The following is a 57,671-nucleotide window of genomic DNA, read 5'->3' as shown; positions in this document are numbered from 1 at the left end:
AGCATTGCCAACCTAATCATGATCCGCTATTATGCCAAGCATCCGGCTTTCAAAAGACAGCAAGAAATTGAAGCGGGGGACGAACGGAGCATCGCCATCAACAACCTGTCGAAGGCCAAGGCGTTTGATGTAACGATCAATGCCATGATGCTGATTCCCTTTGTGCTGATCCTTGCGGATTCGCCCCTCTGGCTCACGCTTGCCGTAGTGGCGTTCTATGTATTCTCTTACAGCATCCGTTACTATTACATCGTCAAATACAGCAAGGTTATGTAAAATCCACCAAATTATATGCGGAGGAGGAAGGCGGGCTCATGCAATTAATTTTAAAGAACCTCAGGAAAGACTTCGGCGGGAAAAAGGTGCTTCAAGGCATTGATTTTACCTTTGAGAAGGGCAAGATTTACGGTCTGCTCGGCCGGAACGGCGCAGGAAAAACAACCCTGTTCAACTGTCTGAGCGGAGAGCTCGAGGCGGACGAAGGACAGGCGCAGTTGGAGGGCGAGAAAGGCTTAAGGCCGCTGCGGGATGAGGATGTAGGCTATGTCTTTTCCCTTCCGATACTGCCTGAATTTCTGACGGGATATGAATTTCTGAAGTTTTTTACCGATATCAACCGGGACAAAGTTCCCCAAGAGCTGACCGTCGACGATTATCTGGAAATGGTCAAGATTGAAGACGAGGACCGCCACCGGCTGATCAAAGGCTATTCCCACGGCATGAAGAACAAAATTCAGATGCTCTGTTTCCTCATCACGCGTCCGCCGCTGATTTTGCTGGATGAACCGCTGACCTCTTTTGATGTCATCGCGGCGCTGGAAATGAAGAAGCTGCTGCGGGAAATTAAGCAGGATCATATTCTTGTCTTCTCCACCCACATTCTGCAGCTCGCCAAAGACCTGTGCGATGAATTGGTGCTGCTCCGGCACGGCCGGATCGAGGCGATATCCTCCGAGCTTCTCCACAGTCCGGATTTTGAAGATCAGATTGTTATGCTGTTGGGAGATGAGCCTGATGTACAGAACGCTTAAGTTTATACTCGGCATCCGGGTATCCGTTTTTGCCAACTGTCTGATTTATTATTTTCGTCAGCTGCCCCTCATCGGCAAAGCACTAAAGGACAATGCATACGCCAATCTCCCTCTTAAAAAAATCGCATCCGTTATCGCGCTGCTGTTCGCCATATGTACAGGATTCGTCTCCAATTTTTTATATACGGGACTGATGATTTATTGGCCGGTATCGGTCACGGGTACGGAGCTTCCTGCGGCGGAGCGGTTCGGACGGTTTATGCATATCTTCGTGCTTCTGAGCTTTGCGGCGGCAGCCTTCGCCAATATCAAAGTGCTGGAATCCAAACGGGAAAAATATATCGCGGTCAAGCTGATGCGGCTGAACGCCCGCCAATATATGCACGCCACCCTCAGCTTTCGGTATTTGACCTTTTTTCTTTATTTTGTGCCCGCTTCTATCGTGTTCTTCCGCTTGCTGGGCGCTTCCGTCACCCAGGGAATCCGGCTCGCGCTGCTGCTTACCCTGTGGCGAGTGGCCTGCGAAGCGCTGCATCTTTATGTGTTCGACCGGACCGGGATTGTGCTGATCAAAAAGAATGGGTTCGCCTGGTGCGGCATCGGGCTGAGCTTGGCCGCAGCGTACCTGCCTCTTGTGCTGGACGGAACGCCGGCAACCGGCGCGGCGGTACTAAGCCTGCCCGGCGGCCTGATTATTACGGCAGCCGGAATAGCCGGAGCCTTGTACCTTAAACGCTATCCGCGCTACCGGGCGGCGGTGGATGCGGCGACCCATCGGGACGACCCGCTGCTGGATTACGGCCGGATGATGAGCGAGGCGCAAAAAGCGGACATGAACATGCCCGGCTCCGAGGCCCCCGCCGCTGTCTCTTCCGGGAAGCATGCCAAGAAAAAGGGGTATGCTTACTTGAACGCTATCTTTTTCGAAAGGCACAAGCGGTTTATCACGGAGCCGGTAATCAAGCGGCTGTGGATCATCGGCCTGCTGACAGCCGCAGGCGCCGTCATTACGCTTCTTAGTCCCGATAGAGCCGGAACATATGTGGAGCGGTTGATCACCTCACCGAGATACTTTCTTCCGGTCATGTTCTTTATATCCATCGGCGACCGGTTATGCAAAGCGTTATTCTACCATTGTGACGTCCATCTGCTGCGCTACGGATTTTACAGGAAACCCGGGGCGGTTCTGTCCAATTTCCGGGATCGGCTGCTTCGCATCTCGTCGCTTAATCTGATTCCGGCAGCCGCGATCTGCGCGGCCGCAGCCATACTCGCCCGCCTTGCAGGGGCGAACTGGCCCACGGCAGACATGCTTCTGTTTCTGGTGTTTATCGTCTGCCTTTCCTTGTTTTTCTCGGTGCATCACCTATTTATGTATTACCTGCTGCAGCCTTACTCCACGGAGCTGAATATTCGAAATCCGTTTTTTATCGTTGTCAATTCGATTGTATCCGGCATTTGCTTCTTCAGTTTGTCCCTTTCAAGCGACCCCGTTCCGTTTACGGTCTTCGTCATCGCCGCTACTGTCTTATACATCGCCGTGGCGCTGGCAGCCGTATACAAATACGCGCCGAGAACGTTCCGGATCAAATAGCCGCAGATTAGCCCGGAAATATCCCCGCCAAAATGAGGAACACCTCCCCCGAATCATTCCCTGCGATTCACGGAGGTGTTCCCAGGATTATGGAATTTTTCATATGGCCTTCCTTCGGTTAGTGTGATGCCTTGATAAGCATCTTTCGGCTTGGCGCCTGAGGAGATCGCAAAGGCTCGCGGTCTAATCCGTGACCCGCTTCATCTCCGACGACTGCCGCACCGCCAGCTCGCATTTGAAGACGTACTCTTCGGGCGGTAGATCCTCCTCCGAGCGGATGCGGCTGATGATCCGCTCGGCCGCCTTCCTTCCCATTTCGAGCGAAGGCTGATTGATTGTGGTAAGCGTCGGCGTAAGCAGGTGGGCAAAAGGAATGTTGTCGAAGGCGACCAGCGCCAAATCCTCAGGTACCCGAAGACCCCGCTCCTTCACAAAAGCGAGCGCCTCAAGCAGCACCAGGTCATTGCCCGCAATGAGCGCCGTCGGCGGCTCCGGACCGCCAAACAGCTTGCCGAATCTTCCCCGCAGAGCGGAGATTTCCGCATTAATAATGCTGCTGCTGTACGTTAATCCGAAATCGTCCATCGCCTTCCGGAAGCCTTCCGTCCTCTCAAGCCGGGTGCTGATTGTCAGCGGCGCCGTAGCAAGCGCAATTCTCCGGTGTCCCCGCTCCTTCAGATGCGACACCGCTTCATAGACCGACTCACGGTTGTTGACGACAATAGTGTCGGCCTTGACGCTTTCCACCCGCCGGTCCATGAACAGAATGGGGTGCCCGTGCCGGGAAAGCTTTTTATACAGGGAACCGTTCTTCCCCGTAGGTAGCAGAATCATGCCGTCCACCTGCTTCGCTTGAAGCATTTCGGCGTACTTCTTCTCCTTCTCCCCGTCCTCGTCACTGTTGCACAGAATTACGTTGATATCCTGCTCCTGGCAGTAATCCTCGATGCCCCGGCAAATTTCGGTGGAGAGTCTGTGCATGAAATTGGCCACAATGACGCCAACCGTTGAAGTCCGCTTCTGCTTCAGTCCCCTTGCGAGCACATTCGGCTGGTAATCGAGCGCTTTGATGGCCTCTTCGATCTTTGCGCGAGTTTCGGCGCCCATGTGCTGATACCGTTTATTTAAATATTGGGATACCGTGCTTTTGGACACACCGGCCCTTGCCGCAACGTCCCCGATTGTCGCTCTGACCAATGTTCTCTACTCCCATCGTTAACGCGTATATCCACTAACTATAATGCGGTTTGCGGCGCATGTCTAATCGCATAAGGGACCCCCGCAAGCCGGGAGCGGGAGGAGGAACATTTCAAGGAGCGCATCATTTCGGCGTCCGAACGTAACCTTTTCGCTTGTGAAAAGAAAGTGACCGGTAAGTGCGCGCGTACTTTGCAACCGTGGCTGCGGAGATTTGCGAGCCGCTCATATTCAGGCTTTTGTTACGGGCTTTCTTGAGAACCATCCCTCCGGGGTCCTTGGCATACAGATAGTTGCCGTAGGTTTCGAACTCGGAAAATCCAAACTGCCGGGAGCGGTTGATGCTGCGCAGGATGGCGGAATACCATGAAGTCCCGTGTCTGGCCTCGATTTCCCGTTTCATACGGGTAAGCCGGCTGCGCTCAAACAGCATGTAATGGGTTACAAAAGAGGAAGGGCGGACTGCCTTTTTGCCCATCAGTTTTCGGTAGGTCGCAAAATAATCCGGCTGGCTCCAGTTCCGGCAGTAGAACACCGTCTTTCCGCTCAAGCGGAACCGGTGCGGTGTGATCAGGACCGTATCGGCATCAATAACCAAAAAATAATCCGCCGTACACAGCTTGTCGCCGCCCAGCTTCAGCAGCTGCTGAAACAGCCAGCCCGACCGCTCCCAGGTACGCGAGCGGTAGTGAATATCCTTTTTGGTAATGGGCAGCACCGTATTTTCATCGACGAAGGTACAGCCTTTCCTGCGGCAAAAATCGAGGATGCGCGGCTTGCGGGGCGCAACGATCTGAATGCTGCGGATCGGATGCTTGACATGCTTCCTCACAGCGTCAACCACATGCGGCAGGGTGGCCAGATCCTTCTCAATCGCCGGAATCAGCACATCTATGGCAGGTCCTTCAAGGGCTTGGGACATACGTTCATCTCCACTCATCAATTTCTGTTAGAATATGAACGTTCGGGGCAAAGGGAATGGGCCGCCATGAAATAGACCTAAGATCGGAACTTTCGTCAAACGCAGTCTATATCATTTGAAACGGCCCAAAAACTTGTGAACCTAATTTGGGTCCGCCGCTTTACCAGAGCAGCAGACCCGCCGTAAGCGTCAGCAGGCCAACCCCGGCGGCAAAAAGGCTGACCAGCGGCAGCGCGGCGGTTCTTGCAAGCCGCACCGCGGTCAGGTTGAATCCGCTATGCAGCGGAATAAGAAGCACCGCCGACCACGGAGTACGGGCGATAATCAGCGCGGCTCCGATATGAAAGGCCGAAGCCCAGATCCGCTCCAGGATGCCCCACAGCGGGCTTGCCTGCAGATTGCCCTGCGCCTGAAGGATTTGTTTCGCCTGCATCGCCTTCTCATCGGTCCGTTTGATCAGCGATACAATAATGATCGCGTTAACGATGACGAACAGCACTTCAATGGCAGCCCAGCCCTGGCCGAGCGACAGCGCCTGCGGGAATGAAGCGGAAAGAATGGCGAGCAGAGCAAGCCTTACGCCTTCCTCCAGCACGCCGGAACTTCCGCCCACGATCAGCTTGGCCCGCTCCTGCGGCAACTCCCGGACAAGCGCGGCGAGCGGCCCCCGCAGGAATAGCGCGACCAGCCAGCCAAGCGCCCCCAGCCCGAAGATAGTCCAGTCTATGGCGTGACCCGCCGCGCTGAACACAGCCCCGTACATTACCGGAACCAGAATGTACAGCGGCAAATATTTCAGCGTTCTTTCCGATACTCCCGCAAACGGGTCCTTCTCGGCTGTACTCATCACTTCTATCTCTCCCGCTTCTGTTCTAATATTCATTGCCCTTTCTGCCCCTCCTCTTCGTTTACGCCTTCGGATGAACCCGGGAGCGCCCCCGGAATGACGATGGTGGAGATTATCCGCCGCCTGCGTCCGCTTCCAGCCTCGTTTCCAGCATATTTCTGCATCGACTTTCTCATTTCCGTCAAAAGCTGAGCATATTCGTCATCGGTCAAATGAAGCTGCACTTGGCGCATGGAGACGCCATCTTGTTGCAGATCATATTTCTCCTGCTGCACGTAAGCGCTGAAGTCACCGATAAGCGAAGAGATGAATTTCTGAAAAAGCGCCATGTGCTCGCCAGCCGATTGTTCCGTCGTATCGGAGGGCGTGGCATCTTCGCCTCCCTGGGATAGGTAATATACTTTCTCCACCGCGCCGCGCACCTTGTTCTCTTCGGCCACCTCAAGCACGCCAGCCTTCAGCAGCTTGCTCAGATGCCGGTACATGGTTGCCTGCGGTATATCCTCAAGCTCCTTGACCAGCTGCTGCGTTGTACGCCGCCTTTCATTCAGCAGCGCCTGAATGATGCGCATCCGAATCGGGTGCAGAATCAGATCGGCCTTCGACTGGGCCATAATCTCACCTCTTTATTATTATCATTATCGATAATGATAATGATCTTCCAATTAAAATCAACCCTTCCGGCTCATTCCTTTTTGATCATAGCACCCTGAAGCCTCGCGTATACATCGAGTAGTTAACGATACAGGAAGGCGGGATGACTCTGTGCAATATTATATTGAAACGGAACCGGGAGTTAAGCTGTTTGTGGAGGACATCGGAAGCGGCGCGCCGGTTGTTCTGGTGCATGGTTGGCCGCTGAATCATGAAATGTACGAATACCAGGTGACGCATCTTCCCAAATACGGCTATCGCTGTATTTCGATTGATCTTCGAGGATTCGGCAAATCCGACCGGCCCTGGGAAGGCTACACCTATGACCGGATGGCCGACGATATCCGGGTGGTGCTGGACACACTGCGCCTGGAAGGTGTACGGCTGGTCGGCTTCTCCATGGGCGGCGCCGTCGTCCTGCACTATACGGCCCGGCACCGGGGCTGCCGCCTGTCGCAGCTGCTTCTGCTCGCGGCGGCGGCGCCCCGGTATACCCGGGGAGAAGACTATCCCTATGGCATGCCCAAATCGGTCATTGATCAACTGATCGCCGGAACTTATGCCGACCGTCCGCAGACGGTTGCCTCCTTTGGAGAGAGGTTTTTTGCCAAGCCGGTGTCACCCGCCTTTCGCGATTGGTTCCAATCGATGAATCTAACTGCCTCCAATCACGGAACCGTAGGTGGCGCACTGATGCTGCGGGACGAGGATTTACGCGCCGATCTTCCCCGGATCCAGGTACCCACCACAATTTTCCACGGCCTTCTCGACCAGATTTGTCCCTACGATTTGGCCCGGCTGATGCATCAGGGGATTCGGGGTTCACAGCTGCTGACCTTTGAACAAAGCGGGCATGCCGTTTTCTATGACGAACTGGAGCTGTTCAATCAGCGGCTGCTCCAGGTTCTGGGAGGAAGATAGCCGGCTTTCTCCTGAGATGGTATAGTGTAGGTTGGCAAAAATGGAATTTCGAACGTTAGGTGAAGGTGACACTCATTATGGACAAACTGCTGTTTCATCCTGCTCCGCCGGGAGCTTCCGGAACCCGCGTGCCGCGGGCAGCGGCGGCTTCCGCTAAGACGAGCCGGGAACTGGTTCTCGGAGATGAGCCGGACGCCGGCTATTTCCGGACGCTGGAGCAAGGCGGCATCCTGCTGAACGCTTCGCAGATCGCGGCGGTGCGGCATGGCGACGGCCCGCTGCTGACGCTGGCGGGCGCCGGGTCCGGCAAGACGAGCGTATTGGTGTGCCGGACCGGCTATTTACTGTCCGTTCGCCGTGTTCCTCCCGGATGTCTGCTGCTGCTGACCTTCTCCAGCAGGGCGGCGGCGGAAATGCGGGAGCGGATCGGCAGGCTGCCGGGAATCGGCGGGCGGGATATTTCAGGGCTGCAGGCCCGTACGTTTCATTCTTTTTTTCTGTACTTTCTGCGAAGACAGGGAGCCGGGCAGGAGATTTTCCACGAAACGCGCCGCCAGCATATTCTGCTTAAATCGATCATGCGCGAGCTGGGTCTGCCGAAAGACGCGTATCCGCCAGAAAGCCTGCTCTCTATCCTCTCCTCCTGCAAAATGAATATGGGCCGCGTGGACACCCTCCCCCAGCTTACGAATGCGGATAAGGAAATTAAGGAGATTCTACAGCGTTACGAGCAGTGGAAGCAGGATAATGGCAAAATCGATTTCGACGACGTGCTGCTGCATGCCTACCGGATGCTGCTGGAACGGCCGGAGCTGCTTGCGGAACTGCAAAGAAAATACAAATATATTATGGTCGATGAATTTCAGGATACGAATACGCTGCAGTATGAGCTGATCCGCATGATCGCCCGTCCTCTGAATAATCTGATGGTGGTGGGCGACGACGATCAGACGATCTATTCGTTTAATGGGGCGCGAAGCGAGTTCATTCTGGAGTTCGAGAAGCTGTACCCGGAGGCCAAAGTGATTACGCTCGACATCAACTACCGTTCCGGGCCCGCCATCATCGGCCTTGGCAACGGAATTATCAAAGGCAACACGCGGCGGCGTTCCAAAACGCTGCGGGCGGCGGCGCAAGGCGGCAGCCAGCCCCGCTACCTTCGCCCTTACACCGCCGACGAGGAAGCTGAAGCCATCGTAGAGTATATCGCTTCCGCCGTAGAGCAGGGTGCACGGAGCTACGGCGATTTCGCAGTGCTGTACCGGGCATCCAGCAGCAGCCGCGCCGTGCTGGAGCGGCTGCTGCTGCGTGATATTCCCTATGTCGATTACGGCGAAGGGCAGCTGCTGTACGAGCACTGGCTCATTTCGCCGGTCATCAGCCACTTGCGGCTGACCGTGAACCGGCGCGATTTTGCGGCCATTGAGGACATGCTGCCCACGCTCTATGTAAGCCGGGAACAGGGGATGGGACATATCCACCGGATGGAGGCGGTCCAGCCGAAGCGGGGGCCGCTGATCCATCTGCTGAGCCTGCCGGGGCTGGCGGAATTTCGCCAAGATGCCATTCGGGAGCGGCTGGACATACTCCGGCATCTGCGGGAGCTTACGCCGCTTCAGGCAATCCGGCAGATCCGCAGCCGGTTCTACGATCAATTCGTTCTGGCGGATGAGCGCCATCAGGCGACGCTGCACCGGGAGACGCTGAAGGAGATGCTGGACGAGCTGGAGCTGTCTGCGGGACGCTTCGGGAGCATCCCTCTTTTTCTTGATTTTCTGGACGAGATAACGTCAAGGAACGAGCAGCACCGGACTCCCGGCGGTACAGAGCAGGAGGACCACGTCGCGCTGATGACGATTCATAAGTCCAAAGGGCTGGAGTTCCCCGTCGTCATGCTGCTCGGCGCGTCCGAAGGCATCCTGCCGCACAGCTCGGCGCTGGAAGCAGGCCGCCTGAAGGACCGCCTGACGGCGGAAGGCGGCGGAGAAGCGCTCGCGCTGCTGGAGGAAGAGCGCCGCCTGGCGTATGTTGCGGTTACCCGCGCCAAGGAAGAGCTGTTCATCAGCTCGCCCGCGCTGCACCGGGGCCGGAAGGCTCCGGTCTCCCGCTTCATGCTGGCGGCGTTCGGCGTCGGCGCGGCGGACGCTGTTGACGCGGGCGTACGCGGCGGGCGGCAAGGCCCCCAGCCGGCGGCGGCGGGACCGCGTCCGAGCCGGGCAGCGGCTCCGGCGACCGGGTCGGACGCGCCGCAAGTGCCGGTGCCGCGCGCGGAGGCGCCGCAGGCAGCGGATATGGCGCAGCCCGCGATAGGCGCACTGGCACCGCCGGGCAAGTCGGCGCTACAGACTGCGCTGACAGCTTCGGCGGCTTTCGCCGCTCGGACGGCGCTGCCCATGCAGCCGCCCCCTCCGGCCGCACGCGCACGGTCGCGGTCTGGAGCTGCCCCGCCGCTGCCTGCCCAGGCTGGATGCGCGTCAAGTCCGGCGGCGCCGAGGATCACCTGGCGCACAAGCCCTGCCCGCTGTGCGGCTCGCCGATGGAGAAGGGCACCCGGGATGTCCCGATGTAGACCGACGGCATCCGGTCTGGACCATCGCCATCCGGTACGTACCGCCAACCATCACTTCCCCTGTGTAGACCGGCGGCAAACGGAATTCCTCCCTTTTATTTCTGGGCAAATGAAGCTTTACCGGTTACGAAAGGGATTTTCTCCACTTTAATAGCGCGTTTCCCTCTGTTTTCAGCAAAATCACAAGAATAAGAGTGAGAAATTCCAGCTTAATTAAAAAACAAGCCTTTATCCCATGAATAACCGGGAGAAATTCCGGCTTATCCATTAGATGATATCGCAAGCAGCGCCCCAGGACGCAAAAATCTCCAGTTGCATCCTTTCTAAGGTGGATACAGCTGGAGATTTTCATATCACCGCGGCCTTTGCCGCCGGTTCCCTTTATTGCAGAAGGTCTACGCGCAGATCGCGCCATGCTCAGAGGCTCAGACGCGGCTGGTTCCGGCCACTTGGTTGCCACGGCAGTTACGGGCACACGATGTCCGTTGCCCTCGCCATGGGTTGTCATTACAAAGGTGACCCGGCGCCGCTTCTTCTGGCGCTGGCTGTCCGGCTAATTGGCCGCACCCCTTAGGTCCAGGCCCACAGAAATCCGTCCCGGTCCCAGGCGATCCGTCCGCCGTGCAGCTTGCGGAATGCCTTTTTGACTTCCTTCGACAGCGAAGCGTTGCCGTTCTCGTTCACAAAGACGAACTGCTCGCCGAAATTTCTTTTTACATAATCAATTGCGTCGGTCTGGTACAAGGTCCCCGTAAAACGGATCTCCTTCACCATCCACTCCGCCACATCCTGGGCTGTCGGTTCCACTTGGGTCCTCTTTTCTTATGGCTTATATAAAATGAACTTGATATTTTCCCATTTGGGTATCGCTCGTAACTGCGAGGAATGTTTGGACTTCCGGCCGCTGTTGTCTCCAGATTTCTTGATTTAAACCGCTCTTCGCGGATGAAATCCGGAGACAGCTTATGCTTTCGAAGCGAGCTTTCCTTCGGAAAGCTTTCGGGCGGTCGCTATCGCTCCTACAGTTCCAAACTTCCCCTTCGTTACTCCTTACCCTGATGTCATTTTTTCAAGTTCACCTTATATAGTATGTCTATCTTATCAGATTCATCAGCCAAAGAAACAGCATTATGACGGAGACGGTCGTGCCAAGTGCGACAAAAGCGTTAAAAAAGTTCAATGACGAGCCCTGACGGGACTCCTCGGTGATCCTTGCGCTTCTTCCTTGGTACTCCTGCGGAGCGTCTTCACTGCCGGGAGCTTCCTCCCACTCGGGAGCTTCTTTGGCATTCAGGTTATCGGGGAGCACAAGCATACCTTCCCTTCGTTTCCTTTTTCCAAAGAATTATACCAGGTTTTTCTAAATTTGTAATGCGTACTTGTCCCTATTTATCCCTTGCCCGTCCTGTATGAAATTGTCTATCCCCGTCGAACCGCCGATCCGACCACACCGTAACGGTACAGCACCTTGCGTCCGAACCACCCGAACAGCCGATCTGTAAAAAAGCCCATAAAGCCCAGGCAGAACAGTCCCACAAAAATCCAGTCCGTGCGGAAGAATAACCGGGAATTCCAGATGAGATAGCCTACGCCTTCGTTCGAGGCGATCATTTCCGCGCCGATGATAGCCATGTACGACGTGCCCATCGCCAGGCGAATACCCGTGTAAATGTACGGCGTCGTTGCCGGAATGATGACATGCAGCAGGATCTCCCCCTCGCTTGCGCCCATGCAGCGGGCCGAACGGAGCTTATCCTCTTCCACGGCCAGAACGCCGGTCAGCGTATTCAGCACGACGATGAAGAAGGTCGCATACATGATCAGCGCGATTTTGGACTGCTCCCCGATACCGAACCAGACGAGAAACAGCGTAATGTAGGCAATCGGCGGGTTGAACCCTCCCCTCCCTACGCTTATCTTAAATTCCTGTAGGGGCTAAGAAATCGCCTTTGCAACAAAAGAAGCGCCTCTGGTACGATGGGGTTGCAACGGGTCAGTACCCTTAAAGCCCATCTTATCCAAGGAGGACGCTCTACTATGAAGTTTAAATCCTATGACGCCATTAATCAACGGATTGAACGCATTACCACGGATCACCTCGTTGTCGGAATTGACATCGCCAAAGAAATGCATGTTGCTGGTGCCGTGAATTTTCGTGGCGTCCAACTCGGCCGTACCATATCATTTAGCAACGACAAGTTTGGGTATGAGAAGTTGCTGCGGTGGGTTCACGATTTGCGGCAAACACACAATCTGATGCAGGTCATCTTTGGTGCGGAATCAACCGGTCACTATTTCCTCAATCTGGCGTTCTGGCTGCACGAGCGCAACGAGCAGATCGTGCTGGTAAACCCGATGACGACCAAACGCAACAAGGAAAATCGGGACAACAAACCGTCCAAGAACGACGCCAAAGATGCAATCATCATCGCCGACGCGATCTCCCGTGGCTACTACAGCGAGTGGGTAATCCGTGAAACGATTTACCGCAGGCTGCGCTATCTGGTGAGCGAGCGAGAGGCTTGGGTCACGGACCTGTCGGCCATAGGAAACCAGTTGCAAACAGCGCTGGACCAGTCCTTTCCCGAATTCACTTTCGTGTTCAAGGAATGGAATGGCCCACGTGGCATCGCGACGCTTCAGGCGTTCCCGTTGCCCTCAGACTTGAAGGACCTTACGCCAGAGAACGTGATCGACGGATGGCGAAAGGCGGGCATGCAGCGTGCCGGCGGTTCCCGCGGCAGTCAGCAAGCGGTCATGCTGCTCGCTGCCGCTCGTCGCTCAGTCGGTCTGACCGACATTGCGCCGGAAATCAAGCGGCAGATCGGACGTTTGCTTCAAAGATACAAACAGATGCTATCGCAAATCGAAACCGTTGAGCATGAGATCCATGAGTTACTGTCGCAGGTGCCTCCATCCGCTCGTCAGCCGCTCACAGAGATCGGTCTAAGTCCGCTGTTCGTCGCTGTCGTTCTGGCAAACGCGGGAGACCTTAGCCGCTATACGCATGGTAGACAACTGCTAGCGCTGGCTGGTCTGAGTCTGGCGGAAAGCACATCGGGCAAGCGCAGGGGACAGATTATACTCTCCAAGCGGGGGCGAAGGCAGCTGCGTAAATACTTATATCTCGCCGTGATCGGCCTGGTGGCCAACCATCCGGCATTCAGACGCTGGCATGACCATAACGTGAAGACTCTAAAGATGAAGAAGCAACGGTCTATCTTCAAACTGATCGGCAAGCTCGCCCGTATTCTTGTGGCACTCGCCCGAAGCGGAGAAACATTTGTAGAGAGCAAAGCGAACGCATTGCCTCCGCAGGCAGCATGACGGACAACCGTTCATTTTATGCATCATCCACAAGTGACTTCAACCGCAAGACCTTACGCATGTTGTCTCGTTCGCAGGATTTCACAAAGAAAGCACGGAGTACCGAGTACCTTCCTCTGAAGGGCATAGACCCGTTCGCTTAACATGATCGGACTCCACCTCTTGGACAGGTGTAACGAAGGAAGGTCAGGGCACAGACCCGTTGAGACATGGGAGAGTGAACCTCCAAGGATCGTGTGGAGAATGCGTGCAGTATATGGAATACAATGGAAACTTTCGCATTTCCTCTGTTCCCGTATGCCCACATGCTTATCGGGGGTGCCCCCCACCTAAGAAACCATTTCAGCTCCATCATCCAGGAGGTATGAAATCCTGCGAATTAGAGAGCATACGTGAGAAAAACCCTAAAACCAGAGGGAGAGGAAGGAGATTCTTGGGTAGTCCCTTCTACCGAAGAGAAGTTGACCAAGCGATCCCTGCCATTCCGGCAGTTTATGTAAGATCTACACCTGTAGCAGTCTTTTGCCTTCGGCCAAGATGTTAAGGCTGGCGTTTAAATCCCGATCATGTCCGGTTCCACACACCGGGCATGTCCATTCGCGAACGTTCAAATTCTTAACCTCTTGATTCCGGTATCCGCAGCAAGAACATAATTGGGAAGAGGCAAAGGTACGGCCTACCGGAACCAGTACCCTCCCGTACCATGCACATTTGTATTCCAGCATCTTGTGAAACAGGGACCAGGAGGCTACGCTAATCGCCTTGGACAGCTTCCTAGTTTTTAGCATACTGCAGACGGGCAAGTCTTCGATCGCAATCATGTCGTGGTTTTTGACAATGTGCGTGGAGACTTTATCTAGGTAATCTTTCCTTGCATTGCTGATGTCTTCATGTATTCGGGCTACTTTGATCCGCTGTTTATTCCAGTTTGATCCGCCCTTCTTCCGGCGTGAGAGCTCAGCCGACGAGCACGCGGATAAAGCTGATGCCGATGTACTGCATTAGCGTGCCGTCCATCACCAGCTCGCGGCCGCCCTGAAGCGTCCTCCACGGACCGGGAATGACATCCGGCCCGTATATAACCCGTAAAATAGTCGTTTTTTCTTGCAGATGACTTAACTTATCTATTTGGCGCTGCGCCGGGCTTCATCCGAGGTCGCCACGCAGGCTGCACCCTCCACGAAAGGCAGCGTCGTGGCCACACTGACAACGGAATCGCTGCCCTTCGGCGCGGCTCCAGGGACTCTGAACTGTGCGGCATGGATCGGCTCGATGGCTCTCTCTTCCGGCTTCGCAAGCTGCGGCACCCATTCATAGGGCAGCCGGTAGGAGCGGTACACCATATTCGTGTTTCTTCTATCGGTATAAGGAGAAATGTACTCCCAGACGATCTCATGATCCTCCGTCACTTCGAACAGCTGGCCGTTGGAGCCTTCCGTAATCAATGTGTTGCCGTTCGGAAGCCGCTGCGCCGAGCTGATATACGGACTGTAAAATTTATAGGAGTCGGTCGGAACCGAGAATCCCGCTTCCGCTCCGGTGTACTGCCATTCAATTTCCAGCGTCACGGGGTTAATCTCCAGAACCCGGGAATGATCGCGGATTGCATTCTTCTGGCCGAACGGGGATGCGGGATTCGGCAGACCGTAACCGCCCCAGCCGCCGTTATCGAACACGAGCAGGTTGCCTTCGCCCGGCAGACCCTTCGGTATGATATGGGCGTGATGCTGGCCGATGATCCAGCCGATATGCTTCACTTCCGGCAGGGAGTAATCCGGGCCAAGACGCCAGACGATGCTGCCGGTTCTTCGGTCTGTGATCGCGATGATGTTGGCTTCCCGGGCGTCCCAGATAATATTGTCCGGATGAAACCGCTCATCGCCCTCGTCGTAGAACCGGTTCGGCCCCACATAGGACGCCGAGTTGATATGCAGCCAATCGCCTACGCCGCCGCCGAGGTGGCCGAAGGACCGGGTATTGGGGTCGCGGAACAGCACGTTGCGGGCCGACTCGTCAAAGCCCAGCTCATCGAAATGGTCGCTCGCTTTCCATTCCCACTTCACATTGCCCTCCCAGTCGACCTCAATAATGACATCGTCCAACAGCTGCTTGTCGGAAATGGCCGGGTTATTCACATTTTTATGAGCGAGGATCAGCGTCGTGCCTCTGGAAACCTCCGGTTCAAGGCCAGGAGCATAGTAGCCGACCGGATTGCCCTCGCGCTGGTAATCATGATGCTGCCGCGCATACCACAGCGGCTCATAGCCGGGATCTTCAATATGCTCGTAGCTGTTGTATTTCCAGACGATATTGCCGTCCCAATCCACCTGCACCAAATCGACATTGTCCTGAATGCCGAATTTCGGATCTCTGCGGCCCGTGCTGCCCAGCACATAGCCGCCCGGAAGCGCCTTGGCCGGAAAGCCGATCAGCCCTTTCCACAGATGAACCTCGCGGCCGTTCATGTCGATCAGAACAACACCCTCTTCGCCTGCCTGATACACGGTATAGCCGCTCCATGCCTTGCTCGGGTTATAGACGGTTGCGCCTGTCGGATATACGGTTGGAAATCCCATTGTTCATGTCTCCCTTGAATGAATTCTAATAGGTCAAATACCGGCTTTGCGTCGATACCCGGCCCTGCTTCCGTTCAGGGCCGCCGGGCGCGGGAGCCTCGGCATTCTGCTTGGCATGCTCCAGGATGGCTTCCGAGAACCCTTCAAGATTGCCGATGACTTTCTCGAGCGCCCGGTTCTGGGCGTTCAACTCCTCCAGTTCGAAGCCTTCGAACAAAAGCGTGATACACCTTGCACCGACGCTGCGGTTGCGCTCGAACATGGCCCGCCCCTTATCCGTAATGCCCAGCAGCACCGTTCTGCGGTCACCCTCCTTGCGCTGCCGGACGGTATACCCCGCTGCATCCAGCTTGTCGCACAGCGCGGTGATCGCTCCCGATGTGAGATCCAGCTGCTCCGCCAAATCGCTGAGCCGCTGCTCGCCCTCGCGGATGATTTTATGCAGAATCATCATGCCCGGCAGCGCGACGCCCTCAATGTTAATACGGTCCCGCTCCTTCACGAACCTTCTGACCATCTTGCGGAACAGCCAGTCAGCCTCCTCCAGCACATCCCAATCCAAATTCTCCATAGACCCTTTGCTCCTTAAATTCGCCGCAAGGCATCAAAAAAGGCCCCCGGAGCGGCCCATCGGAAGGGTAACGCTGCGGGAGCCTTTGGCGATCCAATCGGCTCGAAGTGTTATTTCACTGTTCATTTATTCAGTGTTGAAAGGTTATGAACGAATCATAAACCTATTAATCTTACCTGTCAAGTGTGAATTAAAAATGATTTTTAAGCTTATTTTAAATTCCCCTTAAGGCTGTTGTCACATTGGGCGGTTACAATGAGAACAACTCCTGCTGGAGCTCGGCCGAAAGAGGCGCCTATCCGCTTAACCTTCAACTTTCTCGCGATTAACGAATCTTTTGCACCGCCAAATACGTAAACGAACTATGAAATGAGGGACTAGGTATGAATATTAAACGGAATATCAAACGGGTGATGATCGTCGGTACAATGATCGTAGCGATATCATTTGGAGGAAATACATGGGGAAGCAGTACGGTGAGCGCGAGTCCGGTCGCCAAGCTTTCCTTATCCGCCGCATCGTTGGAGCGTGATGATTTGCTGGAGGCCTTGAAGCAGCCTTCCGGCGAGGATCTGTACTATTCCTTGTATGAAGGCAAGTCGCTTGCCGAGATCGCATCGGAGAATAGCGCGGAGGTTCAGCAGGTCATCGACCTGCAGACGGAACAGCTTACCCGGCAGTTGGATCAGCGCCTTGCTTCCGGAAGCATTACACCGGAGCAGTACGAGGCTTACAAGGCGGAAGTGCCGGATATTATTCGGAGCAGCGTGTACCGTCTTTAAATCCGCCTCGGACTCCGAATTCGCTAAGAGCGCTACATAGACTCTTTAAACGACTGGCTCTGCTCAGGCTAGAATCCCCAAAAGAACTGCTCGTGGTCTTTTGGGGGATTCTTCGCCGCATAAAGGCTCTGTGCTATTTGCCTAGCATTTCATGCTCCTCTTTAGCCGGAAAATACGCGGGCATCCCATAGTCGATGATCGGTTGATAGGGACGCCATTTTTCCGTTACCCCCGAGTGGCGGGAATATTCTGCTGCTGGCGGTATTCGGTCGGGGTAATCTGGAAGCGCTTGCGAAACATTTGGGTAAAATGCCGCATATCCTGATAGCCCACGCGCTCGGCGATCTCCGTCAGCTTCAGTTGCGTGTTGAGCAGCAGCAGCTTTGCCTGCTCCAGCCGCAGCGAGGTGACATATTCCTTGTAGCCCAGGCCCGTCTTCAGCTTGAACAGCTGGCTGAAATACGCCGGGTTCAGGAACACGACGGACGCCATTTTTTCCAGAGACAGGTCTTCGCAGTAATGCTCCTTGATATACTGCAAGGCAACGTCGATAGCCTTCTCGCCGCTTCGCTTCAGGGGTTCAAATTCAAAAGCCTGCGAGGCAAAAGCCTCTCTCATCCTCGTAACCACCTGCGGAACGGCGCCAAAGTCGGAGGTGAGTCCCGAATGAATCATCTGGAACGGAACCTTAAGCACATGATTCAGATGGCGCTTCACATCCTCCTGGAATTCATCCATTCCGGCTCCTTCCTTCAGGGTGATCAGGCCCAGCAGAGTCTGCTTGTCGTAACTGACGACGAATCCGCGGCCATGCCGTTCAATCAGCTCGGAGAGCACATTCTCCACAATAAAATGCTCCAGGCGCATGCCCCGATCTCCGGCCTCCATCCGTACCATAGTCAGATAAAAGTGGTGATAGTCCTCGATAAAAGGCCTGATGTCCAGATTGCCGATATCCAGGCCCGACGCGAGCCTCCGGAATACGCCTTCCCGCAAAAATCTCAGATTGGCTTTGAGCCGCTCGCTTTCTTTTGAAAGTTCGCTGTCCTTTCGGATTTCCTCAGCGAGTCCGTGTATCAGCTCCTGCAGCCGGTTCTTGCCGATCGGCTTCAGCAGGTAATCTCTCGCCCCGAGCCGTACCGCCTCCTGCGCGTAGGAAAATTCGCTGTGCGCCGAAATCACGACCCATTTTACATATGGATACTTGCGTTTGGAAATCTTCATGAACTCCAGACCATTCATTCCGGGCATCAGAATATCGGTCAGCACGATATCGATCCGGCGCTCCTCCATGATGCGGATGGCTTCTTCCGTGGAAGCCGCCACATCGACGCGGTCCTCCGGGCACAGCTGTCCGATCGTCCGCCCAATTCCTTCCCGGATCGCGCGTTCATCATCGGCTATCAGTATATTCATGGCCAGTCTCTCCTTTCTGCGGAAGCGGCAGCACAATGGCGACCCGGGTTCCCTCTCCGGAAAAGCTCTGAATCTCCAGCCCGTATCCTTCCCCGAACATATGCCGCAGCCGGCTGTGCAGATTCTGCAGCCCGATTCCTCCTTTGCCGGCCTCCCTCGGGCTTTCCTGATTCAGCGATCGCTGCAGACGCTCCAGTTCTTCCGCCTTCATGCCCCTGCCGTTGTCTTCCACGATGATGCGCAGCGCGCCGCTCTCTTCCCTGGTGTACACCTTCAGCACACCCTGGCGGTCAAGCGGCTCAAGTCCGTATTTCACGGCATTCTCGATGACCGGCTGCAGCGTCATCTTCGGCAGCCGGATGCCCAGCCACCGCTCGTCAAACTCCGTGATGATTTGCAGCCGGCCTTCCAGCCGGATTGAAATAATGGTTAAATAGTGCCCGATCTGCTCCAGCTCCTCGCGGAGCGTAACCGCCGCCCCGTCCTCCCACTGACTGCTGTACCGGAACATGGAGGACAGCGAGAGCACAAGCTCACCGAGCTGGTCATTTCCTTTTTCATCCAGCATCCAATAGATCATATCCAGCGTGTTGTACAAAAAGTGGGGATTCACCTGGGACTGGAGGGCATGAAGCTCAGCATTCTTCTCACTGACGGACGAAACCTTCACCCGCTCGATCAGCTCCTCGATCCGGTTCACCATCCGGTTGAACGAGGCGACGAGGATGTTGATTTCCTGATAAGAGGCTACGCTCAGCATGCCCCGAAAATTCCCGATTTCCACCATCTTCATCTCACGGATGAGCTTCTTAATCGGCGAGGAAAAGGTCCGGGATACAATGGAGGCGATGAGAGTCGATACCAGGATGAGGATCGTAATCACGATAATCAGGTAACGCCGCATCTGCAGCAGCTCCACGTTCAAATCGCGGTCCGGGGTAACGCTGACCACCCACAGGCCGGAGAACGAGAGTCTGGACGCGGTGACGAGCCGGTCCGAATCCTGCTTCAGGGCGACATCCCCAGAATCCCTTAAGAAAGTCAAATCATCCAGTGCGGGCGGGTCTCCGTCCGATGACGAAATGACGCGCCCCTCCTGCGACATCAGGTACACCCGGCTGTGCTGCCCCAGCTTTAGATTGTCCAGCGCGCTCAGCACGGTCTGCGGATTCATCTCGAACAGCACGATGCCGATCGGCTTATGCTCGTTGAGATCATAGATCAGCCGGCCGAAAGCGAACACCGGACTGTCCTCCACCTGGTCGATCAGCGAATGGCGGTACACGCCGAGCCAGACCATTTTGCCCGAAGAAATCTGCACCTGCCGGTACCAGTCCTCATTCCGGTAATTCGGGTCCACCACGTTCATGGAGTTACCGTAATTGTAGATTTTGCCCTTGTCCGTGATGACATGGATGCCCACCAGGTCGTTACGCGAATAAAAAATAGCGCCAATCATATTCGTAATCGTCTGCTCATTGATGTAGGCTACCGCAGGCTCGCTGCTCTGTTCATTCAGCAGGCGGATCATCTCAAAATTATTGCTGAGCGACTTGGAGAGGCTGTCGTAGCCCTGGTACAGCAAGCTGAAGAGGCCGGCCGTCTGGGCGGCGTTTTTCTGGGACAAACTGCTGATTTTCTCATGCATCTGGACAGTGGCCCGGTTATAGTACAGCAGGCTGACGACAAGCAGAATCCCCGACATGCAAAAAAGAAACAGCACGAACAGCCGATGGTGTATGGAATGAAAGCCGCCCCGCATCAAGACTTCCTCCCCTCATCAGTGTCCCGCTGTTCTTTTATTATAAATCCGGCAGGATTACAATTTCAATAAAGCGCTTTCAATAAAAAAAGGGGGGCCTTCAGATAACCAAACGACGCATGCTTCCGAAATAACATCGCCCGATGCAAACGAGCCGCCGCTCTCGCCTTCAGCCTTTCACCGCCCCCGCCACCATTCCTTTCGTTATTTGATTGGAGAGGAAGAAATAAATCAGGATGACCGGCAGCGCGCCCATGATCAGAAAAGCGCCGATATCCCCGTAGTTGACCGAATACTGGCTGACGAAGGTGAACACACCGAAGGGCAATGTCTTCAGTCTCTCGGATGAGATGAAGGTTGCGGCCAGGATGTACTCGTTCCAGATCGAAATGAACGTCAGGATGCATACCGTCATCATCGGCGGGATGGAGACCGGCATAATGACGCTGCGAAAAATCCGGTATACACTCGCCCCGTCGATGAACGCAGATTCTTCGATCTCATAAGGGATGCTCTTCATGAACCCGCTTAAGATAAAGACAGAGATCGGCGTAGAGAAGGCGATGTACGGCAGGATCAGCGACAGGTGGGTGTTGAGAATATGCAGATTTTTGAAAATAATCATTAGCGGCAGCAGCGTTGCCTGCATCGGAATCATCATTCCCATTAAAAAGATAGTCATAACCACACTCCCGTACCGCCAGCGGAAACGCGAAATCGCGTAAGCGACCATCGAGCTGAGCACAATGACGCAGACCATCGTCACGCCGGTGACAATGATGCTGTTCGACAAATATTTTAAATAATTTCCGGCCTCGAAAGCCTCTTTGTAGTTATGCCATTGCGGCGTCTTCGGCAGCGAGAAAAATTTGCCGTCTGTAATTTCTTCGTTCGTCTTCAGCGAATAGAACAGCAGCCACACCAGCGGATAGAGCTGGGTAACGACCGGGATGGCGAAAAGAAGATACACGAACCGTTTTTTGAATTTCCGCATGACCCGCGTACTCCTTTCTTAGCTGAATTTTTTCTCTAGCCGGTTAAAGACCGTATTGATAATGACCGTACAGATGAGACACAGGATGACTAAAAAAGCGGCAATGGCGCTGCCGTATCCGTATTTCAGCGACAGGAACGAACTGTTGTACATATGCGTGGAGATCACGTCGGTCGCGTGCGCCGGGCCTCCGCCGGTCATGACCACCACCAGCTCGAAAGCCTGCAGAGAGCCGATAAACGCCAGCACAATCGACACTTTAAATATCGACACGATCAGCGGCAGGGTGATGTAGCGGTCCGCCTTGAAGCCTTCCGCCCCGTCGATTTTGGCCGCCTCGTAGATTTCGTCGGGAATATTCTGCACCCCGGTATATTGGATCAGCAGATGATAGCCGAAGTACTGCCAGAGCGATACGAAGTACAGGCTGTACATGGCGATTTTGGGTTCGGTCAGCCAGCTGTGCGTCCAACTGTCCAGCCCGAATGCGATCAGCACGCCGTTCAGCATGCCGCCCATGGAGGCCGGGTTATAAATCGTCTTCCACAGCTGCCCGATAATAACGACCGACAGGATGACCGGCGTAAAATAGATCGAAACGAGCGTATTGCCCTTTCTCACGTAGCGGCTCAGCAGAATCGCCATCCACAGGCACACTGGAATTTCCAGCATCGACGCCACCGCGTACAGGAGCGTATGCCTGACCGCTGGCCAGAACACGGTATCGTTAACAAACATATTCCGGAAATTATCAAGCCCGATAAATGTCGAATCGGTAATGCCATCCCACCGAAGCAGGCCGGTATAGAACGAGACGAGGATCGGAACAAATACAAGACCTATATACAGCAGCAGACAAGGCAGCACGAACACGGCTATTGTGCGCGCGGGCACCTTCAGAACTTTCATATTCCTCCGCCCCTTTGGATCGATTCGGCGCGAAGGGGCCTTGCAGCGGCCCCTCCCGCACCGACCAGGGAAATTCGGGTTTCCCGTTTATTTATTGGCTTCGTATGCGGATTGATGCTCCTTGGCAACCTGAGCGGAATCCACTTTTTGTACGAACAGATTTTGAATGCTGCTGAGATGCACCTGCGCCGTCGCCGGGTTCATCGTGTTGTCGAACGCAAGGTCGCCGCCTTTGACCTCATTGAACAGATTTGCGATGGAGATCGCCAGATCGGAATAGCCTGCGGATTTCAGATCGCCGTCCACCTTTTGGCCTAATCCAACCGCATTTTTCAGATCAAACTGCTTCTTCGGCAGGTTTAGCGTGAAAAAGTTCAGAAAATCCTTTGTTTCCTGCAAATGCTCGCTGTTCGCGGATACCGCAAAGGCGCTTCCTGGCGCCAGCATGAACTCGTTCGGGTCGCCTTTGCCGTCAACGGTCGGGAACTGGAACGCCCCTACTTTACCCGCTACCGAAGAAGCGTCAATTGCTCCCGTCTCCCAGGAACCGATCACCCACATGGCCGCTTTGCCGGACTTGAAGATGTTGCCGCCAGCTGTGGCATCGATGGAGGTTGCGCCGTCCGGGAATGCGCCGGCTTGAACGAGATCCTGGAAGCGGTCCACCGCTTGGATAAAGGCGGGATCGCTAAATGTTTTTTTGCCGTCAACCACATCTTTCAGGAAGCCGGGGCCGCCGTTCGTACGGAGCAGCATATTCATGAAGAGGAACGAGCCGGTCCAGGAGTCTTTTTCCCCGATGGCTATCGGAGTGATGCCTTTCGATTTCAGCGTCTTCACATCCTGGAGCATCTCTTCGAATGTCTTCGGCGTATCACTTATGCCAGCCTGCTGGAACAGATCCTTGTTGTAGAACACAACCTCAATGTTATTGCCGTCCGGAAGAGCATAGACATTCCCGTCAAAGCTGTAATAGTCGAGCAGCCCGGATTGGTACGTATCCTTCAGCCCGTTCTGATCGATCACGTCATTCAGCGGAGCCAGCAGCCCGGCATCAACGAACGGCTTCATCTGCGCGGCAGGGTTGACGATTGTAATATCCGGCACTTCCTTGGAAGCCGCCTGCGTCTTTAGCTTCACCTTCTGCTGATCGGTGTTAAGCGTGTCCAGCTCGATATGAACGTTCGGGTGATCCTGTTCGTACTGGGCTATTAGCTCATGCAGCATCTTGTAGGAAGGCGTCGCCGGGTCGGGGTAAATATTTTGAAAAGTGATCGTCACCTTCTTGTTGCCGCCGCTGCTGGCGGTGCCGGTGCCCGTATTGCTGCCTGAAGCCGCGTTGTTGTTGTTCGCATTTCCGCATGCCGCCAGGCTTAGCGCCAGTGTGGCGGATAGAGCGACAGCGCACGTTTTTAACAGCTTTCTTGTAGCCATGATCGTTACCCCCTTGCTTGTTATAGCTCCATTATTAAGCAGTAAAGCGCTTCCAACAAGAGATGAACTTAAGGAATCAGGTTTGGTTTTTTTAGATATAATTTTCTGGATATTAAGTTTTTGAACAAGATGAAAAAGCCCCTCCAAGAACGCCTCCCCGCAGTAGCTTAAGATTACCGGGGAACTTCTTAAAAGGGGCTTAATACTTGAAAAACAGGGTTCTTGCGTCTTCGTTCCGGATTTACCGCTGGTTCTCCAACCGTTCGACCGGAAGGTCACCTTCGGGCTTTGTCCGCCGGATCTCCAGAATATCCAGCACGAATACAAAGATCGGAATGCCCAGGATCAGTCCCCATACACCGAGATAATGCTCGGAGAACAGCAGCACAATGAACGTATAGAACATCGGCAGATTCATTTTTGAAGACATCAGCTTCGGATTCAGGAAGTAGCCTTCGACGAAATGCAGCACGGCGATCATCGCCAGCACGTAAATCACCATCATCAGCCCGCCGATGTTGTAGCCGATGATACAGAGCGGAATCAGCGAGAGGAGAAAGCCCGCCACCGGAATGAGACTGAGCAGGAAGATCATAACTCCAAGCGCGAACAGATACGGGAACCCGAGAATCGTCAGCCCGACGACCGTAAAAGCGGTATTGAACAGCGCGATCAAAATCTGCGCCTCGATGACTTTACCGAAAGACAAAGTAAACTTGTTGCCGAAAAACTCCAGTTCATTATAGAACCAGGCAATCTTGCTCTGCTTCATCCGCGACGTGAACGCGACAATCCGGTTCTTCTCCAGAATGAAGACGAAGCTGAGAATAATGGCCAGGACGAACGTAGTGCCCCAGTTGCCGATCGTCGTAATATAATTCAGGCCGCTCTGCATGTATTTTTCATAATTCAGATCCTTGACGGTACTAAATAAATATTGGGCAATCTCGTTCTGCGGAATATTTTCCGGGGTTAACGAAGTGAGGAAGTTGGTCAGCTGTTTGACCTGGACAAATATTTTGGGCAAGTAGTGAACCAGCGCAAGCACCAGCGTGGAAATCATGATCAGATAGAGGATGATGATGATGACCTTGCTGTTGACCCGTATGTATTTGCCGATCCTCTTCGACAGCAGCACCTGAAAGCTGTTCATGATGTAAGCGATCAGAAAGGTCAGCAGCACCAGGTTGAGCATATCCCTGATTCCGTACAGCAGCAAGCATACCAACAGCAAAATTCCAAACCTGCGGAACGTCAAATCCGTAAAAAAGCGCTTTAAAGATTCCATTGTCTCTCTCCATTCACCTGCATTTGACAGTAATAATAGTCTACCTTAACAAAAACGATGAACGCAACCGGCGAATAACGGAAACAGCGTCCTTTACGCCTTATGAACAGCTTATACGGCCCGATCGGTTTCGTGTTTCATTATTATCGAAATATCCAAGTTAGAGTTGGCACTTTTCCCGGACGGGCGGGGCCGTGTATAATACTAAAGATTGGCTGCCCCGCCTTGCGGTGGGCCGGATAACTTCTCTATGGAGGAATTCATTGGATACTCTGCCAAAAGAAATCAATCAAACGAAAGCGTCTCCAAGCCCTTCGTCCAAACGCATATATATTATGCAGCTGCTCACCGTCTTTATCGGATTTCTGATCTTCGGCTTCTCCGAAAATATTAAAGGCCCTGCCATTCCCCGCATCCAGCTGGAACTGGGTCTCGACGAAATGCGCATCGGCACGCTGCTGTCGCTGAACTCGCTCGGCTATTTGCTGGCCTGCTCCTTTACCGCCTACCTGATCCGGAAAATCGGCATTAAGACGGTCTGCCTGCTGTCGTTCGGTTCCATGGTCGTGTCCGGAGTGCTGATCTTCTTGTCCCGCAGCTATCCGGCGCTCTCCGGCTCCTTCTTTCTGATGTATGTCGGCAACGGAATGCTGGAAATCGGTCTGGCCGTGCTCGGCGCGCGGATTTTTGTCCGCAATACCGGGACGATGATGAATCTCTCCCACTTCTTCTACGGACTCAGCTCAACGGTGGCGCCGATGATTGCATCGGGCCTGATGACGCTGTCGATCGGCGGGCGGGCTATCGATTGGCGGGATGTTTATCTGCTCATTCTGTCACTGGCCGTCCTGCCAATGATTCCGGCGATTGCGGGTAAATTCCCAAGCAGTGGCAATTCAGAGGATGACCGGATTCCGCTGCGAACGATCGCTGCCGATCCCGTGATCTGGATGCTGATCGCCATTCTGTCCTTCGGCGTTATTTCCGAAATGGCCGTCGGCGGCTGGCTGGTCAATTTCCTGGAAAAAGCCTACGGCTGGAACGGAACCACCGCGGCGGGCATGCTGTCCGTCTTCTTCCTCTGCTTCACCTTCGCCCGGCTGTTTCTCGGTCCCGTCACTGACAAAATCGGCTTTACGCTGTCGGTTATCGTCTTCTCAGCCCTGTCCGGTCTGCTCACCTTCGCTGCCATCGCAGTGGGTGAACCGGGGGCGTTCCTGTTCGCGGCGGCGGGCATCGGCATTGCGCCGATTTATCCCACGGTCATGGCGCTGATCGCGCAGCGCTACCGTAAGGGCGGCGACACCGCCATTACGTTTATTGTCACTCTGATGGGCGTGTCCAGCGTCATCGGCAATTATGTGATCGGCGCGATCATAACCGGCATCAAGAACATTGTCACCTCAAGCCATGGTGCAGAGAGCGGCCTGCTGCTCGGACTTCAGGCGGGCTATGTGTTCATCGGCCTGTGCGCCCTGCTCTGCTCCCTGTCCGCCGTGCCGCTGTACCGGTATTTGAAGAAGCGGGGGGAGCTGCTGTAGCAGCAAGGCCTGTTTATAACAGAATCATGAAGAATAGAATCCCCCCGCCAAAATTGGCAGGGGGATATTTGGGGTCTCCCTAGATATTTCCCTCTAATTTTCCATATTCAAAGCGCAGAAATGTAACATTTTCCATATTGCTGCGTCTAACTAGAAAATCCACAAGGGAGTATAAACAATGAAAAAGATGATGATGTACGGCTCTACCCTATTGTTGGCTGCCGTTCTAATGACATCCTGTGCCAACAACTCCGATAACGGCATCCAGGAGGAAAGCAGCGCTCCAAGCGCAAGTCCCGTCTCTGTCCAAGATGAACCGACAAACTCTTTTAAAGCGGGAGTTTTCGTAAATGTCGAGAACGGCAACGAACCTTTGTTGAACGAAGAGATAAAAAGACTGCTGCAAACGGCGCTAACCTCCATGGCCAATAAGGACACGGAGGCCTTTCGCAGCGTGTTTGCCGATGATCGATCGAGCGACGCTCAGCTTCATTTGTTAAACAGCGATTACGCCTTCTATCAGTTGGGCACCGTTCAACAGGATCACGCGAACCGGATAGTGGTTGAGATCATTGGCAAAGCCAAGCAGGATACCGGGGTAACAGACAAATATCTATACTTCTATTTTGTAAAAAACGCTCAAGGGCAGTGGTTTCTTGGAGCGATTGATTAGCAGGTCCGGCCTCCACCTTTGTAAAATCCCTCGTAACATGCGCCGCGTCCGGTACATAGCGCTATATCTTTTTCTTCCTAAAAAAGATTTGTCCAACCACTCCCCATAATATGGTAATCTGGTTCAGAAACTCATGGGAGGTGCTATTTTGAAACATATAACAGTTAGAAAAGCCGAAATCGATGATATTGCAGGACTTTCCGAATTGTTCATTGACTTTATCGGCAAAGAGTCTAATCTAACCGCAATGAAAAAACAGCTTGAAGTCATATCCGCTAATCCTAACTATTACGTTGCAGTCGCCTGCGACGGGAATAAACTTATTGGTACTTCGATGGGAATAGCTTGTTACGACCTTGTTGGCAGTTGCAATTCTTTTCTGTTGATAGAAAACGTGGTCGTGTTGCCTCAATACCAGGGTCAGGGTGTAGGAAAAGTGCTAATGAAAGCGCTTGAGGATTTTGGAGAAATCAATCATTGCAAATATGTCATACTGGTATCCGAAAGCAAACGTGAATCATCACATAAATTTTACGAATCCATTGGGTATACAACCGACCAGAGAGGGTTTAAAAAACAATTAATGAAGCATGTTTAGCAGGGAATGTTAGAAGGGGCTGCCCCTCAGTAGTCTCAAAACTACTTATGGGGCAACCCCTAAAATCTGTCTTATCCCATTTATGCACGGGCTTCACACAAGATGGCAAGCTGCCTGCGTCCCGGGAGAAATCTCTCGGAGCGCAGGAACCTCCTGCCGGCAAATATCCGTCGCTACCGGGCAGCGGGTATGAAAGGCGCAGCCCGGCGGCGGATTCTCAGGGCTTGGAACATCTCCCCGCAGAATCACACGCTCTCGTCTTTGGGCCGGATTCGGCACCGGGACCGCTGACATGAGCGCTTTCGTATACGGATGCAGCGGATTCGCGAACAAATCCTTGGTCGGCGCAAGCTCCACCACTTTACCCAGATACATAACGGCCACCCGGTCGCTGATGAGCTTGACAACGGACAAGTCATGCGAGATGAACATATAGGTCAGCCCGAACCGTTCCTGCAAATCCTGCATAAGGCCTAGCACCTGCGCCTGAATCGACACGTCCAGCGCGGACACCGGCTCGTCGCAGACTACAAACTTCGGGTTCATGGCCAGCGCCCGGGCAATGCCGATCCGCTGGCGCTGCCCGCCTGAGAACTCATGGGGGTACCTATGGGCGTGGTAAGGGGAAAGCCCTACCACCTCCATCAGCTCCGCGACGCGGTCCTTCAGTTCCGCCCCGGCCAGCTCCGGCATATGCGTTGCAAATGGCTCCTCCAGTGTCTGCCTGACGGTCCAGCGCGGGTCCAGTGAAGCATACGGGTCTTGGAATACCATCTGCATTTGCGTACGCATTCGCCGGAGCGCTTCCGGTCCGAGCGAGCGCACATCGGTGCCGTCGAACAAAATTTCACCGTCTGTCGGCTCGATCAGCCGTAGAATTGCCCGGCCGGTCGTAGACTTGCCGCAGCCCGACTCGCCGACCACGGCCAGCGTCTCGCCCCGCAGCACGGTCAGGTTGACGCCGTCCACCGCCTTTACGGCCCCGGTCAGCTTGGAGAACAGACCTTTGCGGATCGGGTAGTGTTTCTTTAAATCGCGAACTTCCAAGAGCGTGGTCATGACAACGCCTCCCGCTTCTCATATAGGAAACACCGGCAGGAATGTCCCGCTTCATCTTCAAGCAGCTGCGGTTCAGCCTGTTCGCAGCGCTCGAACCGGTGAGGACAGCGCGGGGCGAACCGGCAGCCGGAAGGCATATGCAGCGGGTTCGGAACCTGTCCCGGGATGGACTGCAGACGATCCGCGTCTCCCGCGAGCTGAGGCAGCGAAGCCAGCAGCCCCTGGGTATACGGATGCTTCGGGCTGCTGAATAAGGTGGCGACGTCCGTCTCTTCCACCACCTGACCGGCATACATGATCACGACACGGTCGCACATTTCGGCGACAACGCCTAGATCATGGGTAATCATCAGGATCGAGGTCCCTTCCGTTTCCTGCAATTCCCGCATCAGATCGAGAATTTGGGCCTGAATGGTGACATCCAGCGCGGTTGTGGGCTCGTCGGCAATCAGCAGCTTCGGGTTACAGATCATCGCCATGGCAATCATGACGCGCTGGCGCATGCCGCCGGACAGCTGGTGCGGATACTGATCCGCAATTTTTTCCGGCCGCGGGATGCCCACCTTGGTCAGCATCTCGACCGAGCGCTTCCAGGCTTCTTTTTTACCGATCTTCAAATGGTACCTGGCGGCCTCGGAGATTTGCTTGCCGATCTTGAAGACGGGATTCAGCGAGGTCATTGGCTCCTGAAAGATCATCGCGATCCGGTTGCCCCGAATGCCGCGCATCTCCCGGCGGCTGGCTTTCAGGAGATCTCTGCCCTCAAAACGGATCTCTCCGGCCGAAATCCGGCCGATCTTCGGGGGAAGCAGCTGCATGATCGACAGCGAAGTAATGCTCTTGCCGCAGCCCGATTCGCCTACAATGCCGAGCGTCTCGCCTTTTTTGATGCGAAGATCGACGCCGTCTACCGCCCGGATCATCCCTCCGGAGGTCTTAAATTCCGTTCTCAGTCCGGATACTTCCAGCAGTTCGGGCATGACTCCCCCTCCTTCTTGTTGCTCTGATCGTTATGACTGGTCTTAGCTTCATGATCCGCCGGGCTTCGGAGACGTACGGGTCCCCTACGCGTTCGGCGTTTCCTCCACGCCCAAATATTTCAGCGCCGTCAGCGCATAAACCTTGGCGCACCGGATAATCTGCCAGACCGGCGCTTTTTCGTTAAACGAATGGATAGTGGACAATTCCGCCGGGCCGTACTGAAGCACGGGAATGTTATGTGTACGGAAATGGCGCGCATCGCTGGATGCCCACTGCAGAACTCCATACGCCTCTTCTCCGCTGACCTCGGAGATGCTGTCCACAAGATGCTTCACCACAGGCTCTTCCGGCGGCGTCCAGTTGGCATTGCCCTGAAAGCCGAACGGCTTAATGTCGGTCTCGATACCCGCCTCCAGCAGCAGCGACCCCGCGCGGTCCATCACCTGACGGTAGTCGACACCGAACGGAACGCGCGAATCCACCTGGACCGTGCAGCGGTCGGCGACCACGTTGACTTTGGTGCCACCTTGAATGGTGCCGATATTGACGGTGACATGATCGAACACCTGGTAAGCCAATCCTTCCGGCTCGCGTTCCTTGGCATATTGCTGGGAAATCGCGATAATGCTCTTGACCTCTTCGGGGGTATTCGGTTCGATATCCCATAAGCGCTGAAGCGCTTCGATCCCTTTTGCCGCCTTCACGATGGCGCTCTCTCCGACAATCGGCGACAGACTGCCGTGTCCCGGCGTTCCCTCGACGGTAAATTCGAACCAGCAGCTTCCTTTTTGTCCGATGGTCGGGTTCAGCGGGCCGGACGGCTCGGCGATAACCGCGGCCGTACCTTCGACGAGTCCCCGCTCCAGTACCCAAGGAACGCCGAGATGCCCGCCGGTCTCTTCGTCAGGCACAACGAGCAGCGTCAGGTCGCCTCCCAGCGGAACGCCGAGCTTTGCCAGCAGGGATGCGGCGAACAGCAGGCCGGCCAGCCCTGCCTTCATGTCGGAGGCTCCCCGTCCCAGCAGGTAACCGTCCCGAATTTCCCCGCAGAAGGGATCGAAATCCCAACGATCCAAATCGCCGGCGGGAACGACATCGGTATGGCCGCAGAAGATCAGCTGTTTGCCGGAGCCCGTTCCGCCGCTTCCTTTATAGGTTGATACCAAATTCAGCATTTCCGGAGTGGCGGCGTGAACCGTCGTCCCGATCCCGGATTTCGCCAAATATTCTATGATAAAATCGCTGATCTCTCTCGAATCCCCGGGCGGGTTCTCCGTTGGAAACTGAATTAATTTCGAGCACAGCTCAAGAAGCTCCTCCTGACGGTTATCGATTTCATCAAGCACCTTTTGTCTCCAGTTCATAACCGGCCACAACTCCTTTGAATGATTGCCTGCGACTGCTCAGGCTTTCGCTATGGAAAAGAGGGCCGGACCGGCATTTGCATCCGGCTCGGCCGCTCTATTTTCAAGAAACCGGGAAGGGATTCCCTATATGATCATCAGTTCTTGGACAACGGGTAGAAGCGGATAATCTCATCCGGATAATAGACATAACCGCTGACTTTGGCGTTCATGCCGACGATCCGGTTGTATTCGTAGAGATAGCTCCATGGCGCTTCGGTTGTAATAATCTCCTGGGCTTTCTCATACAGCTGCTTGCGCGCATCCGCATTTGGTTCCGCGCTTGCCTGCTCCCAAAGCTTGTCTACTTCGGCGTTGCTGTAATTGTTATAGTTGGACGAACCTTTGCCGTACATCAAAAATCCGAGGTGATAGCCGGGATCGTTGACGAAGGAGGTCCATTTGGAGATGTAGGCTGTCAGGTTTTTCTGTTTTTGCATCTCCAGGAACTGAGCCCGGGCCACCTTGTTGATGTTCATCGTCACTCCGACTTTGGCAAGCTCGGCCTGAATGAGCACCGCGTCGTCTTCCCAGTCCTGGAAGCCCGAGCCCAGTGTCAGGTCAAAGCTGAACCCGTTTCCGTAACCTGCCTCCTGAAGCAGTTGCTTCGCTTTATCCAGGTTATGCTCGTACGTGTAGCCCTTGTCGGTGTAGCCCGGCGTGTTGCTGGCAACGGCGCTCTTCATCTGTTTGGCTTGACCGTGCATAACATCGTTGATCAGTTGATCATAAGGAATCGCGTAAGCAATCGCCTGCCGGACCTTTACGTTGTCAAAAGGCTTGACTTTGTTATTGAGCGCAAGGAACAGGATGCGGTTGCTGGCATTGGATTTGACGCTGAGGGCGCTGTTCGCCTGCAGGGAGGAAACGTCCTTGGCCGGAATTTCGATTGCCATGTCCACATCGCCTTTATCCAGCAGCAGCACGCGGTTGGAGGCTTCCTTGGTGAATTTCAGCGTAACCTTACTGAGCTTCGGCGCCCCCTGCCAGTAATCGGCGTTGGCGGTAAGGACGGCTTCACTCGCCGGGTCCCATTTCTCCACTGCGAACGGACCGGAGCCCGCAGTATTAGTTTTAAGGTAATCCGCGCTTTTACCCTTCATGGCAACATCATCAACAATAGAGAAATTGTAGAGGGCGATAATCTGCATAAACATATGGTTCGGCTTGTTCACAGCAATTTCAACGGTGGAAGCGTCTTTGGCGGTGACCGTCTTAATGTCGGCCATCCCGTACAGGAAGCTGCCGGATTTCGAGTTCTTCACGCGATCGAAGGTATATACGACCGAATCCGCCGTCTTTTTTCATTGGAATTTCCCCTTTATCAATCATTTGCATTGCTGATAACCGAAGGATATTTCTCTTTCGCGGGACGGGCCGCCGATGAGGCGGCACCCGCTTTCTTTTATTTGCCGGATCGGAGCCGCGGGTCCATGACGTCGCGGAGTCCGTCGCCAAGCAGGTTGAAGCCTAAAATAGCCGTTGCGATGGACAGACCCGGAAAGGTCACGAGCCACCATTCCCCGGAAATGATATATTCGCGGCCTTCCGCGATCATGGCGCCCCATTCGGCTGTCGGCGGTTTGACGCCGAGGCCCAGAAAGCTAAGACTGGATGCGGTCAGAATGGCAAAACCCATACCCAGTGTAGCCTGAACCAGCAGCGGAGCCAGCGCATTGGGGAGGGTATGGCGCAGCAGAATGACGCGGTCTTTAACGCCAATGGATCGACTGGCCTCCACATATTCCTTTTCCCGCAGCGATATCGTCTGGCCGTACATCAGCCGCCCGAATTCGGGGATGCCGACCACTCCCACCGCAATCATTGCGCTGAAAAGGCCCGCACCGATGGAAGCGGCTATCGCCATGGAAAGCACCAGCGAAGGGAAGGACAGCAGCACGTCGAGCAGACGCATAATGATGATTTCCGTCCGGCCTCCGTAATAAGCGGCTATGCCGCCGAGCGGCACGCCGATTACAAACGAAATGCTCACGGCGATAAGTCCCGTCCAAATGCTGATCCGCGCTCCATACAGCACCCTGCTCAAAATATCTCTGCCGAAATTGTCCGTGCCCAGCAGATGCGCTCCGCCCGGAGGCTGCAGCTTAGCAGCCATATCGGGGACGTAAGGGTTATATGAGGCGATCCACGGGGCGACGATAGCGGCGATCGTCCACAGCACGATAAAGCTTAGCCCGACCGCCGCGAGGCGGTTCCTAAGCAGCAGCCGAAGGAATCCCGCCGGCTTAGGAGCCGATTCCTGCTGCCCCGGAGAACTTGTCGTTGACATGACTGTCACTGCCGCAGCACCTCCTTCTGTAATGGATTATTCATAACGGATCCGCGGATCGACCAGCCCGTAAATCAAATCAACCGCCAGATTAATCAAGCAGTACAGCACCGCGCTGACCAGCGTGAAGGCTTGAATGGGCGCATAATCGGCGGCCAGGATGGAATCGGTGATATAGCCGCCGACCCCGGGCCAGGAAAAGATTGTTTCTGTAATTACCGCGCCGCCCAGCAGGTAACCGAACTGAAGACCGAGTACGGTCAGCGTCGGAATCAGGGCGTTGATCAGCGCATGCTTGCAGATGACAATCGACTCCCGCAGCCCCTTCGCTCTGGCCGTCCGGATAAAATCCTGGCCGATCACTTCCAGCATGCTGGAGCGGGTCATCCGGGCCACTATGGCCATGGTCCCGGTGCTGAGGCAGATGGCCGGAAGCAGAAGGTGGATAATACTGCTCTTTAGAGCGACAAAGTCCGCTGACAGCAGGCTATCCAGGACATACAATCCGGTGATGTCCGTTGGCGGATTGAGGTCCCCGCTGATCCGTCCCATCGGGGGCGGCGCCCAGCCGAGCTTGGAATAGAAAATGTAGATCAGAATCAGACCGAGCCAGAATATCGGGACGCAGGCGCCGATCAAGGAGAACACCCTGGAGATATGGTCGATAACGGATTCTTTGCGGGTTGCGGCGATAATGCCGACAGGGATGGCTACAAGAATGGCGATCAGGATGCTGAACAGGGTCAATTCGACGGTAGCCGGGAACCGCGAGGCAAAATCGCTGGCGACCGAATGTCCGGTATGATATGCATCACCGAGATCACCACGCACGAGCTGGCCGATGTAATCAAAAAATTGACTGTAAGGCGGTTTGTCCAGGCCCATATCCTGCCTGATTTTCTCAATAACATCCGGGGTCGCCTGCTCACCGGCAAGCATCACCGCCGGGTCTCCGGGAAGTACGCGGGACAGTATGAAGGTGATCAAGATAATCCCCAGCAGCGCAGGAATCATCTGCCCTAGCCTGCGAACCGAATACACTAACAATGGATCAACCCCTTTTGCACAGCCGGCAGGACCCGGCCTGTCAAGTTAATTGTCTTACGAAGTGTGTTTACTTGAATTGTGCTCATTTTACAAAGATTACGGACAAGTCACTACGTCCCCTTTAACTAAAAAAGCAGCGGTTTGTTTGGTTGCTGCGGACGAATATGGCACTGCCGTGTTATATTTTATAACACATCAAATTTTAAAATCCTCTTTTTTACCTAAAAAACGGCAAGCTATATCCAGGAAACGGCGGATTACTCCACCGGATTTACGCGCATATAGTAATAAATCAGGCAGAGCTGGCAGACCAGCTGCTCCCTCGGATCGTTCAAATCAAATCCCGTAATATCCCGGATCCTCTCCAGCCTGTATTTTACGGAATTACGGTGGATAAACAGGCGGTTGGACGTATCGATGAGGCTCCCCCGGCTTTCCAGATAGTACAGAAAAATGCGCATAAGATCACCATTATGCTCCTCATCGTACTGCCGAAGTTTGCCCAGTTTGCGATTGAACAGCTCAGCGAATTCGGGGCCCTCCATCGCGTTCCCGAGCAGATCGTAGATCTCCACTTCCTCATAGCAGATGACAAATCTGCCCTGCCCGATCCGCCGGGACACGTTAAGCGCCTTGCGCGCTTCGTTGTAGCTGTCGTAGATCTCCCACAGACGCTTTTGTCCTCCCTGGCCAATCCGGCTTCCCGTAAGCCCCGGCAATTTGTCCGAAGCCCATTCCTCCAGCGTGTCCGCCCATGGATTAAACCGGTTCCGGTTGTCCTCCACCCTTTTGATTTCCATACTCGGCAAAAAAAGCACAGCCCGATTGGAGCGAAACTCCACATGAGGGGACACGCGCCGGATTCTGGCTTCTTCCTCAAGCCGTTTGGTCAGCAGCTCCTCCTCACCCGCTGCCCATTCGCCTTCAATCACGGCCACTTCCCATAAATGCTCCACATTGAGGCCCAGCTTGCGGGCCCGCTGCTCGACCTCATGCCTTGGCGGAACCGGAGGCGTCAGCAACTCGTCGATGAAATTTCCGCGCAGGCGCATTTCCGTATCCGCTACAATTTTGTTACGCATGAGTTCAAGCGCAAGCACCAGCCTGGCCTGCTCAATTCCGACCAGCTCCATCTCGTCCAGCTCCTTCTTGTCCACCAGGAGCCTCGCGACATTGCGGCGGTCTACGTTAATGGTCCATTCAAGCGGCGTCCGGGACAGATCCCACGCTAGGCCTGCTGGCGAGGAGACGATAAGCTCCCCCTCATTGTCAATCACCGCAACAGGCGCCCGCAGCAGACCGGCCACATTATCGCTGACCGCCTGAATGCCGCTGTTCTGAAGCACCATCGTGGTCAGCGTCTTATACACCTCTTCCGAGCGTCTCAAGAGAGCCGCCTGGCGGTCCAGCACTTGCTCCATGATCGGCCTCGTAATATCCGTATACGGGATTTCGGAAGGGACCTCGATGAGCGGCAGGCCCGTCTCGTCGCTGGCATCCAGCGCATCCTGCGGAATGCCCTTCAGAAAGCGGGCGGGCTTGATGGCCAGCGCGGCTCCTCCTCCTTGGTCCAGCACCCGGATCAATCCCGCGAGCTCCGAAGGATTGTCGCGAATGGCATAAGCGGTGGTCAGCATCAGGACCCCTTCCTTGACCCAGCCTTTCAAATCGGGTACTTCCATCACATCGATGAATTGAACCACCCGGTTCAATCCCTGGCTTCCTGCAAGCACTCTGGCATTCCGTAAAATGGGAATTTCCAGCACTTCGTCGATCGTAATCCCTGTTTTATCCAATGGTCGGCCTCCCCGTAAGTTTTAATGCGATCCGCAGTGCAACTTTTTGAGAGCTAGTTTATCAAAGATAACAGGCAAGCAAAATGGAATGATTTTCAAGCTAAAAAAAATACGCCTATACATTGCGGTTTCCCGCAAGTACAGGCGCATGACTCCGCGTTATTTGTTGCGTTAGCAGGATGACGCGCGTTCCCCAGACGAACGCGAAGACTCCATATATGGCAGCAGTCTCAGGTTCACAGACAGACGGCCGCCGCGGCTCCCAGCGAATAAATGGGATCGAAGGCCCGCAGTCCAAGCCGCCGCTCCAGTTCCTCCGCGAATCCGATCGTGGCGAAGCCCGTGCAGGCAAGCACAATCCCTTCGGCTCCCCGTTCGGCCAGCTTGACCGCCGAGCGGAAGGAAGCTTCCCGGCCCGCTTCCGTACGGAGGTCCAGCGTGGTCACAACGCCTTCCGGCCGCTCCATCCCCACATAAGCCTCGCCCAGAATGGAGCTGATAAGCGGTGGCGTCTCCTCCAGAATAGTCAGCACGCCCAGCTTGTCCACGCTGGCAAGCCCGAGATGAGCCGCACAGGAGCCCGCGCCGAGCACCGGCACGTTCACCGCCTGCCTGCATTCGGCCAGGGCGGGGTCGGCGGCGCAGCTGATGCCGATGGCCCGGCAGCCCCTCTTCTCCAGTTCACCGGCAAGCAGGACGATCTTGGGGATAGCCAATTCCTCGGTCCGATTGTCGAAGACGCCTTCCTGCTGGTCTTCAATGCAGGCGCTTGTCACTTCAAGCCCATATCTGCGCCGGATCAGCTCGCCGTGCAAATCGGCGTCCCTTTGATCCGGCAGCGTGATTACTCTGATTATTCCAAGCACAGTGGTCTCCCTCCTTCATGCGGAACGTTCATCCAATCAAACCAGCTTGCCTGCCGCAATGACCAACCGGCCGTCCAGATAGACATCGGGCTCTTTCACAACGATATCAATATGCACTCCTGCCGAAACCTGGCCGCCGAAGGTATGATTATTGCCAAAGGCGATATGAATAGTTCCATACACCTTCTCATCCTCCAGCACAACGCCGGTGATCCGCGCTTTGTCATTAGTGCCGATTCCGAACTCGCCGAGCAGACGGCCGTCTCCTTCCCCAAGCATCGACAGCAGCGCGTCCGCGCCGTCTCCCTCCGCGGCCGTCAGCCGGCCCTGCTCCACCGTCAGCAGCAGTGGAGAAGCCAGCGGTCCGTAGCCCGCCACGGAGCCGTCGGCCAGAAGAGAACCGGCTGCGGTTCCTTCCACCGGCGCGATATACGCCTCGCCGGACGGAAGATTGCCGGATTCGCCCGGCAGCAGATATAGTCCCGTGCTGGGCACACCGTTCCTTCCCTCAATCGAGAAGCTCAGGCTGTGCCCCGCCTTTTCAATGCGGACGCTCCGGCTTTCGCTCAGCTTGGCCGTAAGCGTGTCCGTCAAGGCCTTGACCTTCAGGTAATCGGCCGTGATGGCGCCGTTCAGGAACATATCCTCCGTCACGCCGGGCATCGTCGCCACCCTCGCCCCCGCAGCCGCAGCGCGTTTGCGTGCTGCGGTATGGGTAAGCGAATACTCGGTGATGCAGACAACGGCGTCCGTCGCTTCCATTGCCGAAGCGACAGCCTTGGGCGGCTCCTCTCCCGACTTTGTCCGCTCGCTCATCACCATCAGCACCGCTTCCGCGCCAAGGGAGGTACCGGCGGCGCGGACCGCTTCGCCCAGCATTTGCTTGCCATCGTCGGCAACGACCAGCAAAGATTCGCCGACGCGCAGCCCTAAACAATCGGCCAGCATCTTTCGGCTTGCCGCAGCAATTTTATCGTTCATCCCAAGCCATCCTTTATGCCAAAATTTCGGAGACGAGCTTACTCATCAGCGTGTTGGAGAGAATAACTGGCAGCCCGGAGGCGCGGGCTATGCTCTCCCTGTGCCGCTCCGTATATCCCATGCAATCCAGCAGCAGAACATCCGCTCTTCCTTGAAGGGCCCCCGCAGCTCTGCCAAAGTCTTCTTCCTCTCCAGTATAGGGCGAGGCTTCGGCGAAGACGGGCCGCAGCCCATACTCGGCGAATTTGTCCATCAAGCTGTCCGCTTGCTCTTCCAGCGGACAAATCACGCCAAGACGCCGTCCGCCGACAAGAGCGGCCACCGCCGGGGTAAGTATCCGGTCCGGTTCGATCAGAAAGGACGAACGGGTCCGCAGGCCGGGAAATACGCCGGTGCAGAGCAGAAGAATCTGGCGGATGCCTTCCACCTCCATCGCGTCGATCTTCCCTTGAAGGATGGGAAGCACCTTGTCGCGGGCAACGACGGCTGCACCGCCATCCGCCAACCTGGACGTTAGAGCGTAATCCCCCGGGCCGGGCGCAAGCTTGGCCTTGATCTCCTCCTCGCTCCATCCGTCAAGCACTCCCGCCTGAATAAGCCTGGCTCTGCCTTCAAGCTGGCGCAGAAGGTATGGGGCGACATCGTTTCTTGGCGCCTGCCCGATCGTAATCATCCCCAGCGCAGCGGATGCTTCGAATCCCGTACGTATCATCAGCCGACCTGCGCCCCTTGTCCCTGAGTCTGAAGCTTCTTCATGGAACCGTACAGCGCCGTGATGCGGCTGAACTCTTCCGGATTGTAGAAGCTGCAGGTACCGGACGTCACTTCCTTGGCCGTCTCCACCGCAAAACGTACGGCCGAGGCGATATCGACCTCATGGCTGGCGCCGGTTCCGCATCCCGGGACAACGGACTGCGCCGTAACGGCCACTCCAACTACCGGAGCATCTGTGGCAACCGCCGGTTGAAGAATCGAGTTGATATGATACAATCCGTTCCCGTAAGGCGTAATGTCCTGAGTCGTTACAGGGAAAGTGACGGGCGGAATGCCCGTGGTCATCTCCATAATCCGCAAAAGATCCTCACTGACGCGAAGAATATAACCCTCCTTCACCGTCGGTGAGATGGCAATGCCTTTATGATTAACAACACGATTGCCTTTGGTCGTGTCAATGGACAAAATCGCTTCCATCTCCGGCATGATTTCATAGCGGTTCATCACAAGAATATCGACCGGAGAATCCATGAAATCAACGGGTTCATGCGGCAGCGTAGGGGCGTCCGGACAAATATGCGTGGTGATGATTACATCTCCGGGCAGCGAATCTCCTTTAGCCTGCATTTCCGCCAGCTTCAAAGCGGACGCGACCGCCGCGACCGCACCGTCCGCATCGGAGACAATACCAATCCGGCTCGGACGCGCGCCGATTCCCCCGAGACGGCCCACAATGCCGAATGTCGGGGCGCTTCCGCCCTTGCTTTTGCCATCCGTGCCCGGAATCAATATTTTAATAAAATCGGTGCTGCCTTTGTCGCCTTCCACCGTGGTTACGCTAACGGAAACTCCCGGAAAACCGGCGAACAGTCTGCCCACCGCCTCTCCGTTCACGAAAGTACTGTCGAGCGCTTCAAGCACAGTCATTGTCTGCATTAATACCATGAGGGTTCCTCCTATGCTCCTGGTTAGTATCCCATTTTTGTTCACCGTTACAGCAGGCGATATCAATCTGAAAGCAACGGAATAATGAGTTTAACCCATGGTAACGCAGGAGAAAGAACCCGGACAATGTGCCCTCTTACCAAAAGCGAGTGGGGTTTCTTGTCCTTCGGGGATAAAATTCGGCCATTTCCTCTTATTTCATATCATATGATGTTAAATAATATACCACATAAAAAACAGGGACCTCCCTTTACCTTGAAGGTTTCGGGAGGTCCTGTTCGTGGGCATGCTTTCGAAATCGGTATTACGCTTTGCCAATCGGCGCGGCTTCCGGTTTCTCAATCGTTACTGTCAGTCCGCCGTCTTCCTCGCTAACCTTCAGCACGGAGCCTTCGCCCGCTTCGCCGGAGATCAGCGCCCGGGCAACCCGGGTTTCCAGGCTGCGCTGGATGAACCGCTTCAGCGGCCGCGCGCCATATACGGGATCGAAGCCCTCCTTCGCGATAAAACGCACCGCTTCGTCCGTGAGGACAAGGCCGACCTGGCGCTCGGCCAGACGCCCCCGCAGGCCGTCCACCAGCTTGCCGACGATCTGCCGGATTTCGTCAAGCGACAGCGGCTTGAACATCACGATGTCGTCTACCCGGTTCAGGAACTCGGGGCGGAAATGGCCGCGCAGCTCGCGCATAACGCGCTCCTTGACCGCGGGCGTAAGGTCGCCGTTATCGTCGGTGCCCTGAATCAAATGAGGCGAGCCGATGTTAGACGTCATGATGATAATCGTATTCTTGAAATCGACAATCCGTCCTTGCGAATCCGTCAGTCTGCCGTCATCGAGCAGCTGCAGCAGGATGTTGAACACGTCCGGATGGGCCTTCTCCACTTCGTCCAGCAGGACGACCGTGTATGGCTGGCGCCGCACCGCTTCCGTAAGCTGGCCGCCTTCTTCGTAGCCGACATATCCCGGAGGCGCGCCGACGAGCCGGGACACGCTGTGCTTCTCCATGTACTCCGACATGTCGATGCGGATCATTCCGTCCTCACGGTCGAACAACGCCGCCGCCAGCGCCTTCGCCAGCTCGGTCTTGCCGACGCCGGTCGGACCGAGGAACAGGAACGAACCGATCGGCCGGTTCGGGTCCTTGATGCCCGCTCTCGCCCGCAGCACGGCGTCAGATACCAGCGACACCGCTTCGTCCTGGCCGACGACGCGTTCATGCAGCGTCTCTTCCAGCCGCAGCAGCTTGTCTCGCTCGCCCTCGACGAGCCGGCTGACCGGAACGCCGGTCCAGCGGGAGACGATGTCGGCGATCTCATCCTCGGTCACCGCCTCGCGGAGCAGCCGGGAATCGCCATCCTGCTGGGCCGCTTCCTCGGCCGCCTTCACCTGCCGTTCAAGGTCGGGGATGATGCCATAGCTCAGCTCGGCCGATTTGTTCAGGTCGTATTCTTCCTGGGCGCGCTCCAGATCCATGCGCGCCTGCTCCAGTTTCTTCTTCAGCTCACGGACTCCGGAAATGGCCGACTTTTCCTTCTCCCAGCGCGCGGTCATTTCCAGATGCTTCTCCTTGAGATCCGCCAGCTCCCGCTGGAGCGACTCCAGGCGGCGTTTGCTGGCGTCGTCGGTCTCTTTTTTGAGCGCGGCTTCTTCAATTTCCATCTGCATCAGCCGCCGCGTCACTTCATCCATTTCGCCCGGCATGGAGTCAATCTCCGTCCGGATCATTGCGCAGGCCTCGTCGACGAGGTCAATCGCCTTGTCGGGCAGGAAACGGTCGGTAATGTAGCGGTTCGACAGCACGCCCGCCGCGACCAATGCGCTGTCATGGATTTTGACCCCGTGATGCACCTCGAACCGCTCTTTCAGGCCGCGCAGAATCGAGATCGTATCCTCGACGTCCGGTTCGCTGACCATTACCTGCTGGAACCGGCGTTCCAGCGCCGGGTCCTTCTCAATATACTTGCGGTACTCGTCGAGCGTCGTCGCGCCGATACAGTGCAGCTCACCCCGGGCCAGCATCGGCTTCAGCATGTTGCCCGCATCCATCGCCCCTTCGGTCTTGCCCGCGCCGACAATCGTATGCAGCTCGTCGATGAACAGGATAATCCGGCCGTCGCTTTCCTTGATTTCTTTCAGGACGGCCTGAAGCCGCTCCTCGAACTCGCCGCGGTACTTCGCACCGGCGACAAGCGCGCTCATATCGAGGGAGAAAATCGTCTTGTCCTTCAATCCCTCCGGCACGTCGCGCCGGACGATCCGGTGGGCCAGGCCTTCCACGATGGCAGTCTTACCGACGCCCGGCTCGCCGATGAGCACCGGATTATTCTTCGTCTTCCGGGAGAGAATCCGGATGACCCGACGGATCTCGCCATCACGGCCGATTACCGGATCAACCTTGCCCGCCCGTACTTCGGCGACGAGGTCGCGGCCGTACTTCTCCAGCACCTCATAGGTCGCTTCCGGCTCCCGGCTTGTCACCCGCTGATGCCCGCGAATCTCCGCCAAAACCTGCAGCAGCTTCTCGCGCGTCACGCCCTGGGCTTCGAAAATACGGCGGATATCCGCATTCCCGCCGCTGCCGGATACCATCGCCAGCACGGCATGCTCCACCGCCACGAATTCATCCTGCATGGCCGCCGCTTCCTTCTCGGCCTGTTCCAGCGTGGCGATCAGCGTGGACGAAGCGTACCGCCGCACCGTTCCGGCGCCCGCGCCGCCGACGGAGGCCCTACGCCGGAGCAGCTCATCCGTGCGGCGCAGCAGATCGTCCACCGGCACGTTCATCTTTTGCAGCAGCCGGGGGAGCAGCCCCTCATGCTGCTCGAGCAGCGCTTTAAGCAGGTGCGGATTATCAATCTCCTGGTGACCTGCGCCCGCAGCCAATGACTGCGCGGATGCAACTGCCTCCTGCAGCTTTTGCGTTAATTTATTGAAGTCCATTCCTGCCTCATTCCCTTCTTGGAATCATTGTTCTTCAGTCTGCCCTCGTCTCCGGTCACCCGGCCGCGGTCCCTCGGCGCTTGGCTTCGGCGCCCCGCTTCTTGGCGCCCGCCTGAAAGCTTGAGGAATGCTCAAGCTGCTGGTAGAGCTGCTTCTCAGCCTCGCTTACCGATTCAGGGACATTGATCTCGATGTCAAGCAGCACGTCTCCATTCGCTCCGTTTTCCCGCTTCAGCCCCTTGCCTGGTATCCGCAGCGTCTTGCCGCTCCGGATGCCCGCCGGAACCTTCAGCTTAACCGCGCTTCCGTCCGGCAAGGATACCTTCGCTCCTCCGCCAAGTACGGCCTGCCAGGGAGCAATTTGCAGGATTCCCCGCAGGTCTCCGCCGCTTACTTCATAAGTGTCATGGGCACGGATATGCAGGACGATCAGCATATCGGCCTCTCCTTGCCGTCCGCGCTCTCCGCTTCCCGGCACAGAAACCACTGTACCGTCACCCGAACGAGGCGGGATGTTCACAGTCACCGTCCGCCCTCCGGCCTGAACGCTGACGCTGCCGCCCTTATAGGCCTGCTCCAGCGTAACGTCGAGCTGCGCCTCCATCATGCCGCCCATTCCGCCCATTCCGCCGGCTCCCGGACGCCTTCCGCCCGAGAAAAAGTCGAAGCTTCCCCGCTCAGCTCCTCCCCTGCCGCCGAACAACATCTCAAACAGGTCGCCGTCCGGAATGTCCGCGCCGCTGAAAGAATAACTGCCGCTCCAGCCTTCGCCGAACGGCGATTCCCAAGAGGCTTCTCCACCCGATGGTCCGCGCCCGAAGCCGTATTTTAGAGCTTCGTCGTAGGCTTTGCGCTTCTCCTCGTTCCCAAGCGTTTCATACGCCTCGGCTATTTTTTTGAAGCGTTCTTCCGCTTTCGAGTCCTTATTCACGTCGGGATGCCACTGCTTGGCGAGCTTCTGGTACGCTTTTTTAATCTCCTGTTTGGATGCATCCTTACTGACGCCAAGCACACTATAGAAATCGGATTCCGCCATCCTGGCCCCCTCCCTTCCCCTCTATTCTTTATTTCCCCGTTTTCACGGCACTGTAATCCAAATCCGATCCAAAGCGGAAGCAGTTTCGTAAGAAGAAACGCCTGACGGCGTCTTTTCAAGACGCAGGTACGTTTCTCGTAAAAATATAAGACCAAACGATAGGCGCGTAGCTTATAAAGTCTTATATTTAAAAAAACGCATTATAGCCGGAAATCCATCTACAATGCGCTCCTCGTATATATTATTCAACACATTACTTATCTTCCATTACCGCTTTAGGCGATTATTCGCCGTCCCGAATCTCAATGCGTCTACCCTGCGGTTTCTGCCGCTTCGGCACTTCAAGCATCAGCAATCCGTCCTTCAGCGAAGCGCGGATGCCATTTTCTTCGATATCCTGCACGTAGAATCTGCGCACATACTCGCCATACCGGCGTTCTTTGCGGACAATCTGCCGGCCTTGATTTTCCTCGGTGGTTTCTTCCTTGCGCACAGCCTTGATCGTCATATACGGCGCTGTGTAATCAATCTCGATATCTTCTTTGGCAAAGCCCGGCAGCTCGGCTTCGATCAGGTAGGCATTCTCGCTTTCGCGGATATCGGTTCGGAAAGACAAAGTGGAACTCTTGAACGGAGCGAAGAAATCATCCCCGAACATGTCATTCAAGGACTTGGTCAGTTGGCCAAAAGCCTCTTCACGCCGTTTACCAAAAGGAACCAAATCAAACATCTTTCATTCCCCTTTCTTGACTTTGACTTTATTTGACCTTACAGCTTTATTATAAACTCTGCCCCTCTGATGCTCAAAACCGATTTCAACGCAAAAAACGCCGAATTCCGGCGTCTTCAGGCATTTTTAATGCAAAATTTTAGTGTTTTGATTAATTTGACCTTTTTTGACCTTCACTGCGGAACTTCTTCCTGTATTCCTCTTCCAGCAGGCAGAATTCCGCTCTCATGGCAGGGCAGGAACGCCGGCTTTCATCTGCTGCTTACCATCAAGAGCGGTGGCGCGGAAGAGGAGCTTGCAGCGGCGGCAAGGGAGGCCGATGTCCGGATCGCGCCGATGGGTTATACCTGGTGGAACCGGCCCGCCTGGACGGAACCATCATTTATTCTTGGCTTCGGAGGAATACCGGAGGAGCGCATTGACGACGGCATCAAGGCACTGAAGGAAGCATGGCTGGATTGAACAGATCCGGCCACCCCATCATTATGAAAGCATTTTTAAATCAAGTTTAAATATGAAGTTGCATCCGTTCAGAGAGTGTGATATGATTACTCCATTGGAATTTTGACCTGAACTCACATATTGCGGAGGGTTATGATTTTGAGCGCTTAACCTTGTGCAATATGTGATTTTTTATTTTTAAGTAAATAATAAGGTCATGTTCAAAAATAAGGAGGTTTTCTACAATGGAAACAGGAACAGTAAAATGGTTTAACGCAGACAAAGGCTTTGGCTTTATCGAAGTTGAAGGCGGCAGCGACGTATTCGTGCATTTCAGCGCAATCGTAAGCGAAGGCTTCAAGACACTTGATGAAGGTCAACGCGTTGAGTTCAACATCGTTCAAGGCAACCGCGGTCCGCAAGCTGAGAACGTCGTTAAGCTGTAAATCCGAAAGCACGCCCCGAACCTAGCGTTTGGGGCGTTTGTTTTTTACTGCAATAATCCGGGAGAGAAAGAGGGATGCTTCTTGTACTATTCACGGAAAAGGCCTCTGGAGGATATTCCGGAAGAACTCACGGCCATATGGTCCTGTACGAACAAAAGCTGCAACGGTTGGATGAGGGACAATTTTGTCTTTTTAGTTCAGCCCACCTGCTCCTTGTGTAACTCACCGATGGAAAAAGGCGAGAAAATGCTCCCTGCGGTAGCCAATACCAGCCCCACTCAGTCCAAACAGTGAAACAGAGTATCACGCAGGAACCCTCAAGCTTCGGCCTTAGCCGAAGTTTATTTGTCTTTTTCGGCTCCGCTCTCTTCCCCGCAGCACAGATTGGGCGACTTTCCCCTCTATTAATAAAGCACCCGCCACAAATAAAAGGTCGCATACGCTTCCCAGCCCTGCCAGGCCGCGAACAGCTTCCGCAGTTCAGGTAGCGTCGGCTTTCTGTCCATCCCAAGCGCCGATTTAACGGCATTGTGCAGGCCGACATCCCCGGTGGGAAAAGCCGTGGCGTCGCGCAGGCAGCGCATCCTCACGTACTGGGCGGTCCAGGGGCCGATTCCCCTCACCGCTGTAAGTCTTGCCTCGGCTTCCTCCGGCGAGCCAAGAGCCAGCAGCTCCTCCCGGCTCAGCGAACCGCCAGCCATAAGATCCGCGACCGCAAGGATCGTCCGCGCCTTGCTCCGGCTAAGCTGGAGTGCGCATAAATCCTCCTCCGCCGCGCCAAGAAGCAACTCCGGCGGCGGGAACAGATGGTAGCGATGTCCCGACCACAGAACGGACTCGCCATAGCCCTCCGCAATCCGCGCCTTCAGCTTATACGCAAAGGCCAAATTAACCTGCTGCCCGAGAATCGCCCAGCACAAGGCCTCGAACAAATCGGGGATGCCGACAATACGCAGGCCCCGGAAACGTTCCGTAAGCGGCCCGAGCAAAGGATCGCCTTCCGCCAGCTTATAGAACGGCCGCAAGTCGCGGTCCAGGTCGTACCAGTCGCGGATATAATGCGCCAGGTCTTCCAATCCCGCTTCCCCGGGCCGCTCTCCTTCCAGCAGCTCCACCCGCAGCAGCCCCGGGTCGGGGGCTGTCAGCCGGACCAGCAGCGCCGCCCCATCCGCCCGAAGCAGGCGGGTGACCCCTTCGCCATCCGTTCTATATAGACATTCCAGCGGTGAACGCGCCATATATTCGAGACATGCTTCCCAATTGAACAGCTCCGGAAGCGGAAGCTCAAAAAGCAAATCGTTCATGTCCAGCCGCCGCCACATGGGCGATTCCTTCGAGTTCGAGCAGCTCCTGCTTGAGCCGAAGCCCTCCGGCATAGCCCGTCAGAGTGCCGTTCGCCCCAATGACCCGGTGGCAGGGAAGAAACACCGGAAGCGGGTTGCGGCCGTTCGCCGCGCCCACGGCGCGCATCGCCTTGGGTCGGCCGATCCTCTCCGCCAGCTCCGCGTACGTAATGACCGCGCCATACGGGATATCGGCCAGCGCCGTCCATACCTGCCGCTGAAAAGCCGTTCCCCGGAGATCAAGCGGCAGCTCCTGGAAGTCCGTACGATGCCCGGCAAAGTAGTCCTCCAGCAGACGAATCACCCCCCATTCCTCAAAGGGCCGTTTATCGTCGGCCACGCCGCTGCCGGGAGCGTAGCGATCCAGCCAGGCCTTTGCCGTTTCCTCCGTATCATGCTGAAAGGACAGGCGGCACAGCCCATCTGCGCCGCCCCACAGCGTCCATGCCCGGCCCCCAAAATTAAGAGTGTGCCGGTATATCGTATTCTGGCTCATCCGCCATTCCTCCTTGAACTCGTTCTCTGTATTCCGTAGGTGAAGCTCCCGCGTGCCGGTGAAACCAGGCGGCAAAATGGGAAGCGCCGCGAAAGCCGACCGTCCTGCCGATATCGGACACGGGCATCCGGCTGAGGCGCAGAAGCCCGCAGGCCTTGTCCAGCCGCACCTGATCCAGCTTGGCGGCCGGAGTAAGTCCGGTCACCTCCTTATAGGTGCGGTGAAGATGAGAGGCGCTGACCTTCAGCCGCTCGGCCAAGCTGTTCAGCGTCAGCCGCTCTCCGTACTCGGCGTTGATCACGGCATCGGCCTGGGCCGCCAGTACGGCGTCCGGGCGCAGCGGCCCGCCCTCCTCGGGACGGCATCTTTTGCATGGGCGGAAGCCCGCCTGAAGCGCCTCCTCCAGCGACGGATAGAACGTTACATTGTCCGGCTTTGGCGTTCTGGCCCGGCAGGATGGCCGGCATACAATGCCGGTGGTCCGAACTCCGGTATAGTAAATCCCGTCATACCGTGCGTCGCGCTGGACGACAGCCTGATAGACAAGGTCGAATAATGCCTGATCCATGATGCATCCCTCCACACCGCCATTATAACGCATTGCGCCGAGCCGGGGCAGGCCGGCCGAATAAGAAGGCAAGAATACGACAGCTCAGTCTTTAGCTGAACACTGGCATCGCCCTATCCACAGTCCAGCTGTTTCAATCGCTCGGGGCAACCATCGGGCTCAGCGTGTTCGGCAGCCTGCTCTCCGGCCACATCAGCAAAGGCGTGGAACCGCTCAGCAGCCAGCTGCCTGCCGGCACATCGGAGAATCTGGCGGCGGGCGGAATCCCACCCGGCATCTCGCCGCAGCTGCTGACCGAAGTCAAAACCGTGTTCACGCACGCCTTCCAGAATGTGTTCTCTATCTCGCTGGTTTTTGTTATTATTACTTTCTTCATCTGCTGGTTCCTTAAAAAAGAGGTACTGTCCCAGAAGAAAGAGGACTCTGCCGAGACCATCGTCGAGGCCCTATAATTTACGTATAACCTGCGCAAAAAAACGGCTGCGCCACCCATATGTTGGGGGTGCAGCTGTTTCACGCAATAGCGTTCCTGCCCCGAGTTTCACATGCAGCGAATTTCGATCCAGCCTACAGGCGCACTGTGATAAAAATCTCTTTTTTCTTAAAGTTAAACAGGAGTATTATTCCAACCTGTCGAACTCGTAATAAAGAAAATGGAGACCTACTTTAGGGGGCGTTGGATATGCAAAAAATACCATACTCGCAAATACAATCGGAACTGCGGACGGGCGATTTGATTCTTTTCAGCGGACAATATGAAATCAGCAAGCTTGTCGAAAAGCTGGAAGGCAGCCTGTGGTCCCATGTTGCCATGGTAGTTCGGATTCCAGAGATCGAGGTTCCGCTGCTGTGGGAATCCACAGCTTTGACGAATCTGCCGGACGTCTTGATGAACGATCATCTCACGGGGCCGAAGCTGGTAGATTTGCAGAAAAGGCTGGAAACCTACGGAAGCGACGTCACCCCCTATGTTCCGCCCCGCTACGCCGTAAGGCCCCTGAAGGTTAAGCGGAGCGAAGAGATGATTTCGAGCCTGCACGCCCTGTTTACGGAGCTGCATGGCATTCCCAACCCCGGCGAATGGAAAATGATTCTGGAGGTCCTTGAAGGCCGGATCTTCAAGATTCGTTCCAAACTGGACAACTATACCTGCAGCGAGCTTGTCGCCGAGTCTTACATCAAGATGGGCCTGCTCGACCCGAATGCCGTTATCAACGGATTTATGCCGAGCGATTTCTCCTCGGACGGACATCTGTCGCTCCTTAAAGGCTCATTCAGGGAAGAAATCGAAATCGACCTCGCCGGCATCAAATCGTCCACCTGACAGAAGAAGATGAAGGCTACATTAACCGCATCTTCGGCAGCTTCAAAATTCCGTATAGGCCGGATTGGATTGCTCGTATTCGGACTAGTCGTCGCTCTGCTTATGCTTCTCTGGAGTCAGACGGCGGATTCGGCCCGTCTGGAAGAGGCCGCCGGACTCGGCAGCCTCCGTACAAATACGGATCTTCAGGACGATTTGAAAATATGGGAGGACAAAGACGGACAGCTCACGATCAAGGATGTTGCAAGTCCGGCAATGGATTCGTTATTCGTGCCGTACAAGACCAGCGGACTCGGCGGCTCGATTAGAGGTTCGACTTATTGGGTCGAGCTGGACCTGTTCAATGCCTCTTCCAGGACAAGAGAACTTCTGCTGGAACTGAGCAAACCCCAGCTCAGCCGGGTGACCCTGTACCAGTTTGACGACGAACGCCATTTTTTGCGCCAGATCCGCACAGGCAGAAGTCTGCCCTTCAACGAGCGGGTCTTCAATCATCGGAATTTTATTTTCGACCTTTCGTTTTCTCCCGAATCCGGGCAGCGGCTATATTTTCAGATTCAAACCGACACTTATCTTCAGCTTCCGATGAAGCTGTGGGAGACGCAGAGCTTTATCGAAAGCGAGCAGCACTCGGGTCTTCTGTTCGGCATGTATTACGGGATTATGTTCGCAATGGCGCTGTACAACAGCTTTCTTTATGTGTCGATAAGGGACAGGGTTTATCTGTACTATGTGCTCTTTATCGTTTCGTTTGCGATAATGCAGGCGGTTTGGGACGGATTCGCCTACCAATATTTATGGCCGGGGCATCCCGCTTGGGACCTGAAATCCAATCCCGTCTTTATCGTATTGACCTGTCTGTTCACATGTGCGTTCTCGCGGAGCTTCCTGTCGGTTCCGAAATATTCGCCGCGAGTCGACAAAATTATTTGCGCCTTTATAGCCGGACTTGTTCTGACGCTGCCTAGTATGATATTTATGACGCCGGGCTTATGCACCAAATTAGCCGTCTACCTTGCAACCGCCAGCATTTTGCTCTGCCTGTCGGCGATAGCGGCCGTCCGGTTTCGGATGCGATCCGTCTTTTTCTATACTTTGGCATGGCTCGTGCTGTTTGCCGGCTCCGCGCTAAATATTTTGGCCGCTTACAAGCTGCTTCCCTTGAACTTTCTGTCGCTATATTCTGTACGGTTCGGCTCGGTAGCCGAGACCATTCTCTTGTCAGTAGCACTGGCGGACCGCTTTAACCTCATCAAGCAAGAAAAACTGCTGGAAGAGAAGCAGGGAATCCTGCTCAAAAAACTGCATGAAACGACGAAAGAACTGACTTCAACCTACGATTTGGACAAGCTTCTTCATTACACCTTGACCAGCCTGTCCAATATAACCGTCTGCGAGAACGGCTTTATTCTGTTAAAGAACGGGGAAGGGTACGTGCCGAAAACCTCGGTTGGGAGCGGGCTATGGAGCGGACTGCTCTTTACGGAGCTTGAAACGGAACCCTTCTTCCGCGCTTTGATCCGTGAAAAAAGGCTGGTGCTCCACTCTGATCCCGATGCATCCTCCTTCCAGCTTCATCCGGGCGCCAAGACCTGTATCGGAATCCCGATCCTGTACCACGACCGTCTGCTGGGTCTGGTCGTACTGCACAGTTATTCCCTCAGGAACTTTACCGAGAGTGAAAGGGAAATCCTTCGCGATTTTGCAGGGCAGGTCGGCATCTCCATTGAAAATGCCCGCCTGTTCTCGGAGATTAACCGGATGGCCTCAACCGACGGTCTGACAGGGGTGTATAACCGCAGCTATTTTCTCAGTCTGGCCAACAGGCACTTGTCCCAATGCTGGAGCTTGGATAAGCCCTTGTCGCTGATCATGGTCGATATCGACCACTTTAAGAGCATTAATGACCGGTACGGCCATCTTGCCGGTGACAAAATCATTCAGGAAACGGCGAGCCGTCTCGCCGAATTGATTCAGCCCCGCGGCATTATCGGCCGGTACGGCGGCGAGGAATTCGTTATCCTGCTACCCGGTATCGCAGCCGAGCAGGCGTATAGCCTGGCGGAAATCATGCGGAAAAGTATCTCGGCATCCGCCGTCCCGTTCGAGCAAATGGGCAGCGTCAGGTATACAATCAGTTTGGGCGTCACATCCGTTTCGCCGGACACAAGCGACATTAAGATGCTTATCGACCAGGCGGATCAAGCGCTGTACAAAGCCAAAGAAAGCGGAAGAAACTGCGTAATGGAATTTGAGTTTAAGGAAAACCTCGCTTAGAGATTTCCGGCGAACGAATATATTTTCACAAGGGACACCTTCGCGGGTGTCCTTTTGTTCGGTCTGACTCGCAGAAGCAGAAGTGATATAATTAAGTCACTATAGGCTTACAGGAGAATACTTTCATGCCATCGATACCTGCCCTTGATGACGCCGGGTGGGCCAGGCTCATCCAGGACACGGCGTATTATTTTGACGACCTGACCCTTAAAAAGGGCTTTCAATATTATAAGCAAAACCGGGTTATCGGATTGACAGCCGGTTCACCCGGACTCGTCACGGCCTTCGTGGACGGAAAAGAACGATACAGCGTCGAGATTGTTCTGGGCGCTCTCTCGATCAGCAGCTGCAGCTGCCCCGTCCTCGGGCCATGCAAGCATATGGCGGCCGTCCTGATGGACTACGCCGGAGCGCAGAGCCGTCCGGTTCAGCTGCTGGCCAATGCCAAGTCGTCCGCCCAGGTTCGGGCGGCAATGAGCTCCGCCCGCGCCGTACCGGAGGGCGGCAAAGCCGCCGGCAGCAGACCAAGCGGCTTACGGCACGACAATTCGGCTGCCGGTACCCTGGCCGCCGGAAACAGCGAGCCCGGCAGCGGTGGTGGTGCGGAAAGCAGTAACGGGACGGACGCTGACGATAGAGTGGAAAGCTATCCTGATGGAGGTGAAGCAGGGTATGCCGGAGGATCGGGCAGTAGCGGAAGAATGGATAATAGACCGGGCGGTGCTGACAGAAGCAGCGTCAGGCCGGGCAGCACAGGAGCTAAGGGCGGAGCCCTGCGCGGGAGCCAGGACGCCTTGAAGGAGCAAGGCCGCCTCATTCCGGTCATGAACGTCGCCGAGTGGCATGAACTGTTCGCCCGGTGTGTATCGCCTCTTGCCGGAGACACCCGGAACCCGCAATATGCGGATGAAGCGATCGCGGCAATCCTTCGCATCAAGCCGCCAATGGCCCCTGAACTGGAGAAGCTATTCGGCTTGCACACCCGTCTCTTTGTTCTGGAAACGCTGACCGCCCGCGTGGTCGGAAGGACGGGGACATTTACGCCTTCACTCGGATACTACACCCACCTGGCCGTAACGGAGCTTCAGGATGATATCGAGCGCTTCTTCAGCACGAAGCCGTCCCCCGCCTCCGAGCCGGAACAGTGGAACCGTATATTGGACACACTCGGGGTTCTCCGGCGGGCGCTGCTGGCAGAATCAAAGGAGCAGACCTTCTATTCCGCTCTTTATTATTTGCTGTGGAGAAAATGGATTATTCCAGAAATGCGTGATACTGCGCTTTTCGAAGAAGAACTGCGGCGGCTGGAAGGGGAGGAAGACAACCGGGCGGCATCTCCGTCCCGGCAGCCCCTGCTGATCGCCCGGGCCTGGATGCATTTCTGCCTGTCCGAAGATGACGAGGCCTTAAGTCTGCTCCGGGAAGCGGCTAAGCGGCCGGGATTCCATCCGGAAGGGCTAGATATTTTCTGGGAGCCGCTGTCGGAAGCCGGGGAAGCGCGGCGGCTTGTGAGCTGGCTTACGGAGGCTGGCGAACTGCTCCGCGGGCACCGCCGTCATGGTCTTGACAGCTATGCGCGGCACTGGGAGGAGGCTGTCCGGCTTCTGCCGGGCGCCGAGCCGCAAATGTGGCGTTTACTGGCAGACATGCTGCCTTTAAGCGGCGACATTTACGAAGAGAAGCTGCTGGCGCACGGACGCTGGCGGCAATGGATGGATTACCAGCTCAGCTCCGGCAAGGACCCTGCGGATTTCCGGGTGCGGGAGCTTCAGCCGCTGGAGAAGAATGCGCCGGAGCTGCTGCTGCCCTTCTATCATCAGGCAGTCGAGCGGCATGTCTCAGAGAAGAACAGAAGCAGCTACAAAGCGGCGGTAAAACTGCTGAAGCGGCTAAGCAAGCTGTATAAGAAAATGAAAGCGGAGGATCGCTTCGAGCATTTTCTCGGCTCTTTCACCGCCCGCCACAGCCGGCTTAGAGCGCTGCAAGAAGAGCTTCGGAAAGGAAAGTTGACACCATGAACGGGCAATTGCGGAAAATTACGGTCCGGATTGGACTGAGCGAATTCGGAGACGCACTATTGTACGGTTTGACGGATGACGGATACGGCCTTTCCGGTATGACTTTGAAGCAGATGCTCTTCGCCTGGCACGAGGAGTCGTTCTATGGTACCGAGCTGGCCATTCACAAAGCCGGAGAGATCGAACTGGTCGTCCTGCCCGCCGAACAGGTCCTGTCTTTCTTCGCCGCCGGGCAGCTGCTGTCGCATATCGGATGGTCATGGGACGGCGAAGCGGCTCCGCTCGCCGATCTGGCCCCCAGCCTGGCATTTTGTCTCGAGGAACGGCAGTATGTGCCAAGCCTTGCCGCATACCGTGAAGGGCGGCTGGAGTGGATCTGGGATGAGAGAGCACTTCGGACGGCGGCGGAAGCGGCGGATCAGGAAGCGTCCGCGAGGGAAACTGGAATGCGGCAAGCGGCAGAAGTCTGGCCGCAGGATGCTGCGGACGACGCAGGCGGCGCAACGGTACTAAACGGCGGCTCGCCCGCCGCCAGACCGGACGCGCTTGCCGCGCTTCGCCGGCTGAAGGATGACCCCGGCTTCATAGCAGGCGTCCGGGCGGCCTTCTCCGCCGCCGTATCCATGCGCTATTACGACACGGAAGCCCATGCCGCCGACCTGCGGCGCGAGTACCCGATGCTGTTCGAGCGTAAGCGTCTGGCGGCAGCCGGCATGGACGCGGAAGCCTGGCTCGTCTCCATCGGCTGGAAGGCCGATGTTTCGCCGTTCCGCCCCGCGCTCCAGCTGCTGGAGCCGGGTAAAGCCGAATCCTCCTGGCGGATTCGGCTCGTCTTGCAGGACAAGACCGACGCCTCGGCGCTTGTCCCTGTGAAGCTGGCGGCGGACGGCAGCGCCCATGGCGCCTGGCCCGCCCCGTGGTCGCCGCATGTAGCGAGCCGCTCGGCAGGCTGGCTGGAGCGCCTGCGCGCCTGCCTGCCGGAAGGGCGCTTTGACAGCGGCGGCGACGTGCTGGGCCGGCCGCTGGACAGCGCGGCCGCCTGGACCTTTCTGACGGCGGACAGCCGCCGTCTGCTGGATGCAGGCTGGCTTGTGCTGCTGCCGGCCTGGTGGGAAACCGCGAGCCGCAGGAAGCCGCGCCTGCAGGCGAAGCTCCGCCCGGAGAGCGAGAACCGGGGCGGCCGCTCGCTGATGGGCCTGGATGCGATCATCGACTTCGATTGGCGCATCTCGATCGGAGACGCCGACCTCACGGAAGAGGAGTTCGCGGCGCTGGTCGCCCGGGGAGAGCGTCTGGTCCGTTTCCACGGCCAGTGGGTTCCGCTTGATCCCGTGCTGCTCGCTCAAATCCGCAGAGCGATGGACGGCATGGACAAGCGCCAGGGACTGTCCTTCCAGGACGTCCTCCAGCTGCATCTCCTGAATGCCGGTGAAGAAGCCGGGGATGCGGACGAGGCCCCTGCCCCTGAAGAGGAGATGCGTCTGCAGCTTGAGGTGGAACTGAACGAGCAGTTCGTCAAGCTTATGGGGCAGCTTGGCGGCAAAGAGGCCTGGCCGCAGCCCGGCCCGCCTGCCGGTCTGAACGCTGAGCTGCGCTCGTATCAGCTTGAGGGCTATGCCTGGCTCGTCTTCCTGCGGCGCTTCGGGCTGGGCGCTTGTCTTGCCGACGATATGGGCCTTGGCAAGACCGTGCAGCTGATCTCCTACTTGCTTCGCGTAAAGGAGCAGTACGAAGAGCGAACGGCAGGGCCGCGGCCGTCGCTAATCGTCTGCCCAACCTCGGTGCTCGGCAACTGGCAGAAGGAACTGCAGCGGTTCGCGCCGTCGCTTGAGGTTATGCTTCATTACGGCGGTGCGCGGCTTAGCGGGGAGAGCTTCACGGCCGTAGCCGCCGATACCGATGTTGTGCTTACTTCTTATGCCACGGCGGCGCTGGACCAAGAGCTGCTGGCCGGCTTTACCTGGTCGGCGGTTTGCCTGGACGAAGCGCAAAATATCAAGAACGCCCAGACCAAGCAGTCAACCGCCGTCCGCAGCTTTCCCGCCTTGCACCGGATCGCGCTCACCGGAACGCCGATCGAGAATCGGCTGGCGGAGCTGTGGTCGATATACGACTTCATTACGCCGGGCTTTCTCGGGCCGCTGCGCGCTTTTCAGGAACGGTTTATCCATCCGATTGAGAAGGACGGCGACGCCAAGCGGACAGCCGATCTCAGGAAACTGGTCAAGCCCTTCATGCTGCGCCGTAAGAAGAAAGATCCCGCCATTCAATTGGACCTGCCCGACAAGAACGAGATGAAGACCTATGTCCATCTGACAGCCGAGCAGGCCGCACTTTACGACCAGACGGTTAACGAGCTGATGGATAAAATGCGCAAGCTGGAGGGCATCGAGCGCAAAGGCGCCATTCTCGCCGCGCTTACCCGGCTCAAGCAGCTGTGCGATCATCCGCTGCTTATCATGAAGGAAGCGGCAGCGAACGAAGATGCTGCTGACGAACCGGTGGATACGGGTCTGCTGATTGAACGCTCCGCCAAGCTGGAGCGGCTGCTCGCCATGGTTAAGGAACTGCGCGAAGAGGGAGAGCGCTGTCTGATCTTCACCCAATATGTGGGTATGGGCCAAATGCTGCAACGCGTGCTGCGGGAGGAACTGCGCGAGCCCGTGCTCTATCTGAACGGAAGCACCTCCAAATCGGCGCGGGACCGCATGATCGAGGACTTTCAGTCTGGACGCGAAGCGCTTCTGATCCCGCCAGGCATATCAGCGCCCACTTCGACGGACAGAGATCAGCCGGTATCCCCGCCGCCCTCTAACGGGCAGCCGCACGACTCTTTCCCGGACGGCCTGCATCAGGCTCCTTCGCTTACGGCGCAGCAGCCCGCCGTGTTTATCCTGTCCCTGAAGGCCGGCGGCGTCGGCCTGAATCTGACAGCCGCCAACCATGTGTTCCATTTCGACCGCTGGTGGAACCCCGCCGTGGAGAATCAGGCGACGGATCGCGCCTACCGCATGGGCCAGACGCGCGATGTTCAGGTGCATAAATTCATTGCCCTCGGAACATTGGAAGAGCGGATCGATGAAATGCTGGAGAGCAAGCAGCAGCTTAGCGACAGTATCATTACCAGCTCGGAGGGCTGGATTACCGAGCTGTCCACCGAGGCCCTGAAGGATCTGTTCACCCTGCGGCGCGAATGGTCGGAAGCCTAACGGTTGGCCGGTCCGAAGAACCAGAAAGCCATCCTCCGCTTAAATGCGGAAAGATGGCTTCTTTTTTAGCCATAAAACGCTGCTGCTATAATATCTGCCTTTTTTAAGCACATTTCTAATGTTTCCATACATCCTCATATTCCGGATTTCTTCTAAACTGGACACCAACATACGAGCACTGGGGTATGATTTTGGCCCCCTCCGCTCTCGCTTCCTCCGCGAGCCTATTAAGCAGCCTCTGAGCTATATTTCCTCCCCGGTAATGAGGCGACACATACGTATGATCGGCTACCCAGGTATGCTCGTCCTTTGGCACGTAGGTAATTTCTCCAATCGGCCCCTCTTCCGTACGGATGACGAAGGCGTTGCGCTCCTTGTAAATAACGCCGATTTCATTGGTTTCCTTGTTGCTCATAGCCTTTCCCTCCTTATTGCTTTCCCTTGGGTTCCACTATTACTTTACCCATTCAGCCCATTTTTCTTCAAAATCCGGCACAAGGATACGGCGATCGCCTATAGGTTGACGCTAAAAATCTAGCAGATTCAGCATTATCACGCTAAGCTTGCGCGAAAAATGAATTTTTCTCTGGATTTTCCAATTTACCGGTGGTAGAATCTTCTTAATCTTTTTCCCTACTAATCTAGGTGGAAATAAAAAGAGAATTACTAGAAAAGGAGAATTCTACATAAGCGCTCCACCAAGGCGGCAGGGAAAATCAACATTATACAAAACATTTGGGAGGGATTTTTTTGGAGTGGGGCAAATTGACACGCAAGCTTTCTATCATGTCTTTGGCTTTGGGACTAACAGCCGGGACAATTCCGGGCGCGGCATTCGCGGCTGACAGCTTGCATACGCAGTTCTCGAAATTATCTACGAAAAGCACCTCTTTGCTTCAAAGTTCGAAAGGAACATATATTTCGCCCAAAATCAACACCAAATCATCTGCGGAAGTCCGCGTTATCGTACAACTTAGCGGCCAGCCAGCGGCAGTAGGTAAATACGCGGTGAAGCAGGGTATCTCCTCCCTGGCGAAATCCGCTACCGAAGCGGCTGTCACGAGCCAGCAATCTACAGTTCTGGACAAAGCCAAGGACGAAGGCCTTGATCTTAAGGTCAACTATCGATATAACACCGTATTTAATGGCTTCGA

The 57,671-nt window shown here is 55.6% G+C and carries 51 protein-coding genes and 3 pseudogenes (2 of these 54 running past the window's edge); 19 read left to right on the top strand and 35 right to left on the bottom strand.

Annotated features, from left to right (window positions below):
• The 3 genes in view from KP014_RS04730 to KP014_RS04720 are tightly spaced (at most 38 nt apart) and all read left to right on the top strand, a layout consistent with a single transcriptional unit that may run on beyond the window.
• On the top strand, positions 1-276 hold the 3' portion of the coding sequence (locus KP014_RS04730) for a hypothetical protein (RefSeq protein ID WP_036591218.1). The gene continues 144 nt to the left of window position 1, outside the view; 276 of the gene's 420 nt are visible here — the last part of the coding sequence; its start codon lies off the left edge, out of view; its stop codon occupies positions 274-276.
• Between the two features lie 38 nt (positions 277-314).
• The gene (locus KP014_RS04725) at positions 315-1,031 is read left to right on the top strand and encodes an ABC transporter ATP-binding protein (protein WP_036591215.1); all 717 of its coding nucleotides are present in this window, start codon (positions 315-317) and stop codon (positions 1,029-1,031) included.
• Positions 1,015-2,625: a hypothetical protein gene (locus KP014_RS04720; protein ID WP_090834230.1), complete on the top strand. Its 1,611-nt coding sequence runs from the start codon at positions 1,015-1,017 to the stop codon at positions 2,623-2,625. Before KP014_RS04725 ends, KP014_RS04720 begins: the two co-directional genes overlap by 17 nt.
• A gap of 183 nt (positions 2,626-2,808) precedes the next feature.
• Here the strand turns inward: KP014_RS04720 and KP014_RS04715 are convergent, their stop codons facing one another.
• The 4 genes from KP014_RS04715 to KP014_RS04700 all read right to left on the bottom strand — a co-directional run bounded on the left by KP014_RS04715 (position 2,809) and on the right by KP014_RS04700 (position 6,205).
• Positions 2,809-3,822 carry a LacI family DNA-binding transcriptional regulator gene (locus tag KP014_RS04715; RefSeq protein ID WP_036598318.1) on the bottom strand — a complete coding sequence of 338 codons (1,014 nt, stop codon included), beginning with the start codon at positions 3,820-3,822 and terminating at the stop codon, positions 2,809-2,811.
• Positions 3,823-3,946: 124 nt separating this feature from the next.
• Positions 3,947-4,744, bottom strand: coding sequence for a DUF6492 family protein (locus tag KP014_RS04710; RefSeq protein WP_036598317.1), 798 nt, complete (start codon positions 4,742-4,744; stop codon positions 3,947-3,949).
• A gap of 160 nt (positions 4,745-4,904) precedes the next feature.
• Entirely contained in the window at positions 4,905-5,627 is a 723-nt protein-coding gene (locus tag KP014_RS04705) for a hypothetical protein (protein ID WP_051500309.1), read from the bottom strand.
• A complete protein-coding gene (locus KP014_RS04700; RefSeq protein ID WP_051500308.1) occupies positions 5,624-6,205 on the bottom strand; it encodes a helix-turn-helix domain-containing protein in 582 nt (193 codons plus the stop codon). Before KP014_RS04700 ends, KP014_RS04705 begins: the two co-directional genes overlap by 4 nt.
• Positions 6,206-6,356: 151 nt before the next feature.
• Between KP014_RS04700 and KP014_RS04695 the strand changes: the two genes are divergently transcribed.
• Both KP014_RS04695 and KP014_RS04690 read left to right on the top strand, forming a co-directional pair.
• The gene (locus KP014_RS04695) at positions 6,357-7,166 is read left to right on the top strand and encodes an alpha/beta fold hydrolase (protein WP_036598316.1); all 810 of its coding nucleotides are present in this window, start codon (positions 6,357-6,359) and stop codon (positions 7,164-7,166) included.
• A gap of 77 nt (positions 7,167-7,243) precedes the next feature.
• Positions 7,244-9,886 (top strand): ATP-dependent helicase, encoded by a 2,643-nt coding sequence (locus tag KP014_RS04690; RefSeq protein ID WP_246590639.1) that lies wholly within the window; start codon positions 7,244-7,246, stop codon positions 9,884-9,886.
• A 419-nt stretch (positions 9,887-10,305) separates the two neighbouring features.
• On the opposite strand, the gene KP014_RS04680 is transcribed toward KP014_RS04690, so the two are convergent.
• The 4 genes and pseudogenes from KP014_RS04680 to KP014_RS28590 all read right to left on the bottom strand — a co-directional run bounded on the left by KP014_RS04680 (position 10,306) and on the right by KP014_RS28590 (position 11,901).
• Positions 10,306-10,542: a DUF6953 family protein gene (locus tag KP014_RS04680; protein ID WP_025688905.1), complete on the bottom strand. Its 237-nt coding sequence runs from the start codon at positions 10,540-10,542 to the stop codon at positions 10,306-10,308.
• A 286-nt stretch (positions 10,543-10,828) separates the two neighbouring features.
• Complete coding sequence (locus KP014_RS04675; protein WP_139210600.1) at positions 10,829-11,044, bottom strand: hypothetical protein; 216 nt, start codon at positions 11,042-11,044, stop codon at positions 10,829-10,831.
• A gap of 110 nt (positions 11,045-11,154) precedes the next feature.
• Positions 11,155-11,631, bottom strand: a pseudogene (locus tag KP014_RS04670) (ABC transporter permease); the annotation flags it as partial.
• Between the two features lie 39 nt (positions 11,632-11,670).
• On the bottom strand, positions 11,671-11,901 hold the full coding sequence (locus KP014_RS28590) for a hypothetical protein (RefSeq protein ID WP_246590802.1): 231 nt from the start codon (positions 11,899-11,901) through the stop codon (positions 11,671-11,673).
• Here KP014_RS28590 and KP014_RS04665 point away from each other — a divergent pair.
• A complete protein-coding gene (locus tag KP014_RS04665; RefSeq protein WP_246590727.1) occupies positions 11,863-13,062 on the top strand; it encodes an IS110 family RNA-guided transposase in 1,200 nt (399 codons plus the stop codon). The genes KP014_RS28590 and KP014_RS04665 overlap by 39 nt on opposite strands.
• A 503-nt stretch (positions 13,063-13,565) precedes the next feature.
• Here KP014_RS04665 and KP014_RS04660 read toward each other — a convergent pair.
• From KP014_RS04660 to KP014_RS04650, 3 genes and pseudogenes are all read right to left on the bottom strand, one after another.
• Positions 13,566-14,018 (bottom strand): annotated as a pseudogene (locus KP014_RS04660) (RNA-guided endonuclease TnpB family protein); the annotation flags it as partial.
• 168 nt (positions 14,019-14,186) lie between these two features.
• The gene (locus KP014_RS04655) at positions 14,187-15,638 is read right to left on the bottom strand and encodes an aryl-sulfate sulfotransferase (RefSeq protein WP_090834229.1); all 1,452 of its coding nucleotides are present in this window, start codon (positions 15,636-15,638) and stop codon (positions 14,187-14,189) included.
• Between the two features lie 25 nt (positions 15,639-15,663).
• Positions 15,664-16,209 carry a MarR family winged helix-turn-helix transcriptional regulator gene (locus KP014_RS04650; RefSeq protein WP_036593814.1) on the bottom strand — a complete coding sequence of 182 codons (546 nt, stop codon included), beginning with the start codon at positions 16,207-16,209 and terminating at the stop codon, positions 15,664-15,666.
• 383 nt (positions 16,210-16,592) lie between these two features.
• Between KP014_RS04650 and KP014_RS04645 the strand changes: the two genes are divergently transcribed.
• Positions 16,593-16,991, top strand: a complete 399-nt coding sequence (locus tag KP014_RS04645; RefSeq protein WP_036593816.1) for a hypothetical protein — start codon at positions 16,593-16,595, stop codon at positions 16,989-16,991.
• Positions 16,992-17,216: 225 nt separating this feature from the next.
• Here the strand turns inward: KP014_RS04645 and KP014_RS04640 are convergent, their stop codons facing one another.
• From KP014_RS04640 to KP014_RS04615, 6 genes are all read right to left on the bottom strand, one after another.
• Positions 17,217-18,407: a response regulator gene (locus tag KP014_RS04640; RefSeq protein ID WP_036593819.1), complete on the bottom strand. Its 1,191-nt coding sequence runs from the start codon at positions 18,405-18,407 to the stop codon at positions 17,217-17,219.
• Positions 18,385-20,169, bottom strand: a complete 1,785-nt coding sequence (locus KP014_RS04635) for a sensor histidine kinase (RefSeq protein ID WP_090834228.1) — start codon at positions 20,167-20,169, stop codon at positions 18,385-18,387. The genes KP014_RS04640 and KP014_RS04635 overlap by 23 nt, the downstream gene beginning before the upstream one ends.
• Positions 20,170-20,338: 169 nt before the next feature.
• Positions 20,339-21,163 carry a carbohydrate ABC transporter permease gene (locus tag KP014_RS04630; protein ID WP_036594300.1) on the bottom strand — a complete coding sequence of 275 codons (825 nt, stop codon included), beginning with the start codon at positions 21,161-21,163 and terminating at the stop codon, positions 20,339-20,341.
• A gap of 18 nt (positions 21,164-21,181) precedes the next feature.
• Positions 21,182-22,072: a carbohydrate ABC transporter permease gene (locus KP014_RS04625; RefSeq protein ID WP_036594302.1), complete on the bottom strand. Its 891-nt coding sequence runs from the start codon at positions 22,070-22,072 to the stop codon at positions 21,182-21,184.
• Between the two features lie 87 nt (positions 22,073-22,159).
• The gene (locus tag KP014_RS04620) at positions 22,160-23,506 is read right to left on the bottom strand and encodes a sugar ABC transporter substrate-binding protein (RefSeq protein ID WP_036594331.1); all 1,347 of its coding nucleotides are present in this window, start codon (positions 23,504-23,506) and stop codon (positions 22,160-22,162) included.
• Positions 23,507-23,747: 241 nt separating this feature from the next.
• Entirely contained in the window at positions 23,748-24,794 is a 1,047-nt protein-coding gene (locus KP014_RS04615; RefSeq protein WP_036594304.1) for an AI-2E family transporter, read from the bottom strand.
• A 335-nt stretch (positions 24,795-25,129) separates the two neighbouring features.
• Between KP014_RS04615 and KP014_RS04610 the strand changes: the two genes are divergently transcribed.
• The 3 genes from KP014_RS04610 (at position 25,130) to KP014_RS04600 (ending at position 27,606) form a co-directional block, all read left to right on the top strand.
• Positions 25,130-26,335, top strand: a complete 1,206-nt coding sequence (locus tag KP014_RS04610) for an MFS transporter (RefSeq protein WP_051499922.1) — start codon at positions 25,130-25,132, stop codon at positions 26,333-26,335.
• Positions 26,336-26,513: 178 nt separating this feature from the next.
• Entirely contained in the window at positions 26,514-27,008 is a 495-nt protein-coding gene (locus KP014_RS04605) for a hypothetical protein (protein ID WP_036594307.1), read from the top strand.
• Between the two features lie 148 nt (positions 27,009-27,156).
• Entirely contained in the window at positions 27,157-27,606 is a 450-nt protein-coding gene (locus KP014_RS04600) for a GNAT family N-acetyltransferase (protein ID WP_246590638.1), read from the top strand.
• A gap of 93 nt (positions 27,607-27,699) precedes the next feature.
• On the opposite strand, the gene KP014_RS04595 is transcribed toward KP014_RS04600, so the two are convergent.
• From KP014_RS04595 to KP014_RS04530, 14 genes and pseudogenes are all read right to left on the bottom strand, one after another.
• Complete coding sequence (locus tag KP014_RS04595) at positions 27,700-28,665, bottom strand: ABC transporter ATP-binding protein (protein ID WP_036594311.1); 966 nt, start codon at positions 28,663-28,665, stop codon at positions 27,700-27,702.
• A complete protein-coding gene (locus KP014_RS04590; RefSeq protein ID WP_036594313.1) occupies positions 28,662-29,645 on the bottom strand; it encodes an ABC transporter ATP-binding protein in 984 nt (327 codons plus the stop codon). The genes KP014_RS04595 and KP014_RS04590 overlap by 4 nt, the downstream gene beginning before the upstream one ends.
• 84 nt (positions 29,646-29,729) lie before the next feature.
• Positions 29,730-31,010, bottom strand: coding sequence for a M20 family metallopeptidase (locus KP014_RS04585; protein WP_036594315.1), 1,281 nt, complete (start codon positions 31,008-31,010; stop codon positions 29,730-29,732).
• Between the two features lie 137 nt (positions 31,011-31,147).
• Positions 31,148-32,347 (bottom strand): annotated as a pseudogene (locus tag KP014_RS04580) (ABC transporter substrate-binding protein); the annotation flags it as partial.
• Between the two features lie 107 nt (positions 32,348-32,454).
• Positions 32,455-33,339 carry an ABC transporter permease gene (locus tag KP014_RS04575; RefSeq protein WP_036594317.1) on the bottom strand — a complete coding sequence of 295 codons (885 nt, stop codon included), beginning with the start codon at positions 33,337-33,339 and terminating at the stop codon, positions 32,455-32,457.
• A 36-nt stretch (positions 33,340-33,375) separates the two neighbouring features.
• On the bottom strand, positions 33,376-34,386 hold the full coding sequence (locus KP014_RS04570; RefSeq protein WP_036594319.1) for an ABC transporter permease: 1,011 nt from the start codon (positions 34,384-34,386) through the stop codon (positions 33,376-33,378).
• Between the two features lie 257 nt (positions 34,387-34,643).
• The gene (locus KP014_RS04565) at positions 34,644-36,182 is read right to left on the bottom strand and encodes a PucR family transcriptional regulator (protein ID WP_036594321.1); all 1,539 of its coding nucleotides are present in this window, start codon (positions 36,180-36,182) and stop codon (positions 34,644-34,646) included.
• Between the two features lie 236 nt (positions 36,183-36,418).
• A complete protein-coding gene (locus KP014_RS04560; RefSeq protein ID WP_036594323.1) occupies positions 36,419-37,048 on the bottom strand; it encodes an aspartate/glutamate racemase family protein in 630 nt (209 codons plus the stop codon).
• A gap of 36 nt (positions 37,049-37,084) precedes the next feature.
• A complete protein-coding gene (locus KP014_RS04555) occupies positions 37,085-38,029 on the bottom strand; it encodes an aminopeptidase (protein WP_036594325.1) in 945 nt (314 codons plus the stop codon).
• A gap of 13 nt (positions 38,030-38,042) precedes the next feature.
• Positions 38,043-38,741, bottom strand: coding sequence for an AroM family protein (locus KP014_RS04550; RefSeq protein WP_036594326.1), 699 nt, complete (start codon positions 38,739-38,741; stop codon positions 38,043-38,045).
• Positions 38,741-39,688, bottom strand: coding sequence for a DUF1177 domain-containing protein (locus tag KP014_RS04545; RefSeq protein ID WP_090834227.1), 948 nt, complete (start codon positions 39,686-39,688; stop codon positions 38,741-38,743). The genes KP014_RS04550 and KP014_RS04545 overlap by 1 nt, the downstream gene beginning before the upstream one ends.
• A 304-nt stretch (positions 39,689-39,992) precedes the next feature.
• The gene (gene clpB, locus KP014_RS04540; RefSeq protein ID WP_090834226.1) at positions 39,993-42,629 is read right to left on the bottom strand and encodes an ATP-dependent chaperone ClpB; all 2,637 of its coding nucleotides are present in this window, start codon (positions 42,627-42,629) and stop codon (positions 39,993-39,995) included.
• A 55-nt stretch (positions 42,630-42,684) separates the two neighbouring features.
• Positions 42,685-43,665, bottom strand: coding sequence for a DnaJ C-terminal domain-containing protein (locus tag KP014_RS04535; protein ID WP_051500530.1), 981 nt, complete (start codon positions 43,663-43,665; stop codon positions 42,685-42,687).
• 283 nt (positions 43,666-43,948) lie between these two features.
• Positions 43,949-44,395: an Hsp20/alpha crystallin family protein gene (locus tag KP014_RS04530; RefSeq protein WP_036605097.1), complete on the bottom strand. Its 447-nt coding sequence runs from the start codon at positions 44,393-44,395 to the stop codon at positions 43,949-43,951.
• Between the two features lie 129 nt (positions 44,396-44,524).
• Between KP014_RS04530 and KP014_RS04525 the strand changes: the two genes are divergently transcribed.
• From KP014_RS04525 to KP014_RS04515, 3 genes are all read left to right on the top strand, one after another.
• On the top strand, positions 44,525-44,857 hold the full coding sequence (locus tag KP014_RS04525) for a hypothetical protein (protein ID WP_139210599.1): 333 nt from the start codon (positions 44,525-44,527) through the stop codon (positions 44,855-44,857).
• A gap of 224 nt (positions 44,858-45,081) precedes the next feature.
• A complete protein-coding gene (locus KP014_RS04520) occupies positions 45,082-45,282 on the top strand; it encodes a cold-shock protein (protein WP_025332779.1) in 201 nt (66 codons plus the stop codon).
• 81 nt (positions 45,283-45,363) lie between these two features.
• Positions 45,364-45,576: a cold-shock protein gene (locus KP014_RS04515; RefSeq protein ID WP_090834225.1), complete on the top strand. Its 213-nt coding sequence runs from the start codon at positions 45,364-45,366 to the stop codon at positions 45,574-45,576.
• Between the two features lie 110 nt (positions 45,577-45,686).
• On the opposite strand, the gene KP014_RS04510 is transcribed toward KP014_RS04515, so the two are convergent.
• The 3 genes from KP014_RS04510 to KP014_RS04500 are packed head-to-tail and all read right to left on the bottom strand — an operon-like array spanning position 45,687 to position 47,689.
• Positions 45,687-46,586, bottom strand: coding sequence for a DNA-3-methyladenine glycosylase family protein (locus tag KP014_RS04510; protein WP_090834224.1), 900 nt, complete (start codon positions 46,584-46,586; stop codon positions 45,687-45,689).
• The gene (locus KP014_RS29015; RefSeq protein WP_090834223.1) at positions 46,567-47,121 is read right to left on the bottom strand and encodes a methylated-DNA--[protein]-cysteine S-methyltransferase; all 555 of its coding nucleotides are present in this window, start codon (positions 47,119-47,121) and stop codon (positions 46,567-46,569) included. The genes KP014_RS04510 and KP014_RS29015 overlap by 20 nt, the downstream gene beginning before the upstream one ends.
• Positions 47,087-47,689 (bottom strand): bifunctional transcriptional activator/DNA repair enzyme AdaA, encoded by a 603-nt coding sequence (locus tag KP014_RS04500; RefSeq protein WP_090834222.1) that lies wholly within the window; start codon positions 47,687-47,689, stop codon positions 47,087-47,089. The genes KP014_RS29015 and KP014_RS04500 overlap by 35 nt, the downstream gene beginning before the upstream one ends.
• Positions 47,690-47,853: 164 nt before the next feature.
• Here KP014_RS04500 and KP014_RS04495 point away from each other — a divergent pair, with 164 nt between their 5' ends.
• The 5 genes from KP014_RS04495 (at position 47,854) to KP014_RS04475 (ending at position 56,517) form a co-directional block, all read left to right on the top strand.
• Positions 47,854-48,141, top strand: a complete 288-nt coding sequence (locus KP014_RS04495) for a hypothetical protein (protein WP_090834221.1) — start codon at positions 47,854-47,856, stop codon at positions 48,139-48,141.
• A gap of 230 nt (positions 48,142-48,371) precedes the next feature.
• Positions 48,372-49,013, top strand: a complete 642-nt coding sequence (locus tag KP014_RS04490) for a hypothetical protein (protein WP_051499987.1) — start codon at positions 48,372-48,374, stop codon at positions 49,011-49,013.
• A gap of 9 nt (positions 49,014-49,022) precedes the next feature.
• Positions 49,023-51,290: a sensor domain-containing diguanylate cyclase gene (locus KP014_RS04485; protein WP_036594604.1), complete on the top strand. Its 2,268-nt coding sequence runs from the start codon at positions 49,023-49,025 to the stop codon at positions 51,288-51,290.
• Between the two features lie 125 nt (positions 51,291-51,415).
• Complete coding sequence (locus KP014_RS04480; RefSeq protein ID WP_090834220.1) at positions 51,416-53,308, top strand: SWIM zinc finger family protein; 1,893 nt, start codon at positions 51,416-51,418, stop codon at positions 53,306-53,308.
• The gene (locus KP014_RS04475; protein WP_090834219.1) at positions 53,305-56,517 is read left to right on the top strand and encodes a DEAD/DEAH box helicase; all 3,213 of its coding nucleotides are present in this window, start codon (positions 53,305-53,307) and stop codon (positions 56,515-56,517) included. Before KP014_RS04480 ends, KP014_RS04475 begins: the two co-directional genes overlap by 4 nt.
• 115 nt (positions 56,518-56,632) lie before the next feature.
• Here the strand turns inward: KP014_RS04475 and KP014_RS04470 are convergent, their stop codons facing one another.
• The gene (locus KP014_RS04470; protein WP_051499812.1) at positions 56,633-56,932 is read right to left on the bottom strand and encodes a GNAT family N-acetyltransferase; all 300 of its coding nucleotides are present in this window, start codon (positions 56,930-56,932) and stop codon (positions 56,633-56,635) included.
• Positions 56,933-57,267: 335 nt separating this feature from the next.
• On the opposite strand from KP014_RS04470, the gene KP014_RS04465 reads away from it, so the two are divergent.
• Positions 57,268-57,671: the 5' end (the start) of a S8 family serine peptidase gene (locus KP014_RS04465; RefSeq protein ID WP_036593459.1), read on the top strand. Its footprint extends 3,736 nt past the window's final position; 404 of the gene's 4,140 nt are visible here — the first part of the coding sequence; its start codon is at positions 57,268-57,270; its stop codon lies off the right edge, out of view.

This window comes from Paenibacillus sophorae (genome assembly GCF_018966525.1).
GTDB classification, from domain to species: domain Bacteria; phylum Bacillota; class Bacilli; order Paenibacillales; family Paenibacillaceae; genus Paenibacillus_AQ; species Paenibacillus_AQ sophorae.
The sequence above is the reverse complement of the archived record's forward strand: the minus strand, read 5'-3'. Positions and strand labels throughout refer to the sequence as shown.

Excerpts from the sequence above, each read along its gene's own strand:
- KP014_RS04725 (WP_036591215.1), top strand. The coding sequence starts at position 315 with ATGCAATTAATTTTAAAGAACCTCAGGAAAGACTTCGGCGGGAAAAAG.
- KP014_RS04720 (WP_090834230.1), top strand. The coding sequence starts at position 1,015 with ATGTACAGAACGCTTAAGTTTATACTCGGCATCCGGGTATCCGTTTTT.
- KP014_RS04710 (WP_036598317.1), bottom strand. The coding sequence starts at position 4,744 with ATGTCCCAAGCCCTTGAAGGACCTGCCATAGATGTGCTGATTCCGGCG.
- KP014_RS04705 (WP_051500309.1), bottom strand. The coding sequence starts at position 5,627 with ATGAATATTAGAACAGAAGCGGGAGAGATAGAAGTGATGAGTACAGCC.
- KP014_RS04700 (WP_051500308.1), bottom strand. The coding sequence starts at position 6,205 with ATGGCCCAGTCGAAGGCCGATCTGATTCTGCACCCGATTCGGATGCGC.
- KP014_RS04690 (WP_246590639.1), top strand. The coding sequence starts at position 7,244 with ATGGACAAACTGCTGTTTCATCCTGCTCCGCCGGGAGCTTCCGGAACC.
- KP014_RS04665 (WP_246590727.1), top strand. The coding sequence starts at position 11,863 with ATGCATGTTGCTGGTGCCGTGAATTTTCGTGGCGTCCAACTCGGCCGT.
- KP014_RS04655 (WP_090834229.1), bottom strand. The coding sequence starts at position 15,638 with ATGGGATTTCCAACCGTATATCCGACAGGCGCAACCGTCTATAACCCG.
- KP014_RS04650 (WP_036593814.1), bottom strand. The coding sequence starts at position 16,209 with ATGGAGAATTTGGATTGGGATGTGCTGGAGGAGGCTGACTGGCTGTTC.
- KP014_RS04645 (WP_036593816.1), top strand. The coding sequence starts at position 16,593 with ATGAATATTAAACGGAATATCAAACGGGTGATGATCGTCGGTACAATG.
- KP014_RS04640 (WP_036593819.1), bottom strand. The coding sequence starts at position 18,407 with ATGAATATACTGATAGCCGATGATGAACGCGCGATCCGGGAAGGAATT.
- KP014_RS04635 (WP_090834228.1), bottom strand. The coding sequence starts at position 20,169 with ATGCGGGGCGGCTTTCATTCCATACACCATCGGCTGTTCGTGCTGTTT.
- KP014_RS04630 (WP_036594300.1), bottom strand. The coding sequence starts at position 21,163 with ATGCGGAAATTCAAAAAACGGTTCGTGTATCTTCTTTTCGCCATCCCG.
- KP014_RS04625 (WP_036594302.1), bottom strand. The coding sequence starts at position 22,072 with ATGAAAGTTCTGAAGGTGCCCGCGCGCACAATAGCCGTGTTCGTGCTG.
- KP014_RS04620 (WP_036594331.1), bottom strand. The coding sequence starts at position 23,506 with ATGGCTACAAGAAAGCTGTTAAAAACGTGCGCTGTCGCTCTATCCGCC.
- KP014_RS04615 (WP_036594304.1), bottom strand. The coding sequence starts at position 24,794 with ATGGAATCTTTAAAGCGCTTTTTTACGGATTTGACGTTCCGCAGGTTT.
- KP014_RS04610 (WP_051499922.1), top strand. The coding sequence starts at position 25,130 with ATGCAGCTGCTCACCGTCTTTATCGGATTTCTGATCTTCGGCTTCTCC.
- KP014_RS04605 (WP_036594307.1), top strand. The coding sequence starts at position 26,514 with ATGAAAAAGATGATGATGTACGGCTCTACCCTATTGTTGGCTGCCGTT.
- KP014_RS04595 (WP_036594311.1), bottom strand. The coding sequence starts at position 28,665 with ATGACCACGCTCTTGGAAGTTCGCGATTTAAAGAAACACTACCCGATC.
- KP014_RS04590 (WP_036594313.1), bottom strand. The coding sequence starts at position 29,645 with ATGCCCGAACTGCTGGAAGTATCCGGACTGAGAACGGAATTTAAGACC.
- KP014_RS04585 (WP_036594315.1), bottom strand. The coding sequence starts at position 31,010 with ATGAACTGGAGACAAAAGGTGCTTGATGAAATCGATAACCGTCAGGAG.
- KP014_RS04575 (WP_036594317.1), bottom strand. The coding sequence starts at position 33,339 with ATGTCAACGACAAGTTCTCCGGGGCAGCAGGAATCGGCTCCTAAGCCG.
- KP014_RS04555 (WP_036594325.1), bottom strand. The coding sequence starts at position 38,029 with ATGAACGATAAAATTGCTGCGGCAAGCCGAAAGATGCTGGCCGATTGT.
- KP014_RS04550 (WP_036594326.1), bottom strand. The coding sequence starts at position 38,741 with ATGATACGTACGGGATTCGAAGCATCCGCTGCGCTGGGGATGATTACG.
- KP014_RS04545 (WP_090834227.1), bottom strand. The coding sequence starts at position 39,688 with ATGGTATTAATGCAGACAATGACTGTGCTTGAAGCGCTCGACAGTACT.
- clpB (WP_090834226.1), bottom strand. The coding sequence starts at position 42,629 with ATGGACTTCAATAAATTAACGCAAAAGCTGCAGGAGGCAGTTGCATCC.
- KP014_RS04535 (WP_051500530.1), bottom strand. The coding sequence starts at position 43,665 with ATGGCGGAATCCGATTTCTATAGTGTGCTTGGCGTCAGTAAGGATGCA.
- KP014_RS04530 (WP_036605097.1), bottom strand. The coding sequence starts at position 44,395 with ATGTTTGATTTGGTTCCTTTTGGTAAACGGCGTGAAGAGGCTTTTGGC.
- KP014_RS04525 (WP_139210599.1), top strand. The coding sequence starts at position 44,525 with ATGCAAAATTTTAGTGTTTTGATTAATTTGACCTTTTTTGACCTTCAC.
- KP014_RS04520 (WP_025332779.1), top strand. The coding sequence starts at position 45,082 with ATGGAAACAGGAACAGTAAAATGGTTTAACGCAGACAAAGGCTTTGGC.
- KP014_RS04510 (WP_090834224.1), bottom strand. The coding sequence starts at position 46,586 with ATGAACGATTTGCTTTTTGAGCTTCCGCTTCCGGAGCTGTTCAATTGG.
- KP014_RS29015 (WP_090834223.1), bottom strand. The coding sequence starts at position 47,121 with ATGAGCCAGAATACGATATACCGGCACACTCTTAATTTTGGGGGCCGG.
- KP014_RS04500 (WP_090834222.1), bottom strand. The coding sequence starts at position 47,689 with ATGGATCAGGCATTATTCGACCTTGTCTATCAGGCTGTCGTCCAGCGC.
- KP014_RS04490 (WP_051499987.1), top strand. The coding sequence starts at position 48,372 with ATGCAAAAAATACCATACTCGCAAATACAATCGGAACTGCGGACGGGC.
- KP014_RS04485 (WP_036594604.1), top strand. The coding sequence starts at position 49,023 with ATGAAGGCTACATTAACCGCATCTTCGGCAGCTTCAAAATTCCGTATA.
- KP014_RS04480 (WP_090834220.1), top strand. The coding sequence starts at position 51,416 with ATGCCATCGATACCTGCCCTTGATGACGCCGGGTGGGCCAGGCTCATC.
- KP014_RS04475 (WP_090834219.1), top strand. The coding sequence starts at position 53,305 with ATGAACGGGCAATTGCGGAAAATTACGGTCCGGATTGGACTGAGCGAA.
- KP014_RS04470 (WP_051499812.1), bottom strand. The coding sequence starts at position 56,932 with ATGAGCAACAAGGAAACCAATGAAATCGGCGTTATTTACAAGGAGCGC.